Origin of the sequence: Micromonospora sp. WMMD1274, assembly GCF_049179035.1 — a bacterium.
In the GTDB taxonomy this organism is placed as follows: domain Bacteria; phylum Actinomycetota; class Actinomycetes; order Mycobacteriales; family Micromonosporaceae; genus Micromonospora; species Micromonospora tulbaghiae.
Genome location: NZ_JBMHMG010000001.1, coordinates 1 through 57,671 on the forward strand (window position 1 = coordinate 1; position 57,671 = coordinate 57,671).

Consider the following 57,671-nt stretch of genomic DNA (forward strand, 5'->3'; position numbering starts at 1 on the left):
GTCCGACGGCGACCTGCTCGACCACGACAAGATCGGCACCGCCGCCAAGCGGACCGCCAGGTCCACGGTGACCAGCGCCCGCGACGACAGCCGGTCGGCCGAGCTGAGCCTGGAGCCCCGCATCCTCGGCCCGCTCGGCCAGGCCGCCTCGACGCTGCTCGGCGGCCCGCGCGCCGCGCTCACCTGGGGCACCACCGACGAGAGCGCCGTCACCGGCGGGCAGTCCACCGAGAGCGACCACGGGCCGGCGCTCGACGACGACGGCAAGCCCACCGGGGTACGGCTGCGCGAGTTCGCCGCCACCCTCGACCTCACCGTCAGCACCCGGTCCACGGTGCGGGTCAACCAGGCCGGGCGGCAGCTGTCCCTCGGGACGTACGGCCGGGACGTGCCCACCGTCGTCGCCACGTCCGAGCAGCGTCCCCGCACGCACCGCCTCGACGTGCGCATGCTGGTCCCGGAGACGCGCGTGTCCCGGCAGCGCCCCGCTGCGGAGCCCGGCCCGGTCCCCCGCGACGTGGAGACCATGGCGTACCCGCCTCCCCTGAGCCGGCTGACCGGCGGGCCGCACGATCTCGACGGACGCCGGGTGGAGTCGTTCGTCGGCGCCGACCGGTTGCAGGAAGCGGTAGTCGACACGCTGCGCGACGCCGGCCGGGACGACGTCTACGCGGTCGAGGACGGCCTGATCTCCACAGTGGTCGCCGATGAGCTGTCGCCCGAACGCCTCACCGGTGACGCCGAGCTGTTCAGCCGTCCGCTGGCACTGAGCAACCTGTGGCACGGCCGCCGGGCCGCCGACGCCCGCGCCGACGTGCGGATACGGCTGCGGCCCACCAACCCGACGGTGCTCGACGGCGCCGAGTTCGCCCGGGTCGAGCGGACCTTCGCCAGCGGCACCGCCCGCAAGAGCACGAACGCGCGCGCGATCGAGCTGAGCGTCTCCGGCACCGGCGTCGCCTCGGTCAGCGGGCCGGTCACCGACCACGGCGGCAGCACCGGCCGGCCCGGGGGCGCCGTCATCCTGTCCGTCACGCCGTGGCGGCGGGCGTGGGGGCGGATCAGCGAGCGCAGCGTCTCGGGCGTGTCCAAGCTGCGCCTCGGCGCCGGCCGGGCCGAACGCGAACTGCTGGTGCGGGTGGACGTCGAGGCGGAGGTGGTCGCCGAGGCCCGGCACGACAGCAACCTGCGTCCACTGGGCCGCTGGCCCGGCGCACCGGCCCGGCGGGCCGGCCGGCGGCTCACCCTGCCCGGCGCGGTCGTCATGCGGATGACCCCGGCGGAGCTGAAGCAGCTCCAGGACCGCGACCGCGCCCGCCGGCACGGCACCGCCGACGTACGGCTGCAACTGGAACACGCCGAGCGGGCCGGGACGCTCCGCGCCGACCAGGACGAGCAGCGCGCGCGGATGGCCCGCGAACAGGCCACGGAACGCGGGAACCTGCTGCGGCGGCAGCACACCGAGCAGCGCGACGCCCGCGCCTACGTCGACCGGGTCCACCGGGACCGCGCGGTCGGCGCGGCGGCCCGGCAACTCGTCGACGACTCCTTCGCCGCACTTCAGGACCGCCACCGGCGCGAACTCGGCGAGCTGACCGCCACGCACGACCAGGCCACGCAGGCGCTGCTGGCGGCGCAGGAGCAGGAGCGGGCCACGCAGGCCGAGCACCAGCAGCGGGAACGCGACCTGGTACGCGAGGCACAGCAGCGGCGCGACGAGGACGCGGCCGGCCCCGGCACGACCGCCCACGCGGCACAGCCGGAGTTCCGGCCCGGACCGCGACTGTCGCTCGGCATCGGCGGCGTCACCACCCACATCGACCTCACCGACCGCATCCCGCACCTGCGGCGTGCCCTGGCCCGGGAGTCGAGCGAGGAACTCGCCCAGGCGATCCTGCCGTCGACCCGGGACCGCGGCCCGAACGACCCGATCCGAGGGCTCGGCAGCACCGGCTTCCTCGGCGCCGCCCACCTGCACCTGGCCGACGCGCTCAACGGCGGCCGGAGCGAGACGGTACGGCTGGAACGGCGGTTCCGGGGCGCCACGTACCACGTCACGCTCACCGCCGAGCCGGTCGGCGAGCCGAGCTTCACCGGCATCGACCTGGTCGACGAACTGTCGGTCACCGACCGCGCTGTGGTCGGCGAGGCGCACACCCGCACCACCTCGCGAACGGCGGCGCAGGTCACGCTGACCGGGCGGGCGCAGGGCACCGAGACCGACCGGGTCGACGGCGACGCCACCCGCACCACCGGGCACGGCCCGGCCTCCGGCACCGTGGCCGCCGGGCTCACCGGCACCGCGGCCCTCGGCAACCAGGCCACCAAGTCGACCGAGCGCACCGGCCGCACGTACGAGCAGTCGCTGACCGTCTCCGGTCCGGTGCCCACGTACCGCGGGCCGGTGCGCCTCACCGTCACCGTCACCGGCAGAGGGCTGCCCGAGGGCGGCGTGTCGGTCCACGCGGTCCACGACGTCACCACGTACTCGGCGACCGAGGGCAGGGAACCGGCCGCCTCCGGCCCGGTCACACCGGTTGCCGCCGAGCAGACCACCGACGAGGGGCGGCGGCTGTGGCGCGAGGAGGCCGGGTTCGACCGGCTGCCCGAGCCGGGCCGGTTCGCCGTCGAGGACGTCCTGGTCGACCTGCCCGGCCTGCACGAGGCGGCCCGGCAGGCGCTCGTCGCCTCCGGCGCCGCACCCGGCCGGGACGTCGACGCGGCGCTGCGCGACACGCTGACCGTGAGCCGGATCAAGGCGCTGCCGGCGATGCTGAACGGCGCGTTCCCGCTGCCGATGCCGGCCGGGCTGGGCCGCGACCTGTTCCTCGACGCCCGCCTGGTGGCCCGCCCGAAGCTCCTGCGCGCGGACGCCACGCTGAAGATCGGCGGCTCGGCGAAGCGCAGCGCGGACACCGAGTACGAGCAGACCGCCGGCCGTTCGTTCGCGCTGAAGACGGCCGGGCCGCTCGTCGTCGGCGGCGTCGGCCATCCGGGCGGCGCGAGCCGGGTGGGCGAGCGGCAGGACTTCGCGGCCGTGAACGCGGCCACGCTGGTCGAGCAGCAGCTCTACCGGACCGACCCGGGCGCCCAGGTGAAGGACGAGGGCAAGGTCGCCGCCGCCACGACCGGCAAGCCGGCCCGGCGCACCGACCCGGACGACAAGCTCACCGCCGCTGTCGAGTACGACGTCGAGTTCCGTTTCGTCGCCCGGTCCCGCGACGCCGCCGGCAAGCACCGGGCCGGCACCGAGGTCCGGGTGCCCGGCGGCTTCGTCGTCCGGCTGGACGAGGCGGCGGCCCGGGACGTCACCGGCCGGGACCTCCCCCCGGGTCTGCGTACGTCAGCGCTCGCCGTCGCCGACGCGGCGAAGACGCTGTCGGCCGCGGCGGCCCGCCTGGACGGGCTGACCTCCCGGACGGACGCGGACGCGGAGGCCGTCGCCGAGGCCGAACGGGCCCTGACCGAGGCCGAGAACGCCTGGTGGGACGCCTACCGCGCGCACGAGGCCGAGGTCGCCCCGCCACCGGCCCCGGCACCGCCGGTGGACGTGCCCGCCGCCGAGGTGGCCACGCCCACCGCGCAGGCGCCGGTCGTCGGCGACCCGGTCGACGTCACCACCGGCCGGGTCCTCTACACCGAGGTCGACGCCCGGCTCCCCGGGCTCACCCTGGAACGGACCCACCGCTCCGACTACCGGTGGGGCCGCTGCTTCGGCCCGACCTGGGCCTCCACGCTGGACCAGCGCGTCGTCACCGACGGCACGTACGCGCGGTTCCTGGCCGCCGACGGCTCCATCCGCACGTACCCGATGCCGGCCGAGGGCGACGAGGCGCTGCCGGTCGTCGGCCCCGGCGGGCCGCTGCGCCGGCTGGCCGGCGGCGGCTGGCTGCTCACCGAGCCGGGCCGGTCGCTGCTGTTCGCGCCCGCCGACGCCCACGGCGACTCCTGGCTCACCGACGTGGTCACCGACCGCACCGGGTGGCGGATCGAACGCACGGCCGACGGCACGCCCGGCCTGCTGCTCTCCGCGTCCGGCCTGGTCGTGGTGCCGCACCTGGCCGGCGGCCTGGTCGTCGGCGCACACGTCCGCGCCGCCGACGGCACCGTCCACCTCCCCTCCTTCGGCTACGACGACAGGCGGCGCCTGGTCGAGGTCCGCAACTCCTCCGGACACGAGACGCGGCTGCGCTACGACGACGCGGGCCGGCTCGTGCGCTGGCAGGACCGCAACGGCGAGTGGTTCGGATACGACTACGACGAGGCGGGCCGCTGCGTCCGGGCCGGCGGCGGCGGTGACGTCCTGCGCTACTCCCTGCGCTACGACGACGGCGTCACGCACGTGACGAACTCGCTGGGCGAAGTGACCCGGTACGAGTTCGACGAGCGCCACCTGGTCACCGCGATCGTCGACCCGCTGGGCGCGACGGTCCGGCAGGAGTGGGACACGGCGCACCGGCTGCTGTCGCGCACCGACCCGCTCGGTCGCGTCACCCGCTTCGACCACGAGGCGCGCACGCTCACGCTCCCGGACGGCTCGACCCACCCGGTCCCGCCGCGCCCGCCCGCGCACGCGGACGACATCGAGTTCGACGCGCTCGGACGGGTCCGGGCGACCCGGGCCCCGGACGGCGCGGTCACGACGTACGGCTGGACCGCCGAGGGGGATCTCGCGTGGCGGGTCCGCCCGGACGGCTCCACGCAACGGTGGTTCTACGACGGTGAAGGGAATCTGGTGGACGTCATCGACGCATCAGGAAGGGCGGTGAGCTTCGAGTACGGCCCCTTCGATCTACCCACGGCACGGGTGGATCAGGCGGGGAACCGCACCGAGTTCACGTACGACACGGAACTACGGCTCATCGGGGTGACGAATCCGGCGGGCCGGACGTGGCACTACGAGTACGACGCGGCAGGCCGGCTGTGCGGGCAGACCGACTTCGACGGCCGTACCCAGCGCTACGAGCACGACGAGGCGGGCCGGCTGGTCGCGCACACCGACGCCGCCGGCACCGTCACCCGCTACCGCTGGGACGCGCGGGGCCGGGTCGTGGAACGCCGGGTCGGCGACGCCGTCACCCGCGTCGAGTACGACGCCGACGGCCACGTGGCGGCAGTGCTCAGCCCGGACGCGCAGGTGCGGTTCACCCGCGACGCCGAGGGCCGGGTGCTGTCCGAGACGATCAACGGCCGGACCGTGCGCACCTCGTACACCGCCTCCGGCGCGGTCGAGGCGCGCACCACGCCGTCGGGCCGGTCGAGCCGGTGGACGTTCGACGCCGACGGCCGCCCGGAGAGCCTGACCGCCGGGGAGCACCTGCTCGGCTTCACCCACGACGACGCCGGCCGGGAGATCGGCCGGACCGTCGGCGGCCTGGTCACGCTGCGGCAGACCTTCGACGCGGCCGGGCGGCTCACCGGGCAGCACATCGCCGACGCCGCCGAGCGCCGCTACACCTACGACGCCGCCGACCGCGTCACCGCGATCGCCGACTCGCTCGCCGGTGACCAGTCCTTCACCGCCGACGACACCGGCCGCATCCGGGCCGTCGACGGGGACGTCCCGCAGCGGTACGACTACGACGAGGCCGGCAACCTGGTCGGCGCCGGTGGCGGGCGCTGGGAGTTCACCGGCACCATGCTCGTGCGCTCCGACGACGCGACGTTCTCCTACGACGCGAAGGGCCGCCTCACCGGCCGGGTCGACGACGCGGGCGCGTGGCGCTTCGAGTGGGACGCCGAGGACCGGCTGGTCCTGGCCGTCACGCCCGGCGGTGACCGCTGGCGTTACCGCTACGACGGCTTCGGCCGGCGTATCGCCAAGCAGCGTCTCGGCGACGGCGACCGGGTGCTGGAGGAGGTGTCGTTCGCCTGGTCCGGTGACCTGATGCTGGAGCAGACGCACCGCGACGCCGCCGGCGCCACCACCACGACCACGTGGGACTACCGTCCGGACGCGGCGGTGCCGGTCGCGCAGACCGACGACGGCACGCTCCGCGCGGTGATCACCGACACCATCGGCACCCCGACCCACCTGGTCGAGCCGGGCGGCGGGCTGCGCTGGTGGTCGCGGGGCGACCTGTGGGGGCGCGGCGCGGACCGGACCGCGACGCCGCTGGCCTTCCCCGGCCAGTACGTCGACGCCGAGACCGGCCTGCACTACAACCGGTTCCGCTACTACGACCCGGCCACCGGCCGGTACGTCAGCCCCGATCCGCTGGGCCTGTCCGGCGGCCCGAACCCGACCGCGTACGTCAGCAACCCGCTGACCGTGGCCGACCCGCTGGGCCTGACCAGTTGCACGCCCGCTCCGACGACGCCGCACCCGCTGGCCGCTGTGGAGCCGGCGCTCGCCGCGCCCTCCGACCAGACGCCCAGCAGCCTGCCCACGAACGCGGCACCACCGCCGCCGAGCGCGCTCTACGGCATGCCGACCTGGGTGCGGGAGGCCAGGCGCAACCCGGACGGCACCGTCACCTACGAGTACGTGGAGCGCGACACCCCGTCGCCGCCGCCGCTGAGCACACCGGTCGGACAGGTCACCGCGCAGGCCCAGGCCTGGTTCGACACTGTCGGTTTCGCCTCGCAGACGACGCTGGCCGACACGTCCTCGACGGCGTACCAGAGCTACCAGAGCATCCGTTCCGACCTGTACGCGAGCACCGGGCACCGCCCGCGTACCGGGCCGCGCAGCAACCGGGACGGTCACTTCAACGAGCCGATGGTCGGCAACCGCCCGTACAACAACGCGGAGGGGACCGGCCTCGGCGACCGGATCGGCGCGGAGTCCGACGGCGGTCGCCGGACCGCCAGCCAGATCGCGAACTACCTGCGGGGGTTCACGCAGATCGACTCCATCACCAGTGCCGCCGGGCGGGAGTTCGCCGCTGTGGTCACGTTCGCCGAGCAGGCCCGTGGCTACACCCAGGAGCGTCACGAGGCGGCGAACGCGCTCCAGGAGATCCACTCCCTGGCGAGGAGCGAACGCGCACAGCACTACTGGGAGAACGTCGGTCACTGGTACGGCCCCGCCCGTCGCGGTTACGCCAGCGAGGAGGACTACGTTCCGCCGTCGCAGCGGCCCCGGCCCGATCAGCTGATCACCGGTGAACGCAGGCGGCAGCGGACCACGACGCACGCCTACGCCGTCGACGGCGAGCCGAGCGGCAGCCGGGACCGGAACGACAGGTCGCGCAGCCCGCGGGACCGCAGCCGTCCCAGCGGCAGCAGCCACCGCCGGGGCCGTCGTCAGGAGTACGGCTTCCAGGGGCAGCAGACCGGTCCGGTCAGTATCGGCACCGCCTCCGCCGCGACGCAGGCGGACACCACGACGCCACTGGCCGAGCAGCTGGCGGCGGCGCAGGGCGACCCGCAGGCGCAGGCCCGGATCCTCGACACCTTCCGGGACGCACTGTCGCGGAACGTCACGTTGAGCAACGGGTCGACGTTGCAGATCATGGCCGCCAACTCGCACGGCGACACGGCCAACACCGACGTCGACCTGGAGACGCTCAACGACGCGGACCGGCGGCACCTGCGGCAGATCCACCAGTCCCGTGACAGCGGCAACCAGAACGACTGCATCACGCTCACGATGGCGGTCGACAGCTACAAGCAGTCCGGGTTGGTCACCCAGATCCCGCCGCAGACGCAGCCGAGGGAGCTGAGCGACCTCCAGAAGCAGTACCCGGGGCGTACCACCGAGGAGGTCGGCACCCTCCAGGGGCTGGTGGACGCGCTCGGCGCCATGCCGAACGGCACCAACGGCATCGTCGGCTTCCGCACCGGCGGACCGGGCACCGTCGGCCACGTGGTGAACGTGTCGAAGGACTCGCAGGGCCGGGTGACGTTCGAGGACTCGCAGGTCCCCGGTCTGGCCACGCTGCCGCAGATCGGACCGGACGGTTCCGTCGTCCTCATCCGGACCAGCGACCCGGCGCCGGGCCCGTCCTCCGACGTGGACATGGCGTCGGTCCGCGACGCGGACTCCGACGTGGACATGGCCTCGGTCCGCGACAGTGACTCCGACGTCGACATGACCTCCGTCCGCGACAGTGACTCCGACGTCGACATGGCCTCCGTCCGCGACGCCGACAGCGACGTGGACATGACGGACTTCTCGCCGACCACCGAGACGTTCGCCGGTGTGGCGCCGGAGGCGGTGGCGAAGACCACCGCGCAGACGCCGACGGTGGGTGACCCGATCGACGTCACCACCGGCCGGATGATCCTCACCCACACCGACGCGGTCATGCCGGGGCTCACGCTGGAGCGGACCTACCGCTCCGACTACCGGTGGGGCCGGTCGTTCGGCCGCGCCTGGGCCTCCACCGTCGACCAGCGGATCGTCGTCGACGGCGAGCAGGTCCGCTACCTGGCCGCCGACGGCTCGCTGCTCACGTACCCGCTGCCCGCCGAGGGCGAGGTGGCGCAGCCGGAGACCGGCCGGACGCTGCCGCTGCGCCGGCTGGTGGGCGGCGGCTGGCTGCTGACCGACCCGACGTCCGGCCGCAGCCTGCTGTTCGCCGCGGTGTCGGACACCGAGTCGCTGCTCACCGACGTCACCGACGGCGGCGTCCGCTGGACGATCGTCCGCGACCGCCGGGGTACGCCGACCCGGCTGCTGTCGTCCACCGGGGCCACCGTCGCGTTCACCTCGTCCGCCGGGCTGGTCACGATGGTCTCCCTGCCCAACGCGGCCGGTGACCTGACGGTGGCGTCGCAGTTCGGCTACGACGGCGACCTCAACCTGGTCGAGGTGACGAACTCCTCGGGCGACCCCGAGCGCTTCACGTACGCCGACGGGCGGCTGGTGCGCTGGGAGGACCGCAACGGCGAGTGGTACACGTACACCTACGACGGGGCCGGCCGGTGCGTCGCCACCGACGGCAGGGGCGGCTACCTGCGTTACCGGTTCGACTACCAGCCGGGCCGCACGGTGGTGACCGACTCGCTCGGCGCGGTGCGCACGTACGAACTCAACGACCGCTTCCAGGTGGTCGCGGAAACCGACGCGCTCGGCGCGACCACGCGCAACGTCTGGGACGAGGCGTACCGCCTGCGGTCCACGACCGACCCGCTGGGCCGCACCACGTCCAGCGAGTACGACGCGCTCGGGCGGCTGATCGCGGTCACCCGGCCGGACGGCAGCCGGTCCACCACCACGTACGACGAACTCGGTCGCGCGGTGTCCTGGACCGACTTCGACGGCAGCACCCGCAACCGCCAGTTCGGCCCCGACGGGCTGATGGTCGCCGAGGTGGACGCCTCCGGTGAGGTGGTCCGGTACGAGCAGCCGGCCGCCGACGGCCGGGGCACGACCACCCACGTCGGACCGACCGCCGTCGTGCGCGACGCGGCCCGCCGGATCACCTCGGTGAGCACCGGGCAGGGCGAGACGGAGTACGTCTACGACACGCTCGGCCGCCTGTTCAGCATGCAGGACGACACCGGTCTCACCGAGTTCGGCTGGACGCTGGAGGGTGACCTGGCCTGGCGGGAGAACCCGGACGGCTCGGTCGAGGAGTTCCTCTACGACGGCGAGGGCAACCTGGTCGAGTGGGTCGACGCCACCGGTCGCCGGACGTTCCGCGAGTACGGCGCGTTCGACCTGGTCACGGCCGAGATCGACGACGAGGGCAACCGCACCGAGTACGCGTACGACACCGAGCTGCGGCTGGTCCGGGTCACCAACCCGGCGGGCGCGACGTGGAGCTACACGTACGACCCGAACGGCCGGATGGTGTCCGAGACCGACTTCGACGGCCGCACCCAGCGGTACGTCTACGACGCCGCCGGGCAGCTCGTCGAGCGCACCGACGCGGCCGGCGAGGTCACGCACTACACGTACGACCTGCTCGGCCGGCTCGTGGAGCGGCGCACCGGCGAGTCGGTGACGCGCCTCGCGTACGACGCGGCGGGGCGGGTCGTCCCCGCCGAGGGTGACGCCTCGCCGATCCGGCCGGAGCACGACGCCGGCGGCCGGGTGGTCACCGAGCCGCTGAACAGCGCCACGGTGTCCACCTCGTCCGGCGGCTCCCTGCCGGAGCCGCGCACCGCTCCCGTACCCCGGCGGTGACCCGCCGCCCGCCCCGGCCGTCACGGCGGCCGGGGCGGGCACCCCGTCCGACCACCATCGACAGAGAAGGACCACCTGATGAACGCCGACGACGCCCGCACCCGGGCGCAGGCCGCGCTGCGCCGGCTGGAGAACCCGGCGCAGCCGCTGACGCTGCTCGCCCCGGACGCACCGGCCGAGTACGAGTGGTGCTGGGTGTACCCGTTCAACACGGTCCGGGCCACCGAGACCGGCAACATCATGGACACGCTCGCGGTCGGCCCGCTGGTCGTGCCCAAGAACGGCGCCGAGCCCTGGGTGGCGCCGTCCGGCCCGCCGCTGGAGCGCTGGCTCAACGAGTACGCCGCGCGGGAAGGGCTGCCGGCGGTGCCGGTCCCGGCCGCACCGGACCCGTTCGCCTGATCCCGGACGGACGGCCCGCCGTGACCGTACCGTCGCGGCGGGCCGCCGCCACCTGGAGGAACCATGACCCACAGCGCCGAACCGCTCGACGTGCTGCTGCGCCGGATGATGCGCGGTGACGCCACGGTCGAGCAGGTACAGGCCGCGCTGCGTGCCTCCCCGCTCGACCTGGCGATGAACGGCGACGGCCGTCCCCTCGTCGTCCACTCCTTCGACGACACGCCGTGCGTGGTCGTGGCCACCTCGGCCGACGAGCGCGCACGCACCTTCGCGCCGCAGTGGCGCCGGGTCGAGGCGGTCGAGCTGGCCGAGCTGCTGCCGGACGGCATCGACGTCCTGGTCGACCCGGGCGGCCCGGAACCGGTACGGCTGGCCGCCGCGGTCGTCTGGCACGCGCTCCGGTACGCGGACGAGGACGAGGACGCCGGCTGATGAGCGACGACGAGTTCCTGTTCCTGCTCGACCCGGAATGGCCGGCGGGCGACGAGGACGACGAGCCGCCGTTCGAGGCGGTCCTCGGGGTGTGGCAGGTCGGCGGGGACGGCGAGGTGGGCGAGTTCCGGCACAACCCGGGCTACCGCCCGCACTTCCCGGACTCCCCCACCGACCCGGTCGACGCGCTGCTGCGCCTGGCCGCGGCCGGTGCGGCGCAGCCGGCGCACCTGCGGTCGGTGCTGCGCGCGTCCACCCTCCACCTGGCCGTGAACGGCGACGGGCGGCCGCTCGTCGTCCACGCCCCCGACGACGACCGGTGCGTGGTCCTCGCGACCGGCGAACCGCACCGGGAGCCGGTCCCGGCCCCCGGCTGGCGGCTGCTGCACCTGGCGGAACTGGCCGACGTGACCGGTGACCGCGACGCGCTCGTCAACCCCGGCGGCGCCACGCCGGCCCGCCTGGCCGCCGCCTTCCTGCGCGAGACGGCGGCGACGCCGTGAGCACGGGCCCGCTGCACCTGCTCTGCCTGCGCGCCGCGGGCCGGATCCCGGACGGCGACCTCGCCGTCCTGCGTACGCTGCTCGCCGGCGGCGACCACGGCGCCTGCGCGGCACGGCTGCTCGGCGCGTTCCCGCAGTCCGCGGCGGAGATCGCGGCGCTGGCCGCGCTGCTGCCCCCGGAGACGCCGCTGCTGCCCGAACCGGCGGCCGACCAGGACGTGGACGCCGACCCGGCGGCCCTGTTCGTCCCGTTCCCGCCCACCGACCTGCCGCTGTACGCGACGACCGCGCCGCTCGTGGTGGACGAGACGGCGGGCGGGACCGTGGACGGTCTCGACCGGGTGCTGCTCGACGTGCTGGACCCGGCCCGCACCGCCGGGGTGTGGCGCTGCTGGCGGATCACGCGGGGACCGGACGACACGGTGCACGCGGTGCGCGTCTACCTGGTCGAGGCGACGGCGCCGGACGACGAACTGCCCGCGATCAGCGACCGGGGACAGCGGGCGCTCGCCGACGCCGGGCACGCCGCACCGGTCGAGGTGTACCGGCCCGACCTGCCGCTGCCCGCGTACCAGTGGGCGGCCCGGTCCCGGTCCGCGCTCGTCTGGGCCCCGCAGCCGCCCGGCGAGGTGCGCCTGGCCGCCGACGGGGACGCGCGGCTGCCTGTCGACGACGACGAGATCGCGCCGTTCGTCACCCACCTGCGGTCCGCGCCCGCCCTGACCGCGCACCTGCGCACCGACGGCGTGTGGGTGTGGCCGGCCGCCCTGGCCGACCGGCTGCTCGACGAGGGGGCGCTGGCCGACGAGGGGCTGCTGCGGCACCTGCGGCGGTGCCGGGCCGACCCGCCGCCGGCGGCCGGCGCGGTCGCCGTACACCGGGCGCTCGCCGCCCTGGTACGCGCGGGCGCGCTCTGACCGGGTGCACGAACGCCTCGGGTCGCGGTGTCCTTCGGGCACGAGCCCCGGCGCTGCGCGGTGCTCCCGGCGGCCGCCGTGGTCGAATGCGCCGACGCCCGCCGACGAGGACGCGAGGAGGCCGGGAATGACGGAGCAGGACGAGCTGCACACCGCGCTGCTGCACCTCGGTGGCCGGGTGCCGGACGCGCTGCTCGCCGAGGCGCGGCTGCGGCTCGCCGACACCGGCGCGGTGTCCGTCCCCGAGCCGCCCGGACCGGTGGACCTGCCGTTCACGTTCGCGTCGGCCGTACCGAATCCGCGTGTCTTCGGCGGGCGGGTGCCGCCGCTGGCGGACCTGACCGGCCGCGAGGGCCTGATGGACGACACCGACCGGGTCGCGGTCGCCGCCGCGCGGCAGCAGCCCGGCGCCGTCGCGCTGTGGCGCGGATGGCGGATCGCCCCGGAGTGGGCGGCCTCGGTGATCCCGCCGGCGCCGGTCTACGTGCTGGAGACGGACGGACCGCAGGCGGAGACGGCGGCGACCGTGATGCGGGCGCTCGCCGCGGCCGGGATCTCGGCCCCGCTGGTCGAGGTGTACCGCCCCGGCGACAAGCTCCCGCCGTACGCGGCCGCGGCCCGCCGGTCCGGCGCGCTGCTCTGGGCCGACCGGGACGCCGGGCCGCTGCGGATCGCCCGCGTATTCGACGAGGTGGACGACGACGGCGCACGCTTCGCGCCGGACCGGGAGCGGCTGTCCGGCACGGACCTGGCGCGGGCGGCGGCGTACCTCGATGCGGGCGCGCCGGTGCTCGCAACCACCGCGCGCGGGCTCGACGTGGTGGAGCCCGGACGCGGACAGGTCGTGCCGATGACCTATCGCACCGACGGGAGCTGGCTCTGGCCCGAGTCGGTCGCCTACTACCTCCAGGCGTACGGGCTGGCGCCGGAACCGGACCTCCTGGCCCACATCCGGTCGCGCGGCGACCGGCTCCCGGTCACCGACCCCGCCGACGAGCACCGCGCGCTGGCGTTGCTGTTCCAGTCGTACGCCCTCGTCCCGGCGGAGGCGGAGGCGGAGGCGTGACGATCTTCGTGGCGATCGCGTCGTACCGGGACCGGGAACTGGTGCCGACGGTGCTGGACTGCCTGGCCAGGGCGGCACGCCCGGAGGACGTCCGGATCGCGGTGTGCTGGCAGCACCTCGGCGACGAGGACATCTCCGCCATCCGCGACCTGCCGCAGGTGGACGTGCAGGAGTACGACGCCCGCGACAGCCGCGGCGCCTGCTGGGCCCGGGACAAGACGTTCCAGCGCTACCGCGGCGAGGACTGGCTCCTCCAGGTGGACAGCCACACCCGGTTCGCGCCGGACTGGGACGTACGGCTGATCCGGATGGCGCGGGAGACGGGTGCGGCGAAGCCGGTCCTGACCGCGTACCCGGCGAGCTACGAACCCGATCAGGAGTTCACCGGCGCGGGCGCGCCCGCCGAGATCGTGGTCAGCGACTGGACCACGTTCGGCGTGCCGGTCCTCGGCCAGCGTCTCATCGAGGGGGCCGGGCCCGGCGTACCGCCCAAGCCGGCGCTGTTCCTGGCCGCCGGGTTCCTCTTCGCGCCCGGCTCGTTCGTCGCCGAGGTGCCCTACGACCCGGGCATCTACTTCAACGGCGAGGAGATCACCCTGGCCCTGCGCGCCTTCACGTGGGGCTACGACCTGTTCCACCCCACCGAGGTGCTGGCCTGGCACTACTACATCCGGCAGGACAGGCCGCGGCACTGGAGCGATCACGTCGAGTCCGACTGGGCCCGCTACGAGGAGCTGAGCCGCCGCCGGGTGCTCTACATGCTGCACACCCCGCCGACCGACCGGCTCGGCATCGGACCGGTACGCACCCTGGAGCAGTTCGTGGCACACACCGGCTGCAACTTCACCCGCCGCACCTGGACCGACATGCTGGCCCAGGAACTCGTGCTGCTCTGATCAGCTGCCGCGCGCCGGCTCCTCGGCGCCGCTCGACCAGCGGGTCTCGGCGATGGCGGTGGCGAGCCGCGCCAGCTCCGGATGCTGCTGCGCGTACGACGTGACGTGCTCGGCCAGCTCGTGCTGGGACTGCCACCGGATCTTCCCGGCCCGCACCAGCGCCCGGTCCAGCGCGAGCGGATCGCCGCGCAGGTGACGCCGCACGTCGACCAGGACGCCGGTGAGCGACTGCTCCTGCTCGTCGGTGCCGGGTAGCGCCGTCACCATCGCCGGCAGCGCGGCGACCGTCTCGTCGTCCATGCCCGGCACGAGGCCGATGAGCGCCTTCTCCCGCGCCTCCGGCCGGGTCTCGGCCAGGTACGCCATCCCCGCCTCGTCGGCGGCCAGGTGCCGCAGCGCGGGGTCGCGGCTCAACTCCGCCACCGCCGCCGTCACGTCCGGCCGAGTGCCGGCCGGACCTGGGCCCGCCGGATCGGTGTCGGCCGGATCGATGTCGTCGGCAGCGGTTCCGGCGGCGTGCACGACGGCCGGGCCGCCGAGGTCCGGATCGGTGACCGCCGGGCCGGCGTTCCTCCGGACGGTCGGGACCGGGGCGGCCACGGCCGGATCGGTCCGGGTGGCGGCGAGGTCCGTCCCGCCGGTGTGGACGGCCGGCGACGCCGCCTCGGCGCCGGCGGGTGCCGCCTCCGGCCGCCCGGCACCGCTCCGCGCCGACCTGCGGGCATGCAGACCCAGCAGCAGCGCGGCGAGCGCCGCCAGCCCGGCGAGCGCCAGCAACGCCGCCCGGCGGCCGATCCCGGTGGAGCCGGACGCCTGCTCGGCCGCCTGCGCTCGGAGCGCCTCCTCGGGCAGCACGGCGGTGACGGAGGCCGTCAGGTCGATCTCCGGCGCGACGCCGCCGGTGGTCTTCGCGGTCTTCAGCACCCGGTTGCGGACCTGCGCCGGGTCGAGATCCGGGTACGCCGACCGGATCAGCGCCGCCTGGCCCGCCACGTACGCGACGGCGAGGTGCGTGCCGGTGCCGCTCACCGGCCGGGTGCCGGTGAGGCCGAGGCTCGTCACGTCGACGCCCGGTGCGACCACGTCCACGCCGCCGGTGCGGTAGCCGTCGGCCGTACCCCCGTCGGCCCCGATCCCGCCGACACGCAGCACCGCGTCGTGCAGCGGTACGTCCGGGTCCGGCGGCGCCGACTCGCCCACGGCACCCACCACGACCACCGCGCCGGCCCCGACCGCCTCGTTGACGGCGGACACCACCTCCGCCTGACCGAGGTCCACCTGCGGCCCGACCGCGACGACGGAGGCGCCGGAGCCGACCGCCGCCCGGATGCCCGCCACGCTCGCCGCGGCCGAGGCGCCGGGAGTCCGGCCCGCCACCCGGACCGGCATGACCGCCGCCTCCGGCGCGACGCCGGCCACTGCCGAACCCTTCACCGGCTGCGCCACGATCAGCCCGGCCATCGCCGTACCGGTGCCGAGGCAGTCGGCGTCACCGCGAGCGCCGCCGGTCGCCCGGTCGACGCCCGTCGTGACCCGGCCGGCGAGCGCGGGCAGGCCGCCGGCGACACCGGAGTCGACGACGGCCACGAGCTGGTCCCGGCCCCGGCTGTGCGGCCACGCCTGGTCGGCGGCGACCCGCGGACCGGCCCACTGTGACCGGGCACCCGAGGTCGCGGCGGTGCGGCACCCCTTCGGCGGGCGGACGGCCGCGTCGCCGGCGGCGGGTTGCCGCCCGGCCGGCGTGGACGTCCCGGGCGCCGGCTTCGCGGCCGGCGGGACGCCCTGGCGGACCTCGCTGCCGTACGCGTCCCACGGCAGGACCAGCACCCAGCCCGCCCGGAGCCGGGCGCCGTCGGTCAGTGTGGCGCCGTCCGGCTGGATCCGCCCGCTGTTGAGGGCGAACAGCTCGGCGGCCCGCGAGCCGTCGCCCAGGAACCGCTCCGCGATCTCGGTGAGGTTCTCCGGCTCGCCCTGGTGGGTCGCCTCCACCGTGTAGTACTTGACGTGGTCGCCCTCTGCGCGGCCCGCGGGCGCGGGCGTGTTGACGGCGCCGGCTGCCGGTGCGAGCGGCGTCAGCGCGAGCACCGCGGACGCGACGACCGCGGCGAGCACGGTCCGGACGACCGCCGGTGCGGTCCGGGTCACCCGCGACCACCTCGGGCGCCGGTCACGGGCGTGGCCCCGGACGTTGCGTGGTGCCGCGAACGCCGGGCGTCCGAACCATCCGTCATCGATCCACTCTTGAACCCGGTCGAGGAGACTGTCCATACCAGACGGGCAGGCTAGCATCGCGGATCCCCGATGCACGAAGGGCCGCCGGACGGTCCGGACCCGCCGTCCCCGGCGCCCCGCATCCGGCGCGAGACGCAGACCTCCTCCAACGAACGCCGCACGCGTGGTGTGCCGACCGTCGCGGCCGGCACACCCTCTAAACCGTCCTAGGACATCAGTCCGGTCGGGTTGCGGGACGTCACCGCGACGTGGCCCGCGCCGCCGTGTCGATGAGGTCCGCGACGGCCGCCGGCTGCGAGACGGTCACCGCGTGGGACGCGTCGACCTCGACCGTCGTCGACCCGGCCCGCTGCGCCAGGAAGCGCTGCAGATCCGGCGGGATCGCCAGGTCCTGGGTGGTGACGAGCGTCCAGGACGGGATGCTCTTCCAGGCGGCCCGCGTCACGCTGTCGGTCAGCGTGTTCGCCGCGGTCGGCCGCTGCGTGGCCGCCATCACCGCGGCGGTCTCCCGGGGGACGTCGGGGGCGAAGAAGTCCGGATAGGTCTCCTGCTTGACGTACTGGTCCATGTCCGCGCTGCCGTCCTGCACCGGGATCGGCACCGCCTGGATGTTGTCGGCGAGCCGGCTGCCGGGGAACCTCGCGTTCAGGTCGGCCACCGATTCGCCGGCATCCGGGCTGAAGCTGGCGACGTACACCAGGGCCCGGACGTTGGCGGCGCCGTCCGCGGCCTCGGTGATGACCGCTCCGCCGTACGAGTGGGCGGCCAGCACGACCGGTCCGGACAGGCTGTCCACGAGGGCGCGCAGGTAGGCGGCGTCCCCCGCCACACTGCGCAGCGGGTTCGCCACGGCGATGGCCGGGTAGCCCCGGTGCTGGAGGTCGGCGATCACCCCGTTCCAGCTCGACCCGTCCACGAATGCCCCGTGAACGAGCACGACAGTCGGCATTCCGGTCTCCGGCTTCGGTGCGGCATTCATCTGACATTCCTTTCGACAGGCCCGGCGGAGACTCCAATATCGGGCACGCGCGGAATCGCTGTCAGCGGAATGGGGAAACGTCGGCGAATGGTCACACCGACCCTCCCGCCGCTATCCGAGGTGCCCGAATCCCGCAACCGGTTCCCATGAACGCCCGGCTGAGAGAATGCTGAGAACAACCAGATCATCGCCGAGGCGAAAGTCATCCGTGCCACTTTTTACCGGCACTTCCCCGGCAAGGACGATCTCATTCGGGCCTATCTGCGCCGGGTGCACGAAATGGACCGCGCCGCCGTGGAAGCGGCGACCCCGGACAACCCTTCTCCGATCGATCGCCTACTGGCCGTCGCCGACTCCGTCGCCCGGGGCGTCCGGTCCCCCGCCATTCCGCGGCTGCGCCCACTCGGTGTCGTCGCCCAGGGCCACGAAGCGCTGGAGCACCCGGGCGAGCGCCACCACGAAGGCCAGGTCGAAGAACAGCTCCAGCAGCTCGCCCGGCCCGGAGTCGCCGGTGGACGCGGCAGTTCGGCACCCCGTCGCGCCGCCATCACCCTCCCCCGCCCGTCCCTCGTGGCCCGAACGAGCGCGACGGCGGCGGAGTCGCGTACGTCTCCGGTCAGACGACCGCAGGCACGCGGCCGGGGGCGGTGCCGCGCAGGCGGGCGGCGTCCTCGCGGGGAGGCACCCCGAACTGGCGGCGGTACTCACGGCTGAACTGCGACGGGCTCTCGTATCCGACGCGCGCGCTCACGCCGGTGACGTCGTGGGGATGCGTGGCGAGCAGGAGCCGGGCCTCCTGCAACCGGATCTGCTTCTGGAACCGGATCGGGCTCATCGCCGTCACGGCCTGGAAGTTGCGGTAGAAGGCCGACTCGCTCATCCCGGACAGCCGGGCCAGCTCCTCCACCCGGAACGACTGCGCATAGTGGTCACGAATCCACCGCACCGCCCTGGCGACGTGGCTGAGGCTGCTGTCGGCCAGGCCGAGCTGCCGGACGGCCCCGGTCTGTTCCCCGGTGAGCAGGTGCCACAGGATCTCCCGCTTGACCAGGGGCGCGAGCACCGCGACGTCCCGGGGCCGGTCCAGCAGCCGCAGCAACCGGATCACCGCGTCGACGAGCTCGTCCGGCGCGTCGCTGACCACCATGCCCGAGGGCGCTGCGCCCGGCACGGGCGGGAGGTCGCCCGGCGCCGCCTGCAACAGCAGCTCCGCGACCGTGGGCGGGTGCAGCACCAGGCCGAACCCCAGCGCCGGCATGTCGGCGCTGGCCCGGGTGAAGCGGCCGGTGACCGGCAGGTCGACCGACGCGACGAGGTACTGCCCGGCGCGGTACTCGTACACGCGGTCGCCCAGCGCCATCTGCTTCGCCCCCTGGGCGATGAGTGCCATGACGGTGCCCGACATCGACGTGGCCGGCGGACTCTGCCGCTCGACCTTCGAGATCAGCACGCCGTCGATGGCGGTGCTCATGTCCGGCCGCGCGTGACGGGCCAGCAGGGCTCGCAGCTCAGCCAGATCCACCCATCGATTAAAGCACGGCCGATCCTCGCAGGCTGAGTAGGATCAGGCAAGTCCTCGCGAGCATATATCTAACGTTTTCCCTGCTCGTCCTGCTTCCATTGAGGAATCGGATTTCCGGGACGAGCCCGGATACGACAATCCAGGAGGCACCGCGATGACCGTCCGCCACGGGTTCCACGCCACCATGACCGCACGGCCGGGAAGGGCTGACGACCTGGTCGGGCTGCTGCTCGGCGCGCCGTCCCTGCCCCATCCGGACTGCCTCGTCTTCCTCGTGTCCCGGTCGGCCTCCGACCCCGACGTCGTGCACGTCGTCGAGGGCTGGACCAGCGCCGAGGCTCACCGCCGGTTCTTCGCCGGTGCGGAGGCCCAGGATCTCGTCGCCAGGCTCCAGCCGTTGCTGGCCGGTGAGTCGGCGTACACGGACGCGGTTCCGGTCGGCGGGAAGGCGCGTTTCTGAACCGGCTGCCGCCGCCGGCCCCGCCCCGACCCCCTCACCGGAAGGACCCCTCTGATGAGCTCCCCTCGACCCAACCTCGACCCCGAGTTCCTCGCGGCGTTGGCCGACCTGCCGTCCATGCCGCCACTGGGCCCCGAGGTGATCGAATTCGTACGCCGACTCCCCGAGCCGCCGATCGAGACCCACCTGCGCGACCGCGCGGTGCGACGGCGTGAGGACACCGTCCCCGCCGCGGACGGAACGCCGATCCCGCTGTCCGTCATCAGCCCGGCCGCGCAGACGGCCGGGGCGCCCTGCGTCTACTGGGTCCACGGCGGCGGGATGATGTGGGGAGACCGCTTTTCGAACATCGACATCCCGCTGGAGTGGCTCGACCGGTTCGGCGCGGTCGTGGTCACCGTCGACTACCGGCTGGCCCCGGAGGCCACGGGCACGACCCTGGTCGACGACTGTTACCACGGTCTGCGCTGGGTGGCCGACAACGCCGCCGCCCTCGGCATCGACCCCGGCCGTGTCGTCGTGGCCGGCGCCAGCGCCGGTGGCGGCCTGGCGGCCGGGGTCACGCTGATGGCACGCGACCTCGGTGGACCGGCGGTCGCCGCCCAACTGCTGTCATGCCCGATGCTCGACCACCGCAACGACACCACGTCCAGCCGGCAGTACACCGGCCCGGACGGCGTGTGGACCCGGGAGATGAACGAGTTCGGGTGGCGCAGCGTCCTCGGCGACCGGACCGGCGAGGAGGTCTCCCCCTACGTCTCCCCCGCTCTCGCCGGGGACCTGTCCGGCCTGCCGCCCACGTACATCGACGCCGGGTCGGCGGAGGTCTTCCGCGACGAGGGTGTCACCTACGCGAGCCGGATCTGGGCCGCCGGGGGCCAGGCCGAACTGCATGTGTGGGCCGGCGGCTTCCATGGTTTCGCGGCGCTGTTCCCGCACGTGCGCGTGTCGGCCGCGGCCCGGCGGGCTCAGGCCGACTGGCTCGCCCGGGTTCTGGACCCCCTCCCCGGTCACCGGGGCTGAGCCCCGGGAGGCACGGCCGGCGAACCGCTCGCGCCGGCCGTGCCTCCGGTGGGGCTACGTCACGGGCAGGGGCCTCCCGCGCAGACGTCGATCACCTTGCCGGTGAGCAGGAACACCGCCTTCTGCCGCTGGGCGCCGGGCTGGGCGCGCGGGAACTCGTGCGAGTCCTCGCCGTACTCCGGTCCGGCGGGCGCGAGGTTCGTCGGCGGCGGCGCGTACGCCGCACCGCTGTTCCAGACCACCATGGCCGAGCCGGCGTACGGGTACCTGCGGATCGGCGCGATGCCCCAGAACGGCCGCACGTCCGGCGACCAGCCGGGGGCGAGCGCCGGGGTGTGCAGGCGGGCGCCGATGGTGCGCGCCTGGACCTCCGCCGCGGCGGTCGAGACCTGCTGGTCGGCGAAGGCCACGTGCATCAGCACCCGGTGCGCCGGGGTACGCGGCAGCGGCCGGTCGGTCATGTGCTGGGCGTACCCGTTGGCCTCGGACCGGTCCCACAGCATCTGGAGCAGACCGAAGACGATCTGCTGGTCGATCCGGTCCGGGTAGTAGCCGTCCAGGACGGTCTGGAACGGGGCGAAGTCGACGCTGCGTTGCAGCAGCGTGGAGTAGTTCATCGCGGGCACGCCGAGCACCGAGCGGGTCCAGTCCTGGGCGATGGCGGTGAGCGCGCCGCCGTTGATGCCGCCCTGGCTGTTGCCGTCGTAGTGCAGTCCGCCCTTCACGTCGATCAGCGGCCGCCCGGCGGCGTCGCGGAACGCCGGGTGGGCGGCGAACCCGTTGCGGTGGATCATCGTCCGGCCCAGGAAGAGGAAGTTCAGGAAGCTCTGCTGGAGCCGGTCGGCCACCGCCGGGAAGGCGCTGAGGTCGGTGAAGGCGCCCGCCACGTACGGGACGTCGGCCGCCGCCATGCCGATCCAGCTCGTCGCGCAGAACGTGAAGTCGTACGTCTGCGACATGGTCTTGACGTTGCCGGCGTTGATCTCGGTGGGCCGGCCGAGCAGGCCGTGGCCGTAGAGCGAGAGGTGGGCCGGTCGCGCGGCGGACGCGCTGCGCGGGATGTTGCAGACGAAGTCGGCCGCCACTGTCGTGCCGGACGGTGTGGGCAGGGCGCTCGGCGTCGGCGGGGTGCCGTCGCCGCCGGGCGGCCCGTAGTGCAGGCGGGAGCCCGGCCCGCCGTCACCGGTCAGGTAGGACGGTACGGCGACGGTGCCGGTCACCTGCCGGGCGATCAGCGGATCCTGCTCCGGCGTGTAGTCGGTGACCTGGCTGACGGTGAACGAGGGCGCGCGGCGGCCGAGCGCGGCGAAGGCACCGTCCCGGACCGCCAGCATCCGCCCGGTCAGCCCCTGCCGGCTGGCGACCGTGAAGTCCCAGGCGAGGTAGAGGCTGTGCCGCTTGACCCCGGCCCGGCTCAGGTCGGCGAGGATCCGCTTCATCTGCGGCGCGCGCGGGTCACGCCGGTCCACGCCGGCGCCGGTGACGTACGCGCGGAACGCCTTCGGCGCCGGGATCAGCGCGCCGTCGCCGTCGCGCATGCCGCGCAGGCCGACGACGTAGCGGGCGCCCTCGGTCAGCGCCACCGCCGGCCGGATGATCAGCGCCTGCCGGTCCGGGCTGCCGGTCGCGTGCGCGTCCAGTTCCGCCCAGTACGGCGTACGCCGGCCGGTGCGGGCGTCGAGCAGCACGATCGGCGCGTCCGGCGCCAGCGAGCGGCCGACGTCGGTGACCGGCGCGATCCGCGTCCGCGCGGCGTCGAGGCCGGGTACGCGCGCCAGGATCGGCGAGCCGGGGCTGAAGCCGTCCTGCCGGTTCCACTCGGCCGGGTCGATCGGCACGCCGAGCACGTTGGCGGGCATCGCGGAGGCCGCGAACCGGACCCGCTTGCCGGTCGGGGTGCTGCGGTCCGGGACGGTGAAGTAGTCGTTCGGGAACGGCAGCAGGCAGGCCGCCGGGTCGATCGGGTCGCAGGACCGCTGCCCGGCCGGCGCGGGAGGCGCGGACGGCGCCGCGGCGGCGCCGGAGCCGAGCAGCACGGCCGATGCGGTCACCAACGCGGACACGGCGAGACGGAGCCGTCTGGGGGTGGGCACGCGTGTCTCCTTCGACATCGGACGGTGGTGTTCTTCCTACGCTCGTGAACGGATCTCGGCAAGGGCCCGCACATCGACACTGCCGGATCAACGACGAAGAATCCGCAGGTCAGACGCATAGCCCTACGGTGGGTCGCGAAGCATTCACGTCCAGTGGAGGACGTCATGACCACTCCCGCCCCCACACCACCGCCTCAGCTCCAGGTCGCCCTCGGCACCGCCGCCGATCCCGGTTCCGTGCACGCCGTCACCGGCACCGGCACGGCGTTGCTCGTCACCCACTACCCCGCGTCCGGCGCCGGCCGGCTGCACGTGCTCGACCCCCGTACCCTCGCCCCGGTCCGGCCGTCCCTGCCGGTCGGCCACGAGCCCCGGGCGGTGGCCTGGCACCCCGGACGCGGGCAGGCGTACGTGATGAACCGGGGCGTGCAGAGCTACAGCGTCTCCCGGTGCGACCTGGCCACCGGCACGGTCACCGACATCCCGATCGGCTTCGGGCTGATCGCGATCGCCGTGGATCCGGTGGCCGACCTGCTCTACACCGCCGACTGGGCGCACAAGCGCCTGCACGTGATCGAACTGGCGGACACCACGCAGCGGCGCGTCGTGCCGCTGCCGTCGGCGCCGAACCGGCTCACGGTGGCCCCGGACGGCACCGTCTACGCCACGCTGTACGTCAAGGGGCTCGTGCCGGCCGACGACGCGCTCGCCGTGCTGCGTCCGGACGGGACGCTCACCGTGGCGCCGATCGAGCCCGCCCACCTCCAGCCGGGCGGGGTGGCGGTCGCGCACGACGGGATGATCTACGTCGGCTCGCTCGGCGGCGGCACCGTGCACCCGCTGTTCGGCGTGCACGACCCGGACACCGGCCTGCGGCTCGGCGCGGTGCCGAGCGCGGCGGGCGTCCGCGACCTCGCGGCCGCGCCGGGACTGTCCCGGGCCTGGCTGGCGACGGACAAGGGCGTCCAGCTCGTCGACACCACCAACCCGTACGCGCCGCGCACGCTCGATCCGATCACCACCGGCCACGCCCCGTACGCGGTGGCGGTCACCGCCGACGGCACCGCGTACGTGGGCGACGTGGTGGACGGCACGGTGTCGCTGATCCGGCCGGACGTGACGAACCTGCCCCTGGACGCGGTCGCCACGCTGCTCACCGAGGCGGGATTCGCCCCCACCACCGGGCTCGGCGCGGCGATCCGGGCGTACCAGACGTTCCACGAGCTGCCGGTGACCGGACGGCCCGACGCCGTCACCGCCGCCCACCTGACCGCACCGGGCTGCGGCACCCCGGACCGGACGACCACCACCGGTTTCGTCCTCCAGGGTGGGCACTTCCGGCACACGAACCTGACCTACCACCTCGGTGACATGACGATGCCGTACGCCCGGGACGAGTTCACCGACGCGCTGAAGCACGAGCTGATCCAGGTGTCGTTCGACGTGTGGCGCGAGGTGCTGGGCGAGAACTGGTACGGGCCGTTCGAGTTCACCCGCGTCTTCGACCCGGCGCAGGCGGACATCGTCTTCTCCGTCGGCGACGACCCGGTGTTCCACGACACCGGCTGGTTCCGGACCGTCTACGCGGTGACCAAGTGGGGGGCCGCTCCGGGCTGGCCGGACACGGGCGGCCAGCTTCCGGTCATCTTCAACCGGAAGATCAACTGGGACGCGCACGGGTACTTCGACGTCGACCTCCACGGCCCCGACTTCCGGCACGTCGCCACGCACGAGATCGGCCACGCGTTCGGGCTCAACCACGGCAAGAGCGGCAACGTGATGCACCGCAACGCGAGCTGGTACCGGGTGCCGAAGTCCGACGACCGCAACGGCTTCTTCGCCATGTACGGGCGGCTGCCGTTCACCGACGGCGTCGGCATCCGGGTGCTGCCGGACGTCGACCACGTCGCCTACTCCGACTGCGAGCGGCACCTGGTGGTGCACTACCCCGAAGGCGACGGGTGGACGTGGACGAGGCTCACCGCGGACGTGGGCGCGCCCCGGATGGCCCGCGGCACCTCCCCGTCGCCGTTCTTCGCCCACGACGGCGTGCCGTCGTACGTCTACGCCGGGGACGGCGGCCACGTCCTCCAGATCTGGTACGACCAGGGCCAGTGGTGGTGGGGTGACCTGACGCAGGACAGCGGCGGCCCGCCCGCCGTGCGGTACGGCCCGCACGCCTACCGCAACGGCGACACCCAGCGGGTCGTGTACAGCGCCACGGACGGCCGGACGATCCGGCTGTCCCAGGCGCCCGGCGAGGGCTGGGTCTGGCAGGACGTGTCGGTGGAGGGCGCGGTCGCCGCCGACGGCACCCCCTACGGGTACGTCGACGGCGTCACCGGCCTCGACGTGATCGTCTACCGGGACGCCGAGGAGCACCTGCGGATGCTGTGGGAGGGCCCCGAGGGCTGGGGGCAGATCTCGCTGACCTGGGCCACCCAGGCGGAGAACCCGCTGCCGCTGACCATGATGCCGGTGTGGGGCGAGCACCGCGCCGGCGAACGGCACCGGGTGTTCGGCCTCGACCACCGGCAGGACATCCGGATGTACGCCGTCGGCGACGACGGCGCCTGGCACACCCGGTCGCTGACCGCGGAACTCGGCCTGCCGGAGTGCAGCGCGTCGGCGGTGCAGCGGCTGCCCGGCGTGGACGGCGCGCCCGACGGCTGGCTGCTGGTCTTCGCCGACTTCGACGGCGGGCTGTGGGAGCTGACCGGCGACGGCGACACGTGGCAGGCCGAGCGGGTGCAGATCGACGGGATGCCGCCGGTGGGGCGCAGCGTGCTGTCGGTGTGGCTGGGCGGCGGCCGGCTCCAGATCACGTACACGGCGGCGAACGGCAACATCTAGTTGCTGTCCCGCTCGCTCGGCGACCACGACTGGCAGCGCACCAACCTGACCCGGGTGTCCGACGTGGTGTGAGAGGGCGAGGCCGCCCGCCGTCCGCCTCCTCTCGGTGGCGGACGGCGGGAGGACCGGGCTAGCCGACGACCACGACGCGACCCTGGTTCAGCGGTTGCAGGTGCGCCGGGTCGAGATCGTCCGGTGCGCCCCGGCCGCTGTCGTAGACGACGCGCCCCCCGTCGCTCTCCCAGATCCGGATCCGGAACCGGTCCACGTCACGCCCGTCCGGCGCGTCGGAGACGGTGAGCTGGTACGCGTACCCCGGCCGGCCGTTCACCGTGCCCTCGCCCTGGTACCGGCCCACCGATCCGGCGACGGTCAGGCGCTCGTGCGTGGTGCCGGCGAACGTGAACCCACGGTCCGGCAGCCGGAAGGTGGTCGTGCCGAACGGCGTGGGCGAACCCTTCACCAGGCCCGCGACGAAGGCGAACTCCCCCGGCCCGGTGGCGGCCACGTCCGCGCTGAGCGCCCCAGCCGGTGAGACGATCGCGCCCGAGCCGGCCACAGTGACGTCCGACGGGTCGTAGACCACGATCCGTACCTGCTGCCGCCCGGTGCCGCCGTCGTCGCCGGTCACGGTGAGGCGCGCGACGTGCACACCGGGCCGCAGCTCACCGCCGGCCACGCAGACGCCCTCGTTGCGTTCCCCGGTGACCACCCCGGGCGTGGCCGGGGCCGGACCGTCGCCGTCCCAGTCGACAGCGCACCGGTGCGTGTCCGGCACACCCGGGTCGGTGAACGTGGCCCGCACGGTGACCGGTCCGGCCACCCGCAGCTCCTCGTCGAGCGCGATCGGGCTTACCTCGATCGGCCGGTTCGCCACGGTGACGGTCACCGTGTCGGTGGTGGTGCCGTGGCGGGCGTCGGTGGCGGTGAGTTCCAGCCGGTACGTGCCGGCCCGGTCGGCTCGGAACGACGGTGTGCGGGCCGGGCCCTCCAGCCGCGGGCCGCCGCCGAGCCCGCCACCGTCGGGCTGGGCGAGCACGGTCCAGGACAGGGTCACCGGGTCGCCGTCCGGGTCGGTGGTGCCGGTCGCGTCGAGGGTGACGGTGTCGCCCTCGACAGCGGTCCGGTCCGGCCCGGCGTCCGCGGTCGGCGGTCCGCCGGCCGGCAGGACCCGGCCCACCGTCACCTCGGTACGCGCGGTGGCCCGGAGGCCGTCGGCGTCGGTGGCGGTGACCGTGACGACGTGCCGTCCCTCGCTGAGCTGCCCCGGGGTACGGGTGGCGCCGGTGCCGAGGTCACCGTCGCGGTCGGAGGTCCAGCGCACGGCCGATCCGTCCAGTTGGCCCTGCTCCGGGTCGGTGACGGTCGCGGCGAGCGTGACGGTCTGCCCGGTGGCGAAGAACGTGCCGCCGATCGGGGCGGTGATCCGTACCGAAGGGTTCTTGCCGGCGACGGTGAGCGGGCCGCTCGTCGCGTCGGCGGTGTTCACCCCGTCGGTGACCCGCACCCGCAGCCGGCCGGTAGCCGCGCCGCCGGTGCCCGCGAGCTGCGCGGCGTCCAGTGTGTACGACGTCCCGGTGAGCCCGGCCGCGAGCACCCGCCAGTCGTCGGCGCCGTCCGGGCTGTACAGGACGCTCGCGGTGACCGGACCGCCGTCGGCGTCGCCGGCCGTCCAGCCCACCGTGACCGGCCCGGTCGCCGGCACGGACGCGGGCGGCGCGTCGCCCGCCAGCGCCACGACGGGCGGGTTCGCCGACACCGCGAGGGTGGCGAGGTTCCGCCCGGCGCGGGTGTCCACGAGCGTCACCCGGCGGGTGCCGGGGGCGAAGTCGACGACCTCGTGGAACGGGCGGGTCGCGGCGTGCTCGGTGGCCGCCGCCGGGGTGAACGGGTGCTCGGCGAGTGTCGCCCCGGCGGCGTCGAGCAGCCGCAGCGCGTACGGGCCGGGCGTCGTGGCCGGGCGCTGGGTGGTACGGGTCAGCCGCTGCCCGGTGAGGGTGGCGTCACCGTCGCCGACGGCGCCGGACAGCGCCAGCAGGTCACCGGTCGCGCCCTGCTGGGCGGGCGGATTCTGGACGCGGTTGCGCCACAGCCGCCACAGGTCGTCGGAGATCCACTTGTTCCGGCAGTAGCTCATCATGTCGGCGACCGGCGGGCTGGTGTCCGGTGCCCAGACGACCCGGCGCGGAGCCCCGACCGAGTAGTCGCCGATGTCGTAGCCGGCGAAGCTGGGATTCGCCGGGTCCGGCCCGCCGATGGTGCCGCGCGGGTACGGGTAGGTTCGCCGCCCGGTCTCGTCGTCGGGGTCGTCGGTGCACTCCACGTGCTGCGCGCCGAGCAGGTGCCCCAGCTCGTGCAGGATGATAGTGGGATCGTGCGATCCGCCCACCGCCACCCATCCGGGGATGTTCTCGGCGATGCCGCCCATCTGGTTCCGGTTCACCATGACGAGGTGGTGAACACCGGGCTCCCGCGTCCCTGCCGTCGCCTGCCGGTAGCGGTCGAGCACCGAACGCGCGTCCTGCGCGTCGCGGTAGTAGCTGTCGTCGCCGATCCAGCGGAACGGGTGGTCGTCGCGGTGGTCGGCGCGGGTGACCTCCAGCCGGCTCGTCGGAAGCGTGCGCCGCAGCAGCGACTCGGCCCGGTCCAGGTCGGACTCGGGAGGCAGCACGGTCCGTCCGTCGCGCTGGTAACCGAACCGGATCAGCTTGACGCGCACCGGCTTGGACGCCTGGAAGCGCACCGTGCGCTCGGCCACGTTGTCCAGGTGGTCTGGCTCGGTGACGCGGCGGTCCGGGTTGATCTCGACCCGCAGTGTGACCTCTCCCTCGCTCGTCCACTGCGTGGGCAGCTCGAACAGGAACCCGCCGCCCAGCTGTCCGCGCCTTACCGTCCGGTCCGGCACCAGCAGGCGGCCCGGGTTGGCCGGGGCGACCGGCGGGCCCAGCGACGTGCCGTCGGGCCGGAACCCGTGCAGGGCGGCCGTCACCGCGGGCGTCGCCGCGTCGGTGCCGACGTACGCCCGCACGACAGTGCGGCGGTCGGCGACCAGGTCCACGGAGTTGCCCAGGTCCTGGATGACCTGGGTGGCCTCAACCCCGCTCACCGTCAGGTTCGGCCCGGGCGCGGTGCAGGTGTTCAGGTAGACGCGCAGGGTGTTGTCGACCTCGTCCAGGACTGCCACGTCGAGGGACTGGTTGTTGTCGAACCGGCCCACCGCCGCCTGCACCGGCCGGCTGCCCGCCGCGAGCACCGCCGGGCTGCCGAACGTGCCGTCACCGTTGCCGGGGAAGACGTAGACGGCGCGGCTGGCGTAGCCGACCACCACCAGGTCCGGACGGCCGTCCCGGTTGACGTCGGCGACGTCCACGTCGTGCGGGCCCTCACGTCCCGGGGTCAGCGGCCCCAGGTCCAGCGACGGCAGCTCCCGGGGCGCCGGCGGGAAGCCGCCGGACGGCGGATCGCGAAAGTCGCTCCACAACCGGATCCGGTCCTCGCCGAGGATCGCGACGGCCGCGTCGAGCCGGCCGTCGAGGTCGAAGTCGGCGATCACGGGCTGCAACGCCTCGCCCAGCCCTTCGAGCCGGGGCGCGGGGCTGTTCCTGCCGTCACGGATCACCGAGACCGTGCCCTGCTCGTAGCTGCTGAGCAGCACGTCGGGCACGCCGTTGCCGGTCAGGTCACCGGCGGCGAGCAGGTAGGGGCGGACGTACGACGGCTGGTCGCCGAGGAGGAACCGGTCGTCGAGGCTGCCGTTGAGGTTGCGGATCACCACCACCCGGTCGTCGTCCGGCTCGGACTGGATCCGGGGGTCGACGGCGGCGAGGTCGGGCCGCAGGTCACCGTTGAAGTCGGCCACCGCGACGTCCGCCACGCTACGACCGTCCAGCAGGAGTCCGCCCGGCCCGAACCTCGGGTCGGTACCGGCGTTGCCGTACCACATGCTCACCCCCTCGGTGGTGGCGGCGGCGTAGTCCGGTTTGGCGTCCCGGTTGAAGTAGCCGACGGCGATGCGGCGCGGCGTGCCCGAAACGGGATAGACCTCGGGCCGGCCACCGGGCGTCGGCGACGTGCGGAACGTCCCGTTGCCGACGGCGATGAGCTGGTGCACGTCGCCGTCACCACTCGCCGACGCGACGAGCAGGTCGTCGAAGCCGTTCTGGTTGGTGTCGACCGCCTCGACGTCACGAGGAGCGGCGATCCCGGCGACCGCCGGCATCGCCGTGAACCCGAACGTCTCGCAGCCGGCGGCGAGGCCCGCTCCCGGCGGGCCGGCGGCCCGGACCGGCGCCGCCGCGCCGGGCACGCCCGTCCCGGGGCCGAGCAACGCCACGGCCAGAGCGGCCGCGATCGCGCCGGCCCACGGGCCGGATCTTCCTGATCGCATCACTGTCACCTTTCCGTGCGCACCGGCCGGAGGGCACGGCTGCACACAGTCGTCGGAGGAGATGAGAGGTCTCGATGGGTCGACGGGAGCCGATGGCGTCGCCGTCGGTCGTGCCGCCCGTGTCCGGACGGCGAGCCGGTCACCGGGCGGGTGCCGCCTCCGGCCTTTCCGAGCGTGGCTCGCCCGGCTCTTCGGGCGGTGCGCCGAGGGCGGCCGACAGGTCCCGGGCGGCGTGCTCGACGCCGCCGGGCCGCACCAGCGCGAACACGAACCGGTCCGGCCGCAGCACCACCAGTTCGGCGCCGTGCCGCCGCAGCCACCCGCCGAGCACGCCGTCGGCGTCCACGACGTCGACCCGGCCCGGCCGGCCCCCGGACGAGTCCGGCAGGCCGGCGAGCGGCGTGCCGGGCGGGTGGACCGCGACGAACCGCACCGGCAGCCGCTGCCACAGCGGTCCGGGCGGGCTGTCCACGCCGGCGCGGCCCAGCACGACGAAGCCGTCGCCGAGCGCCTCGTCGAGCAGGCGCTCGCCGGGCGCACCCGGGACGAGGACGCGCGGCTGGGGGAACATCGTCCCGACCACGCCGTCGCGCCGCCCGCCGGCCATCAGGCCCCGCCGGTACGCCGGGACCGGCTTGAACTCGAAGCGCTCCACGAACCGCCGTACCCGGGGAATCGTCTGGACCGCCCGCAGCGCGGTGTCGCGCAGCCCGGCGGTGATCCGGTTGCGGGCGAGGAAGACGTGTCCCAGCCGGACGCTCGTCCGCGCCATCTCCACCGTGTGCGGGCGCCGCTCGGTTTCGTACGTGTCGAGCACGGCGGGGTCGGCGGCGCCGGACAGCACCAGCGACAGTTTCCACGACAGGTTCGCCGCGTCGCGCAGGCCGCTGCACAGGCCCTGGCCCATGAACGGGGGCATCTGGTGCGCCGCGTCGCCGAGCAGGAACACGCGCCCCTCCCGCCACCGCTGCGCGACGAGGTGGTGGAAGGTGTAGACCACCGCCCGGGTGACTGTGAACCGGTCCGGGTCGACGTACGGGGAGACGAGCGCGGCGATGCTCTCCGGCCGCCGCACCTCGTCCTCGGTCTCGCCCGGGCGCAGCATGAACTCCATCCGGTAGCTGCCGGCCGCGCCCGGAGAGACGAATGCCGGGCGCCGCCAGTCGCAGACGAACGTGGTGTCCGGCACCCGTACCGCGCCGGGCGGCACGTCGCCGGAGACCGCGAGCCACGGTTCGGCGTAGCTCGCCCCGGACAGCGGGATCCGGACGGCGGCGCGGGTGGCGCTGCGGGCGCCGTCGCAGCCGAGCACGTACCGGGCGCGGACCGCCCGCCGCTGCCCGGTGGCCACGTCGGACAGCAGCACGGTCACGCCGTCCTCGTCCTGGGTGAGGCCGACCAGCTCGGTGCCGAGCGCGAGCCGGACGTGCGGGAAACGGTCCAGCCTGGCGCGCAGCGTGCGTTCCAGTCGCGGTTGGTCGAAGAAGCGCAGCGGCGCGTGCCCGTACCCGAAGTCCGTCTCGGACAGCCTCATCCGGGCGAAGACCCGGCCCGCGCCGTTGACGTACTCGACCAGCGGCGGCGCGACCATCTCGTCGCGTACCTCGTCGAGCAGGCCGGCCTGCTGGTAGATGCGCAGCGCCTCGTCGTCGCAGGAGAACGCCCGCGGCTGGCCGTGCGGGGCCGCGCTGCGTTCGACGACGAGCGTGGTGACGCCGCGGGCGCCGAGCAGGTTGGCGGTGAGCGCGCCCACCGGCCCGCAGCCGATGACGGCGACCTCGACCTCCTGGACCTCCTGGTGAGCCGGCGGCTGAACTGATCCCATCGTGGCGCCCCTTCGAAAACGTGGTCCCGGACGGCTCTCCGCCGCCCGGCACCGGTCAGGGCACCAGCCCGCTGTGGAAGGGGTGTGGAGACGGCGTGGAGGCGGGCCTACACACCGGTCAGAAGGAGGCGAACCGGGGCAGCAGCAGAGCCGCTCCCTGGTCGGCGGCGATCCGCGCGCCGAGGTCCCACTCCGCGCGGTCGCGCCGGGCCGCGCCGCGGATCCGGTGCAGCTCCGCGACGAAGACGCGCTCGCCCACCCGGTCCGCCAGCGCCAGCGCCTCCTCGGCCAGCGTCGCCGCGGTGTCCGGACGGCCACCGGACAGGTACGCCTCGGCCATCGCGCAGAGCGTGATGGTCCGGGTGGACCGCAGCCCGGGGCGGTAGAACTCCTCGGCGGCGGCGCGCATCGCGTCGAGCCGGCCGGGGTCGCCGCCGCGCGCGGCCGCCCACTCCAGGAAGTACGCGCCGGTCGCCGTCATGTGCGGCAGGCCGGTGGCCCGGCCGATGTCCCGGCACCGTCGCCCCGCCGCGTCGGCCGCGGCGACGTCGTGTTCCTGCATCGCCAGCCAGGCGGCGTAGAGCGCCGCGTTGGCCCGGCCGTACGGGTCGTCGAGTTCCTCGGCGAGGGCCTCGGCGGCGGCGATGTCCGCCCACGCGCCGGCCGGGTCGCCGCGCATCGAGCGCACGAGCGCCCGGAAGTTGTGGCAGGCCAGCACGGGACGCCGCCCGACCTCGCGGCGCAGCAGCGCCCGGTCGACGGTACGCAGCCGGTCGATGCCCGCGGTGAGCCGCCGCTCGCCCTCGGCATGCCGTCCGGTGAAGTAGCCGATCGCGCCGAGCAGGTACTCACCGGCCACGGCGATCAGCCCGCTGCCGTCGTCTTGCGCCCGGACGAGCCGCCCGGCGAGGTCGGCGCAGATCGCGAACTCGGCCCGGTTGGCGGCGAGTTCGCCGAGCGCCCAGAGCGCGTGGCGGATGTCGGCGTCCGGCCCCACGAGCGTCAGCAGTTCGCGGGCCCGGGCGCAGACCCGGTCCACCGCGTCGCTGCCGACGCCCACAGTCATCTGGAGCAGGGCCGCGCGGTGCAACTGGACGGTCAGCTCGGTGACCGCCGCGTCGGGCGTGACCCGCGCGGCCGGGGCCAGCCGGAGCGCGGCGCGTTCCAGGTGACCGAGCGCGTCCTCGTAGGCGACCCGGCGGGTGGCGTCGTCGGCGGCGCGCAGCGACCACCGCAGGTGGTCCTCGCCGTGGCCCAGCCCGACCGCCTCGCCGTAGTGGTGGGCCAGCTCCGCCGGGGAGGTGCCGGCCGACTGCTCGTACGCGGCGGCCAGCCGGGCGTGCAGCGCGGCCCGGCGCGGCGGGACCAGCTCGGCGTAGGTGACCTCGGCGATCAGCGGATGGCGGAACGCGAGCGCGCCCGGCCCGGTCTCGACCACCAGCGCGGCCGGGTAGGCCGGGGCGAGGTCATCGGCGACCGCCTCGGGGGTGCTGTCCAGTGCCGCCGCCAGCACCGCCAGGTCCAGGTCGTGTCCGGCCACGCCGAGCAGGTCGAGGCACCGCCGGGTGGGGCCGGGCAGTCCGGCGAGCCGCAGCCGCACGGTGTCCCGGATGCTCGGCGGCAGCTCCGCGTCGGCGCCCGGGCCGGTCCGGGACCGCAGCAGTTCGGTGAGGAAGAACGGGTTCCCCCCGGTCCGGGTGACCAGCCGGGTCACCACCGGCTCCGGTGGCGCCTCGCCGGTCCGGTCCCGGACCAGGTCGGCGACCGCCGAGGCGTCCAGCCCGGCGAGCCGGACCTGACCGAAGCCGCTCCCGCGCGCCAGCTCGGCGACGGTCGCCACCAGAGCCGGGTCGTCGTCGTACGGCCGGAGCGTGGCGACCACCAGCGCCCGGGACGCGGGCAGGGCGGCGGCGAGGAACCGCAGCAACAGCAGCGAGTCCGGGTCGGCGGCGTGCAGGTCGTCCAGGACCACGAGCAGGCCACGTTCCCGGGCCGCCGCGTGCACCAGTTCGGCCACCGCCTCGTACACCTGGAACCGCGCCGTGGGGTCCAGGCCGCGACCGTCCGCCGGCCCGGTCGGCGCGCCGGCGGCAAACCCGCCCAGCCGGCCCGCCGAGCCGGTGGCGCCGGTCTGCGGCATCGCCACCAGCGCGCGTACCACCTGGCTCCACAGCCAGAACGGCGGCGCCTGCCCGACGTCGGGGCACCGGCCCCAGACCACCGGGACGCCGGTCGCGGCGGCCCGCGCGCCGAGCGCCGCGGCGAGGCTGGTCTTGCCGATACCGGCCTCCCCCACCAGCGTCAGCACCCGCCCGCCGTGCCCGGTCGCCGCGTCCAGCGTCTCCCGCAGCCGCTCCAGCTCCGCGTCCCGGCCCACGAGCGGTCCGCCGTCGCGCTCCGGCGGGGCCGGGCGTCCGGTCGCCGCCGGGCCGGCGACCTCCGCCGGGCTGCTCCGGTCCGGCGGTACGGCCTGCTCCAGGATCAGCCGGTGCACCGCGCGGATCTGCTCACCGGGGTCGAGCCCGTACTCGCCGGCCAGGATCCGGCGCCCCTCGTCGAAGACGGCGAGCGCCTCGGTCTGCCGCCCCGAGCGGTACAGCGCCAGCATCAACTGCGCCCGGGCGCCCTCGCGCAGCGGGTTCGCCGACACGAACCGGCGCAGCTCCGGCAGCAGCGTCGCGTGCCGGCCGGCGGCGACGGCGGCGGTCAACCGCCCCTCCTCGGCGCTCAACCGCAGCTCGGCCAGCCGGGCCGCCTCCGGGCGCACCGCGGCCAGCTCGGCCACGCCCGCCAGCGGCTCGCCGCGCCACAACGCCAGCGCCTCGGTGTACGTCCGCTCGGCGGCCGCCGCCTGCCCGGCCGCGAGCGCGTCCGCCGCCCGGTCCACCAGGCCGGCGAACCGGATCGCGTCCACCGCGTCGGAGTCGACCCGCAGCTCGTACCCCCGCGGGTGGCTGCGCAGGACGCGCGCCGGCTCGCGGTGGGGCCGTTGCGGCTCCACGGCGCGGCGCAGCCCGGCGACGTACGTGCGCAGCGTGGTCGGCGCGCTGGCCGGCGGTCGCGCGTCCCAGAGCGCGTCGACCAGCCAGTCGGCGGCGACGAACCGGTTCGGCCGCAGCAGGAACAGGGCCAGCAGCGCCTGCTGCTTCGGCCCGCCGAGGGGCACGACCCGCCCGTTCCGGACGACCTCCGGCGGGCCCAGCACACGGAACTGCACAGTCACGTCGACGACGACCCCATCGTGCCGAGTATGGCAGCGCCCGGTCCACTCCGGACACCGACGATCGGTCAGGGCACGGTCAGCGGGCTGCCTGCCCTCCGCACCTCCCCCATGAAGTGCAGGATCTCCTCGTGGTTCGTCGACATCACAGCGGTCATGGCGCCGGTGCGGTAGTAGATGTCGACCCGGACCGGGTCCGGCTCCAGCGAGACCGGCTCGTCGGCGCGCATCCGCGCGAGGACGCCCGGCACGTCGTACGCCAGGGTCACGTCCGGGCGGTGGAAGTACTCGACACCGCCGATCTCGACGACCGGGAGCTCGTCGGGATCGCAGACCGGCTGGGTCAGCAGGTCGTAGCGGTACACCTCGTCGAGGAACGGGCGGACGTCGTCCGCGAGCTGCCGCGAGACCACCTCCTGCCACCACAGCTCCAGCGCCCGCCGCCCGTCCGCCTCGGTGAAGAGGTAGCCGATGGCGGCCGCGTACGCCGGCGCGCCGCCGCCGTGCCCCCGCATCGCGGCCTCCCGCAACGGGATCGCCTCCCGCGCCGAGGTGGTGTCCGCCCAGTCGGCGAGGCTGTTGAGGACCCGGGACTGCTCCCACCCGGCCAGCCGCCGCAGCGGCAGCCAGCAGTGACGCAGGACGGCGTTCTCGGCCATCACCCGGGCCCAGAACAGGAACCGCTGCATCACCGCGTTGTCCTCGAACGTCATGGTGCGGTGGGCGAGCACGTACTCGAAGTCGTCGTTGTCGCCGCGCAGCGCGACGATGCCGTACAGCTCCTTGTTCTCCGCGTACTCGGTGTTCGGCAACAGCATGATCGGGTAGACGGCGATGCGGGACACGTGCTGGGCGAGTTCGTCGTACCCGGCCAGGAACGACTCGACGGTGTCGCCCGGCGCACCCCAGATCAGCTCGGCGTAGCAGTCCAGCCCTTCCCGGTTGAGCCACCGCACCAGGTCACGCCAGTCGTTGACCTTCATGTTCCGCCGGCGCATCAGCGTCAGGGCGTCCGGGTTGAGCGACTGGAGGGCCAGGGTGAAGGAGCTGCGCAGCCCGGCCTCCTTCATCCGCCGCACGATCTCGTAGAACACCTTCGACTTGTTCTTGGCCCACGAGCTCTCGAAGGCCAGCGGGAAGCCGTGACGCCGTTTGATGTCGATGAGGTCGTCGACGAGTTCCAGGTCGATCGGCAGCATGCCGAAGTTGGCGTCGCAGGCGACCACCGTGTGCACGCCGCACCGGGCGAACAGTTCCAGCTCGGCGCGCAGCCGTTCCCGGGAGAACGCGCGTACCCGCTGACCGACCGCGCCGCCCCAGTAGCAGAACGAGCACTTGTACGGGCAGCCGCGGTTGGTCTCGAACAGCGCGACGTCGTAGCGGAACCGGCCGTCGGCGTCGAGCAGTTCGACGGCTCCGGTGAGGAACGGCGACGGGATGACGTCGAGGTCCTCGATCCGGGGCCGGTCCGGGTTGGTGACCACGCTGCCGTCGGCGCGGTGCCAGGAGATGCCCAGCACCTCGCCGAGGTCGTCCGCGGGCACGCCGGCCAGCCGGGCGCGGAGCAGGTCGAGGAAGGTCAGCTCACCCTCGCCGTTGACCACGACGTCGATCTCCGGGTAGAGCCGGAACACGCGGTCGGCCTGCGCGCTGACGTGGGTGCCGCCGAAGAGCACCCACCCCTGCGGGTTGAGCTGCTTGTAGGTGGCGGCCAGCGCGCCGAAGGCGCGCTGGTTCCAGCCGAAGACGGAGAACCCGATCACGTCGGGCAGGGGGCCGGCGAACAGCCGGGCGGCCATCTCCCCGTGCGTCACCCGCCCCCGGAAGTTGCAGATCTCCACCGACACCCGGGCGTCCAGCTCGGCGTCGCCGGACACCATCGCCTTGAGGTACGCCGAGGCGAGCGGCAGCGACTCCAGCGGCATGTCCCAGACGCCCTGCTGCACCAGGACCACCCGAAGGCGCCGGTCAGCGTCGCCGGCGCTCGTCTGGCTGTGCTCCACCGATCCGCCGCCCTACTTGCGGTAGACGGTGATGTGCCGCTCGTCGGAGTCGCGCAGTGGTCGTCCGTCCCAGTGGCCCCAGCGCGACTCCATGGTGAGCCCGCCGAGGCGGGCCATCAGGTCCATCTCGGACGGCATGACGGTGCGGATGCGCATCGGGAAGAACCGGATGCCGTCGGGCCGCAGGACCGCGAACTGGATCGACGAGCACTGGGAGATCCGCTCCCGCCGGGTGAACGTCATCACGACGTGGTCCTTCTCCACCCGTACGGTCTGGGTGCGCTGGTTGCGGTCGTACCGCGCCGGGTCGGGGATGGACGTCTGGATCACGAACCGCCCGCCCGGCTCCAGGACGTCGGCGACCTTCTGGAAGCAGCGGATCTGCTCCTCCTGGTCGGTGATGAACGGCAGGGTGTCGAAGACCGCGTACGCCAGGGAGAACTTGTACGGCAGCGTGAAGTCGGTGAAGTCCTGGACGTGCACGTGCACCAGCTCGCCGCCGGGTTTGTCGCGCAACTGCGTCAGCATCCCCTCCGACGCGTCGATGCCGTGCACCTCGATGCCCCTGCGGGCCAGCGGGACGGCGACCCGGCCGGTGCCGACGCCGAGTTCGAGGACGGGCCCGCCGCCGGAGTTCTCGGCGAGCCACTCGATCGTCTCCTCGGTGTCGCCCGGGTCACCGGCCCATCCTGTCCCGTCGAAGACGTCGGCGACGGCGTCCCCGTAGGTGAAGATCTCGAAGCCTTCCACCGTGTTCTCCTCCACGCCGGTCATTGGGGTACCGGCGAATCGTGGCGGACGAGTGCGCTCGACGCTGCGCTGTTCTGAGCACGAAGTGAGAGCAACTCGATTGGCGTGACGGTGGCGCCGCCGACGGTTGCCCCGGTATGCTGCGGAACCTTCGGCGTGTGCTGTCCATTCGCAACCGTCTAATGAGCAGGGCGGCCGCGACACACCCGGTAACCGTGGCGTGGACGACGGCGGATTGCTAGGCTCGGGCCACGCTTTCGATCGGACGACAATCTCCAGGAGACGTGAATGGCTGTCGGTCGCTTGGCGGCGGTAACACTGGATTGTTCCGAAATCGCCCCGCTGGTGGCCTTCTACCGGGAAGCAGCCGGCCTCGAGCCGGTGCACGAGTCGGAGTCGGGCGCGTTCCTCCGCAACGGTGACGGCGTCGCCGTGGCGTTGCAGCGGGTGGAGAACTACCGGCGTCCGGAGTGGCCCGGGCAGACGGTTCCCCAGCAACTGCACCTCGACCTGGCCGTCGACGACATCGAGACGGCCGAGACCGAGTTGCTGCGCCTGGGTGCGACGAAACCCGCCGACCAGCCCGGCGACGCGAAGTGGCGGGTCTTCCTCGACCCCGCCGGTCACCCGTTCTGCGCCTCGGTTTGGGACTGAAAAAGAACCACGGAAGGAATGAGACAAGGTGAGCACCGCGACCGCTTCATTTACGCTCGACTCCTGGGACGAAGACGAGTGGCAGGAGACCCCCGACGGCATGAAATTCTCGCGGGCCTCGGTCACCAAGACGTATTCCGGTGAACTCGAGGGCACCAGCCGCGCGCAGTTCCTGTTCGCCTATGGCAAGGGCGGCGCCGGATACGTCGGTCACGAGGTGATCGAAGTGTCGATCGGCGGTTCCAAGGGCAGTTTTATGCTCCAGCACCAGGCCGTCGGATTGATGAGCGACGAGGAGGGCGGCGCCGAGTGGCACATCGTGCCGGGGACCGGCACCGAGGGGCTCGCCGGCATCCAGGGCACCGCCACCATGCGCAAGCTGGAGGACGGCAGCCACACCTTCACGCTGAACTACGAGCTCCTCGACGAACTCGTCTGACGCCCTGATACCGAGACGGAGGGCCGCTACCGGGAAACCGGGAGCGGCCCTCCGTCTCGGGCGCTCACGGCACGTCCGCCGCCGCCGTGACGGGCCGCGCGGCGTCCAGCAGCATCCTGCTCGCCTCGTGGCGCGGGTTGCCGAACACCTGCTCGACACTCCCCTCCTCGACGATCCGCCCGCCGCTGAGCACGGCGACCCGGTCCGCGTTGCGAGCGATCACACCGAGGTCGTGCGTCACGATGAGCACCGCCAGGCCCAGGGTCCGCCGCAGCGAGTCGAGCAGCGCCAGGACCGAGGCCGCCACCTGGGCGTCGAGGCTCGACGTGATCTCGTCGCAGACGAGCACGTCGGCCCCGGCGGCGAGCGCGCGGGCGATCGCGACGCGTTGCCGCTGCCCGCCGGACAGCTCCCGCGGCAGCCGCGACGCCAGCTCCCCCGGCAGGCCGACGAGCCCCATCAGCCGTCGGGTCTCCGCCGCGGCCGCCTCGGCCGTCATCCCACCGGCCAGGCGGACCACCCGGCCGATCGCCGCGCCCACCGGCCGCCGCGGGTTCAGCGACCCGCCGGAGTCCTGCGGGATGAGCTGCAAGCGGCGTCGCTGGTGCACCGGCCGGCGCCCGAGCGTCGGCTCCAGGACCTCGCCGGACAGCGTCACCCGGCCTGAGCTGGGGCGCAGCGTTCCGACGACGGCCCGGGCGAGCGTCGTCTTGCCGCAGCCCGACGTGCCCAGCAGGGCAAGCGCCTCGCCGGCACGCAACCGCAGGGACACGTCGTCCAGGACGACCCGGCCACCCCGCGGCACCGACAGCCCGGACACGGTCAGGACCTCCGCGCCCCGCTGGGGCGTGGCGGCGCGACGGCGCATCTCCGCCGGCAGGTCCGGCACCGCGGCGAGCAGGTCCCGGGTGTACGCGGCGGCCGGCCGGGTGAGCACCTGCGCGGTCGGTCCCTGCTCCACCACGACGCCGCCCCGCAGCACGATCAGGCGATCGGTCATCCGGGCCGCCGCCGCGAGGTCGTGGGTGACGAGCACGACCGCCAGCCCGCGATCGGCGGAGAGCCGGTCCAACTGGTCGAGCACCTGTTTGCGCACCAGCCCGTCCAGACCCGTGGTCGGCTCGTCCAGCACCAGGCCGCGCGGGTCGCCGGCCAGCAGCCGGGCCAGCGCCAGGCGTTGCTGCTGACCGCCCGAGAGCTGGTGCGGGTACCGGCGCAGGAAGGCCCGGTCGCCGGGCAGGCCCACCTCGGCCAGCCCACGGCTCACGGCCGCGTCGGACCGGTCCGCGGCCAGCTCGCGGATCTGCGCCCGCACCCGCAACGTCGGGCTCAGCGCCGACGGCGGATCCTGCGGGAGGTACGCCAGCACCCGCCGCCGGACCCGCCGCACCTCGGCGCCGGAGGCCGTCAGCACGTCGTGCCCGTCGACCACGACCGTGCCTCCGGCCACCCGTAGTCCGCGCCGTACCGCCCCGACGAGGGCCATCGCCAGCGTTGTCTTGCCCGCCCCGGACTCGCCGACGACGGCGACCCGCTCGCCCTCGGCGACGCGTAACGACAGGTTCTCCAGGACGGCCCGCCCGGCGGTGTCCTCGACCCGCAGCCCGCTGATCTCGATCATCGCAGCACCCGCCCGACGATCCGGTCGATGCCGAGGTTCGCGGCGACGGTGAGCACGCCGAGCAGGACCGCCGGCACCGCGACGCCCCACGGGGTGAGCTGGATGCCCTCGACGTTCTGGCTGATCATGGCCCCCCAGTTCGGGCCGCTGGAGCCGAAGCCGAGGAACGCCGCCGCCGCCGTCAGCGTGACCGCGATGGCGAGGCGGGTGCCGAAGTCGGCGAGCACCGGCCGGACGATGTTCGGCAGGATCTCCCGGACGATCACCGACAGGTGCGAGTCGCCGCCGGCGTAGGCGGCCACCACGTAGCCGTCCTCGACCGCGCGGAGCGTCTCGGCCCGGGTCACCCGGGAGACGAACGGCGTGCCGGTCAGCACCACCACGATGATCATCGTGGTGGCGCTGTACCCCCAGCCGTGCAGCAGCACCAGCAGGATCAGCACCGGCGGCAGGCCCAGCAGCAGGTAGTCCAGCCGGGACACCACGGCGTCGGTGATCCCGGCGAAGTAGCCGCCGAGCAGGCCCAGCACCAGGCCGAGCACGGTTGCCAGGATCGTCGCCACCACCGGCACGGCCACCAGCGGCCGGCCGCCGGCCAGCACCCGGTCCAGCACGTCCCGTCCGGCGCTGTCGGTGCCCAGCGGGCTGCCCGCCGTCGGCGCGCTGTAGGGCAGCCCGACGATCCGCTCCGGCTCGCCGGCGAACAGCGGGCCGAACAACGCGACGCCCAGCACGAGCAGCACCACGGCCGCTGCCGTCCCGGCGAGCAGCCACCGCGCGGCCCTCATCGGGCGGCCACCCGCAGCCGGGGGTCGACCGCGAGGACGAGCAGGTCGGCCACGATGAACGAGACGAGGATGATCGCGGCGAGGAGCAGCCCGACCCCCTCCAGGACGGCGGTGTCGTGGTTGCGGACCGCCGCCACCAGCGTCTGCGACAGGCCCGGGTAGTTGAACACCACCTCGACCACAGTGGTGCCGCCGAACAGCCCGGACAGCAGCCACGCGAACGTCTGCGCGCACGGCGGCGCCGCCGCGGGCAGCAGGTGCCGCGCCACGACCACCCGCTCGGGCAGCCCGGCCAGCCGGGCCGCCTCGACGTGGGGCATCGCGTCCGCGTCGATGACCGTGGCCCGCACGATCCGGCTCGCCCACGCCGCGCCGAACAGCGTCAGCGCGGCCACCGGCAGCACCAGGATCTCCGGCCGGTCCAGCGGTCCGCCGCCCAGCGGCGGGAGCGAGATCGCCGGCAGCAGCGGCCACAGGTCGGCGAAGACCAGCACGAGCAGGCCGGCGGTGACGAACTGCGGGATCGACACCGCCACCACCGCGACCGCCGACACCGCCCGGTCCACCCGGCCGCCCGGCCGCAGCCCGGTGAGCAGCCCCAGTCCCATCGCCAGCGGCACCGTCACCGCCGCGGTGAGGCCGACCAGGAGGCCGGTGGCGGCCAGCGGCTCGGCGACGACGTCGACCACCGGCCGGTGCATCGAGGTGCTGGTGCCCAGGTCGAGGCGCAGCGCCGCGGTCCCCCACTCGACGAACCGCACCGGCCAGGGCCGGTCGACGCCGAGTTCGGCCCGGCGCTGCGCGACCTTCTCGATGGTGGCGTCGGGCCCGAGTGACGCCGACGCGGCGTCACCCGGGAGCACCTCCGAGCCGGCGAAGAGCACTACCGCCACCGCGAACAGCGTGGCTACCGTCGCCAGCAGCCGTCGGGCCAGGAACCCGAGCGCGGTCACGCCGGCCCGGTCGCCCGGTCGAACAGCTGGATCGACTGCATCGTGCGGACCCCGCTGATCCCCTTACGGGCGGCGTCGAGCTGCTCCTGGAAGCCCCACAGCAGGTCGCCGCCCTCCTTGTAGAACTCCTCCTGCAACGCCTTGAACGCCTCCGCGCGGGCGTTGTCGTCGACTGTCGCCTGGGCCTTCGCCAGCCGCTCCTGGTAGGCGGCCGACGTGCCGGTGACGTTGAACGGCGCCTTGCCGTGGGTGACCGCCGACAGGTGCACGGCGGCCGGCCGGTTCACGTAGTAGAACGCCTGAAACGGGTGCGTGGCCAGCGTGGTGAGGTCGGCGTAGTAGGCGTCGGGCGAGATCTCCTGGAGCGTCAGCTCGACGCCCGCCTCCTTGAGCTGCTGGGCCAGCAGCCGGCTGGCGTTGAGCATGCCGGGGACGAGCTCGCCGGTCCGCAGCGTCAGCTTGGTGATCCCGGCCTCGGCGAACAGCCGCTTCGCCTGCTCCAGGTCGCGGGCGCGCGCCGGCAGGTCGGCGTAGCCGGGCAGGCTCTTGCCGACCACGTCGTCGGCGGTCGAGCCGAGCCCGAGCAGCGCGTTGTCGACCAGCGCCTGCCGGTCCACCGCGAGCCGGACCGCCTGGCGGACCCGGGCGTCGTCGAACGGCGCGAGCTTCTGGTTCATCGCGAACGACAGCGCGTTGGCGTTCGCCGGGCCGCCCCGGACGACCGTGAGTTCGCTGTTCGCCGCCTCGGTCTTCGCGCCGGTGGAGCTGATGCTGACGGCGTAGTCGACCTGCCCCGCCTTCAGCGCCGACAGCCGGGCGCCGGCGTCGAGGATGCCGACCACCTGGAGTTCGGCGACGCTCGGCTTGCCGCCCCAGTACTGCTCGTTGGCGACCAGCCGGGTCGTGGTGCCGTTGCGCTCGGCCAGCCGGTACGGGCCCGACCCGATCGGCTTGCTGAACTCGGTCATGCCGGCCGGGAAGACCGGCGAGAAGACGACGAGGACGGCTTCCTTGAAGTCGCCGCGCGGGGTCAGCAGCGGCACGGTGACCGTGCGGTCGTCGACGGCCGTCACCTTGGCGAGGTCGACGTTGGCGTAGACGGAGGCCCGGTTGCTGGGCTTGGCGCCGAGCGTACGGATGCTGTGCACCACGTCGGCGGCGGTGACCGGCTTGCCGTCGTGGAACGTCACCCCGGAACGCAGGTTGATCGTCCACACGCTGCCGTCGGCGTTGGGCTGCACCGACTCGGCGAGCTGGTACTTGTACTCGCCGTTGTCGAGCACCATCAGTGAGTCGTACACGTGCCGCATGACGATGAGCGTCGCGCCGATGCTGGTCAGCAGCGGGTTGCCGGCCTCGGCGTCGGTGACCGCGTTCGGCGCGCCCACCTTCAGCACCGCCAGCGACCCCCCGCCGGCCGCCGCCGGCGACGGCTCCTCGTCGTCGCCGCAGGCCGACAGCAGCGGCACGCCGGCCACCGCGGCGCCCGCGACGAGGCCCATCCGGAGCAGCGCGCGGCGATTGAACGGCGAGTCGTACGGGGTGGGCGACATGGTTCCTCCACAAAAAGTCGTGCCGGTGAAATCGGATCGCAAGACGTCTGCGGATCTGACGGTCGCCGATCATCGGCACGGGTGTCTGCTCAATAGGGCGCGGTGTCAGGTGGCCGTCGGGGCGGACATCAGCGCCATCAGTTCCGGGGTGTACAGCTCCCGCAGCGAGACGATCCCGGCCACCGCGTCGAAGTAGCGGGTGGTCAGCTCGGGGCTGCTGCCGACGGCGCGCAGCAGCGCGCGGCGCTTGTCCCGCGCCTCGGCCTGGGCCACCAGCAGGGTCGCCTGGTAGTTCTCCATCAGCCGCTGCTCGCGTTCCCGGTCGTAGTCGGCCAGCGCGGCGTCGAGCCGTGTCCGGTCGGCCAGGTGCCCGCCCACCGTCTCGGCGAGCAGTTCGGCCTGCATGAACGCGTCGGAGATGCCGCGCGCGGTCAGCGAGTCCTTGTGGTGGCCGGCGTCGCCGGCGAGCGCCCAGCCGGGGCCGTGCGCGCGGCGGAAGAAGTTCTGCTGGTCACCGGTGCCGTGCACGGCCCCGATCTGCCGGCCGCGCTCCATCTGCTCGTACAGCCGCGGCGCGTTGGTCCGCACGTTGTCCAGGTAGGCCGCCTGCGCGTCGTGCCGGACCTCGTCGAAGCGCTGCTGCGGGTAGTAGGCGGCGATGAGCACGGCGCCGTCGTTCGTCGGCACCGCCGACACCCAGCCGGTGTCGCCCTCGTACATCTCGAAGTGCGTCTTCGGCCCGTCCCAGAACGCGTAGTACGCGCAGGTCAGCGGCGGGTGGGCGGTCGTCGTCGGCGCGTTCACGAGCCCGGCGACCGTGGAGCGCATCCCGTCGGCGCCGACGACCAGCGCGGCCCGCTCGTCGCCGCGGTCGGTGCGCACCCCGACGACCCGGTCGTCCTCCCACAGCAGGCCGGTGACCCGGCAGTCGTCGCGGAACTCGGCGCCCGCGTCGACCGCGGCGCCGGCCAGCAGCGGGTCCAGGATCGAGCGGCGGGGCGCGTACGCCGCGCGGATGCCGTCGATGCCGCTGCAGCAGCCCTCGACGCGGACGTCACCCAGCTCGTAGACGACGTGGTCCAGCGGCGGGCAGCCGGTGGCCCGCAGCGCGTCCAGCAGGCCCCAGCGGGCCAGCCGCGCGACGCCCGGCTGCTGGATGTAGAGCGTGGAGAGCTTGTCGGCCGGGAAGCCGCTGCGGTCCAGCAGCAGCACCCGGTGGCCCTGGCGGGCCAGGAGCATGGCGGTCGGCGCGCCCGCGCAGCGGGCCCCGACGACGACGACGTCGTACATGATCGTTCAACCTCCATCGGCGGTACGGGCGAGGACCACGGCCGTGTTGACGCCCCCGAAGCCGAAGCCGGTGGACAGCGCGTACCGCAGCCGGGCGGGCTCGGGCCCGGGGCCGGCGAACCGGATCCGGGCGTCGATCGGTCGGGCCAGGTTCGGGTTGGGGTGCACGAAGCCGCCGGTGAGCTGCGCGACCGTGGCGACGGCCTCGACCACCCCGGCCGACCCGAGGCAGTGACCGGTCAGCGCCTTGGTGGCGTTCACCCACGGCCGGCCGGCGGCGGCGCCGAGCACGTCGTGCAGCGACGCGAGTTCCGTCTCGTCGCCCAGCCGGGAACCGGTGGCGTGGGCGTTGACGTAGTCCACCTCGTGCGGGGCCAGTCCCGCGGCGGCCAGGGCGGCCCGGATCACGCGGGCCTGCCCGGCCGCGTCGGGGTCGGCGAGCCGGTTGGCGTCCAGGCCGAGCGCGTACCCGGGCACCGTCGCCAGGACCTCCGCACTCCGCCGGGCCGCGGCGGCGGGGCGTTCCAGCACCAGCGCCGCGGCGGCCTCGCCGGGCACGAAACCGCGCCGGTCCTGGTCGAACGGCCGGCAGGCGGCGGCCGGGTCGCCGCCCGGCTCGGCGAGCGCGCCGAGCACGGCGAAGCCCCGGTGGTGCATCGGTGTCAGCTCGGTGACCGCGCCGACCAGGACGCAGCAGTCCACCGCGCCGGCGGCGACCAGCCGGGCGGCGTGCACGATGCCGACGTTGCCGCTGGCCGACGCCCCGCCGACGGTGAACCCCTCGCCGGTCGCGGACAGCACCTCGCTGAGCGTGCCGACGTGGTCGGTGTCCTGGACGTGCAGGGCGAACCGGGCCGGCAGGTACGCCGGCCGTTCCTGCCAGGTCCGGTACAGCTCGTGCGTGTAGCGCGCGGTCAGGTTGTGCCCGGCCACCACGATGCCGACCCGGTCGCCGGGGATCCGGGCGCCGGGCAGGCCGGCCCCGGTCCACGCCTGCAGCGCCGCCGCGACGGCGGCCCGCACCGGCCGCGGCGCCCGGGCCGCGGCCCGGACCGCCCGGCGGCGCAGCGGTTCGGGCGCGCCGGCCACCGCGTCCTCGAAGGACCACCCGGTGATCGGCGCGGCCAGGCCGTCAGCGGTGCCGACGACACCGCTGCGGCCCGCCCGCAGCGCCGTGGTGAACGACGGGACGTCCGCCCCGATCGCGCAGACGATCCCGGTGCCGGTCACCGCGACCGTGCTCACATGTGTGTCCGCAGCAGCTCGACGATCCGGTCGAGGTCGTTGACGTCGCGGAACTCGGAGATCGGCACCACGATGCCGAGCCGCTCCATGGCCAGCGTCACGACCTCGGCCCGGTCGATGCTCGTGCAGCCGAGGTCGCTCAGCGTGCGCCCGGCGGTGACACTCGCCGGGTCGACGTCCGGGACGACCTCGACGAGGCTCGCCTTCACGACCTCGAAGACGGTCATGCCGGCGACACCCGCGCCCCGGAGCGGTCCCGCCGGGTGAACCGGTGACCCCGCGTGGTCTCGGTCGCCATCCGGTTGTGCGGGTTGCCGTTGTGTCCCGCGACGAGCACCGAGCCCCAGCGGTCCAGCGACACGGCGCCGCCGTACTCCTCGATGACGTCGGTGTCCGGGTAGACGTCCACCGACACCGGCACGTACCGGCCGGCGAAGCCGAGCCGCATCTCCTCGGTCCGCCCGGCGTGCGGCAGCGACGCGTGCATCAGCGTGGACCAGAACATGATCGCCTCGCCGGGCCGCATCACCATCGACACCGCCTTGGACTCGTCGGGCTTCCAGTCCGGGTCGATCTGCAGCTCGCGGTAGTCGTAGCCGAAGAAGCCGCGGCGTACGCCGTCCTTGTCGGTGCTGTTGATGGAGGACGGGTCGTAGTGCATGCGCTTGGTCTCGTCGTAGAACATCGTCCGGTGGGTGCCCGGGATGAACTGGAGGCACCCGGTCTCCTCGTTGGCCTCGGTGAAGGCCGTCCAGACGGTGATCGTGCCGCCGAAGTCCTTCGCGTCGCCGGGCCAGAGGATCTGCGGCTTGCCGGAGGCGTTGGCGAACGTGTCGGCCTGGTGCCAGTCGGTGCCCTCGTCGCCGGGGTACTTGGGGAAGAACTCCGACCGCCAGCACTGCACGTCCGGGCCGAGCACGCTGACGACGCGGTCGACGATGCGCGGGTGGCAGATGTGGTCGGCCAGGAACTCGTTGTCCAGGTGCCGGTCGTAGTTGGAGATGTTGGTGTTGCCGGAGAGCGCGGCCTCGTCCTGGTAGACCGCGTGCGAGCGGTCCAGCAGGCGCAGCCGTTCCCGCCGCCACCGCCGCTGCATCTCCTCGACCTCGTACACCGGGAACGGGCCGAAGTACCCGTTGCGGTGGAAGCCGGCCAGCTCCTCGTCGGTGAGCGTGTAGTCGTCCTCCATGTCATCCTCCTACCTGTTGCAGGGAATGGTGGCGTCGGGACGCGTCCACCACCTCGGCGAGGCACCCGACCGTGGGTTCCTCCATCTCGGCGCCGGTCAGCGCGATGCCGAACCGGTCGTTCACCATGGCCACGATCCGGGTGAGGGCCAGCGACGTGGCGCCGAGGTCGAACAGGTCGCCGTCCACCGGCACGTCGCGGCGCAGCACCTCGTCGGCGATCGCCTTCACCCCGGACACGGCGTCGTCGCCGGCCGGTTCGGCCAGGCGGTCCAGGACCGCCACGTCGGCCTTGCCCTGCACGGTGAGCGGGATGTCGGCGACCACGTGGAAGCGGGACGGCCGCAGGTAGCCGGGCAGGTCCGCCACGGTCGCGGCGAGGTCCGCCTCGGTGAGCGTGTGCGGGTCCGCGCCGGGCGGGGGCGTGACGTAGGCGACCAGGCGTACGTCGCCCTCGCCGAAGTCCTGGGCGGTCACCAGCGCGGTGCCGACGCCGGGATGGGCCAGGACCGCCGCCTCCACCTCCCCCGGCTCGATCCGGTAGCCGCGGACCTTCAACTGCCTGTCGACCCGGCCGAGGTAGACCAGGTCGCCGTCGGTCCGCACGGCCCGGTCCCCGGAGCGGTACCAGCGCTCACCGCCGGAGGTGACGAACCGCTCGGCGGTCAACTCCGGCTGGTGCAGGTATCCCCGCGCCAGCCCGGCGCCCGCCACGTACAGCTCCCCCGGTGTGCCGTCGGGCACCACCGCGCCGGTCTCGTCGCGCAGCTCGATCCGGACGCCGGGCAGGGGCCGGCCGATCGGGCTCACCGACGGCCGGTCGAGGTCCGCCGCGACGATCCGGCGGGCGGTGGCGTGCACCGTCACCTCGGTGATGCCGTACATGTTGACCAGCTCCGGCCGGTCGTCGCCGCGCCGGGCGATCCACGGCGCCAGCACCCCGACGTCGAGCCGCTCGCCGCCGAACACCACCAGGCGCAGCTCGTCCGGGCCCTCGTCGGCCAGGTAGGCGGCGGCGAACTGGCGGAACGCCGACGGGGTCTGGTTGAGCACGGTGACCTGTTCGCGCCGCACCAGGTCCAGCATCAGCGCCGGGGTCCGGGCCACGCGCCCCGGTACGACGACGAGCCGGCCGCCGGACAGCAGCGCGCCCCACAGCTCCCAGACGGAGAAGTCGAAGCCGATCGAGTGGAACAGCGTCCACGTGTCTTCGCTGCCGAAGCCGAACCGTCCGGCGCCGTGCTCCAGCAGCGCCACGACGCTGCGGTGGGTCACCTCCACGCCCTTCGGCGCCCCGGTGGAACCGGACGTGTGGATGACGTACGCGGGGTCGTCCGGCCCGGCCTCGGCGGCGGGCTCCACCACGGCGCCGGTGCCGCCGGCCCGCTCCGCCGTGCCGTCGGCGGCCGTGACCTCGACCGCCGTGACCTCGCCCTGCGGGTCCTCGCCGTCGGTGTCGTCGCCGTCGGTGTCCTCGTCCTCGTCGTCGGCGGCGTCGTCGTCCTCGCTGTCGTCGGCCCACAGCACCGGGCCCGACCACTCCGCGAGGGAGTCGGCGGTCCGGGTCACCGCCACCGTCACCGGAACCCGGCTGCCGGCCAGCACCGCCGCGACCCGCGCGGCCGGATGCTCGGCGTCCACCGGCACGTACGCGCCACCCGCCTTGACCACCGCCAGGACGGACACGACCAGGTCGACCGAGCGGTCGACGCACACTCCGACGTGGACGCCGGGGCGCACCCCGTACCCGCGCAGCCGCTCGGCCAGCTCACCGGAGAGCCGGTCCAGCTCGCTGTAGGACAGCCGGTGGTCGCCGCAGGTCACCGCGATCCGGTGCGGCTGTTCCGCCGCCCGCCGGGCGAAGATCGTGTGCAGGCAGTCAGTCACGGGCATCGGTCACCGCTCCGTCTTGGTGGCGTACATGCCCCAGTGCTGGGGCGTGAGCGACAGGTCGGACAGGCTGGACTGGACGAACATCCGTTCCCAGCCCCCGCCGCCCTTCTCCTCCGGGATCCACTGGCGGGTGAACACCTCGCGGGTGGCGGGGTCGCTCATCGCGCGGACGCCCATCAGCGTGTAGTACGAGCTGAGCGACTTCAGGTGGATGAAGTGGTGGATGCGGTCGGACCGGCCGAACGCCTCCTCGTACAGGTAGATGGTGGCGTGGCCGGCCAGCGCCCGGTTCCAGCTCTCGCACAGCGCCCGGGCGAACGCGCGCCCCTCGGCGCGGAACTCGTAGCGCAGCTCGCCGGTGCGGTGCATGAGGATGCCGCAGGTGGCGGAGTTGAGCTGGTCCTCGACCGGCACGTCGGTCTGGAGCTGCGCGGTGGGCACGGTGAACGTGGCCGCGCCGTCGGTGGTCCGCACCGAGTCCGGCGTCTCGTCCGACGTGCCGTACATGCCGAAGGCCGACGGGATGAGCACCGTCTCGTGCAGGTCGCCGTCGAGGAACATCCGGTCCCACGTGCCGCCGCCGCGCGCGGGGTCGATGCGCTGGCGCATGATGATGTCCCGCCACCCGGCGTCGCGGCTGCCCATCTCGATCAGCGTCTCGTACGCGTGCAGCGACTTCAGGTGCATCAGCCAGTGGAGGCGGTCCTTCGTGCCGAAGGTCTCCTCGTAGACGAACACCGTGATGATGCCGGCGTAGTTGGTGTTGAGGTACTCCGACAGCTCCCGGGCGAACTGCCGGGCCTCGGAGCGGAACTCGGCACGCAACTGACCGACCCGTTCGACGATCACGCCGGCGTTGCCCGAGTGCAGGATCGCGGCCCGGTCGATCGAGGTCTGGGCCTGGGCGGTCGGCAACACGAACGGCGGACTCGATGTGGTGGTCATCGGAGACTCCTTCGCTTCGGCTGGTTCGGTGGGCGCCCGGACACGCTAGTCAGCATCGGAGCAGCCGCTCTGCTCACTACTGGCCACCGGCGGACAGTGCCGGCGCAGGACGTCGGCCGCGCCGCGCATCAGCAGTTCGGCGATGACGTCGACGTGCCGCAGCCGCCAGTCGGCCAGTTCGGTGCCGCGCACGTACCTGTTGAAGGCGCCCATCGCCGGTCCGGTGTGGACCTGGAAGTTCGCCCGTTCCGTGGTGTCGCCGCGCAGCGCCACGTCCGTGGCGTGGGCGAAGTACCACTTGAACGCCAGTGCCATCCGCCGGCGCGGGTCGGCGCGCTCCACCTCCGCGGCCCGGCCGGTGTCCCGGTAGTGCCGCTCGGTCTCCCGCCACACCTGCGCGAACGGCCGGCGGAAGGTGGTCCGTTCCACGGCGTCGCGGATCGCGGCGGGCACCTCGTCCCAGGTGTCGTAGCGGTGGTAGAGCTGGAGCAGCTGGGTGGCCCGCGCCGCGAACATCGTGCCGCGGCGCAGCACCTGCACGCGGGAGCCGAACTCGAACGTGTCACCGGCCGGCGCGTACGCCGTGTCCTGGATCCCGGCGCGCGCCAGCAGATCCTTGACCTCCGGTGACGTCCCGGCCTCCGGGGTGGCCTGGTTGATCGACCCGGTGACCACGAAGTCGGCGCCGAGCACGAACGCCGCGGCGACCGCCTCCGGGGTGCCCAGCCCGCCCGCGGCGCCCACCCGGATCCGCTCCGGGTAGCGGTGCCGGAGCATCTCCGCGTCACGCAGCAGGACGAGGTCCGGCACGAGCGTCAGCGCAGACCGCGCGTCGGTGTGCCCGGCCGAGTCGGCCTCGGCGCACAGGTCGCCGCTGACCGGCAGCCGCGCCGCCGCCGCGGCCTCCCCGGCGGACAGCGCGCCCTCGGCCACGAGAGCGGCGAGCACGGACGCCGGCGGCGGTGCCAGGAACGCGGCCGCGACCTCGGGCCGGGACACCTTCGCCACGACGTGCCGGACGGCGACCGGGGTGCCGTCGGCGCTCAGGTGCGCGCCGGCGAACCGGAACCGCACCAGCGCCGCGGTGACGCCGGTGTACCCGGCCGCCTCGACGTAGCGGACGTCGTGCCGGACGTACAGCTCCGCCAGCGCCGACTCCAGCGCCGGGTTGTCCGGCATCGCCAGCAGGTTCATGCCGAAGCGGCCCGGACCGGGATCCGCGGTGAGCGAGCGCAGGACCGCCTCGACCTCGTCGCGGTCGAAGCCACCCGCGCCGAAGAAGCCGAGCAGGCCCGCCTTGCCCAGGCGGGCGACCATCGCCACCGAGCTGATCCCGCGGTACATCGAGCCGGCGAGGTAGGCCCACGTGACGCCGTAGTCGGCGCGGAACCGCTGACAGCCGAGCGCCGCCGGTCCCCGGTCGCCGCCGTCCGGCACGGCCGGCGCCGCCGCGAGCACCGGGCGGAACAGGTCCGTCAGCACCCGGCCCGGACCCAGCTCACGCACCGTGCGCACGCCGCGGCCGACCAGGTACGCCATCGTCTCGCGCCACCGCACCGGGCGGCGCAGCTGCACGGCGAGCAGGTCGGGCAGCAGCAGCGGGTCGTGCGGCCGGGCGGTCACGTTGGAGATCACCGGCACCCGCGGCGGCGCGAACCGGACCTCCGACAGCACGTCGGCGAACTCGGCCGCGGCGGCGCGCATGTACCGCGAGTGGAACGCGGCGGCCACCGGAAGCGTGACGCAGCGGCCCAGACCGGCGGCGGTGACCGCCCGCGCCGCGGCCGACAGCGACTCGCGCGGGCCGGAGAGCGTCACCTGGCCGTCGGCGTTGTCGTTGGCCACGTCCACGTCGTCGACACCGGCGTCGGCGAGCACCCCGGGCAGCCGGTCCAGCCGTTCGCCGAGCACGGCGAGCATGCCGCCGCCGGCCGCCCGCGCCATGATCTCGCCGCGGCGGCACACCAGGCGCAGCGCGTCCTCGAAGTCCAGGCAGCCGGCCGCGAACAGCGCCGCGTACTCGCCGAGGCTGTGCCCGGCGAGGTAGTCCGGCGGCGGCTCCTCGTCGCGTGCCGCCAGGTAGGCGAGCGCGCCGACCACGAACAGCGCCGGCTGCGCGTACCGGGTGTCGCCGAGCAGGGCGTCGTCGCGGCACAGCCGGGCCACCGGTACGCCGATGATCCGGTCGGCGGCGGCGCACTCGGCCGGGAAGCGGTCGAACAGGTCACCGCCCATGCCCCGGCGCTGCGCGCCCTGCCCCGGGAACACCCAGGCGGACTTCGGTCTGGTGGACACGACTTGGACTGTCCGGCCCGCCGGACGCACTGGCTGCCCAGAGTTGAGCAGCACGCCCGGTCCGGCGCCGCTTAGGTTGCGGCGACAGGGCCGGCCTTCGGAGCGGGGAGCGCATGAACGAGCAGACCGCCATCCCGGACCGCGTGGAGATCGTCCTGGGCGTCCTGTCGGGCGTGCTGCCGGCCGGAGTCACGGCGGACGCCGACACGGACCTGGGCGACCTGGGACTCGGTTCCCTCGCCGCCGCGCGGGTGCTGCTGGAGGTCGGCGCCGCGTTCGGCACCGAGCTGCCGACCGACGCGCTGCGCCGCTGCGCCACCGCCCGGGAACTGGCCGAGCTGGCCGCCCGGGCCGCGCCCGCCGGTGCGGGGCTGCGTCCCGATGTACGCCCCGAGCCCGGGCGGCGGCACGAGCCGTTCCCGCTCACCCCGCTTCAGGAGGGCTACCTGCTGGCCAAGGCGACCGGCGGGCCCGGCTGCCACCTCTACCGCGAGTACGACGTCGCCGACCTGGACGTGGACCGCCTGCGCGCGGCGTGGGGGCGGCTGGTCGGGCACCACGAGGCGCTGCGGCTCGTGCTGGCCCCCGACGGGCGTCAGCGGGTGGCCGAGCGGCCGCCGGACTGGACCATGCCGGTCGGCGCCGACGCCGAGGAGGTACGCCGGCGCCTCTCCCACCACTCCTACGGCCCGGCCGACGAGCCGCTGTGGACGGTCGAGGTGACCCGTGCCCCGGACGGCGGCGGTGTGCTGCACCTCAGCGTCGACGCGGCGATCGTCGACGGCGCCGGGCTGGAGCTGCTCGTCGAGCAGCTCCGGGCGCTCTACGACGACCCCGGCCACGAGCTGCCCGCCCCCGGCGCCTCGCTGCGGGACCTCGGCGTGGCGCTCGCCGCCCACCGCGACGGCGACGGGTACCGCGCCGGCCTGGAGTACTGGGCCGACGCGCTGCGCGACCTGCCACCCGGACCCGCCCTGCCCACCTCCGGCGTGGAGCCCGGCCCGGTGCGGGTGCCGTACACGGCGGCGCTGACCCGGCGCGAGTGGGCCGCGGTGACCGCGTACGCGGTCGATCTCGGCGTCTCCCCGACCGCTGTGGTGCTCACCGCCTTCACCGAGGCGTTGCGGCGGGCCGGCGCCGACGCGGCGTTCTCGCTCGTGCTCACCACCAACAGCCGGCTGTGGCTGCCCGCCGACGCGGCCGGTGTGCCCGGGCCGTTCACCTCGACCACCGTGTTCGTCGCCGAGCCGACGACCGGGCGGCCGTTCGCCGAGGCCGCCCGGGCGGTCCACGACCGGCTGCGCCGCGACCTCGAACACGCCGACGTGCCCGGCGTGGCCGCGCTCCGTGAGCTGCGGTCGCGCCGGCTGCCGGTCCCGGCGCGGCTGCCGGTGGTGTTCACCAGCCTGCTCGACGTGGGCGGCACCGGCGCCGACGGCCGGTACGCGGTCAGCCAGACCACCGGCGTCACGCTCGACGCGCAGATCGGCGAGCGCGACGGGGAGCTGCGCGTGCGGTGGGACGTCGCGGAGGACGCCTTCGCCCCGGGCGTGGTCGCCGCGACCTTCGCCTGGTTCGTCAACACGCTGCGCTGGCTGCGGCCCGTCCCCGACGACGCCGGCCGTCCCCTCAACGACCTCCAGCAGGCGTACTTCGTGGCCCGGACCACGGGCGGCACCGGGCCGTGGAGCGGCTGCCAGGTGGTGCACGCCTTCGCCGTCGACCGGCTCGACCTGTCCCGGCTGGAGTCGGCGTGGCTGGGCCTGCTCGCCGCGCACGAGCCGCTGCGGACCGTCGTCACCCCGGACGGCCGGCTGGTCACCCGCGACGACGTGCCGGACCGGTGGCACATCCCGGTGACCGGGCCCGGCGGGCCGTCGTCCGACGCGGTGCAGCGGGACATGGTGGGGCGGGCCTTCCCGCTCGGCCGGCTCCCCCAGGGTGAGCTGCGCGTCCAGGTGGACGAGGCCGGCGCGGCGACCGTGCACGTGGCGCTGGACCTGCTGGTGGCCGACGGCCGCAGCATCCACCTGCTGCTGCGCGAGCTGATGCGCCGCTACGCCGACCCGGGCACGCCGGTGGCCGGGCCGCCCCGCGCGCCGCAGGCGCCGCCGGACCCGCACGCCCGCCGGTACTGGCAGGACCGCCTGGCCGACCTTCCGCCCGGCCCGCCGATCGAGGCGCACGCCGGGCCGCGGCGGCGGCGTACCGCCCGGGTGGCGGGCTGGACGCGGATCCGGCGGCTGGCCCGGGAACGCGGCCTCGCGCTCGACGCGCTGCTCATGGCCGCGCTCACCACCGCGCTCGGCACCTGCCACCACGACCGCTTCGCGGTGCCGCTGGTGCGGTGGACGCCGCGGTCCGAGCCGTTCCGGCCCGCCGAGCTGACCGCGCTGAGCTGGCTGGCCGCGGGCGAGCCGGGCGAGGGCCTGCTCGACCTCGCCGAGCGCTACGACCGGCAGATCACCGCCGACGCGGCGGCGGACGGCGCGTCGGGCCTGGCCGAGCTGCGGCGGCTGGTGCTGCGGCGGATGCGCGACGGCGGCGCCGGCTACCCGGTCGTGTGCACCGGGCTGCTCGAACTCGGCGACGTGCCGCTGCCGGACGGGGTGACAGCCGGCCCGTGGCTGACGTGCACACCCGACGTGGCGCTGGACTGCATCGCGATCGACGAGGGCGACGACACGCTGCGGTTGTTCTGGGACGCCACCGAGGACGCGATCGGCGACGACGACCTGGACCGGATCTTCGACGCGTACCGGTCGGCGCTGGCCGAGCTGGCGGACCTCGGCGACGTCCTGTACGGGTGGAACGACACCGCCGTCGAGTTCCCGCACGCCGGGCCGGTGCACCTGCTGTTCGAGGCCCAGGCCCGGGCCCGGCCCGAGGCGGTCGCCGTACGCGGGCGCGGCGGGACCACGTCCTTCGGTGAGCTGAACGCGGTGGCGAACCGGATCGCGGTCCGGCTGCGCGCCGCGGGCGTCGGCGCCGGATCCGTGGTCGGGATCAGCGTCGCCCGGGGGCCGCTCATGGTCGCCGCCGTGTACGGCGTGCTCAAGGCCGGTGGCGCCTACCTGCCGGTGGAGCCGTCACTGCCGCCGGCGCGGGCCGCGCTGATGCTCGCCGACGCGGGCGCGATCGCGCTCGTCACGACCGGTGACCTGGACCTGCCCGCGCCGGGCCGGCCGGACGGGATCGCCGTGGTCCACGCCGACCGGGTCGGTGCGGCCGCCGTACCGGACCCGGAGCCGTGCACCGGCGAGGACGACCTCGCGTACGTCATCTTCACCTCCGGCAGCACCGGCCGGCCCAAGGGGGTCGCGGTCACCCACCGGGCCGTGCACAACCTCCTGCACTGGGCGCGCCGGACGTTCCGCTTCGGACCGGAGGACACCGGGCTGTGCGTGACGTCGCTCGGCTTCGACCTGTCCGTGTTCGACATCCTCGGGCTGCTCGGCTACGGCGCTTCGATCTACGTGGCCGACTCCGAGCAGCAGAAGGACCCGGCGCTGCTGCTGGACGTCCTGCTGCGGGAGCCGGTCACGTTCTGGAACTCCGCGCCGACCACCCTGGCGCACGTCGTACCGCTGACCGCCGCGCACCGCGGCGGGCCCGGCACCACCGACCTGCGGCTGGTGTTCCTCAGCGGGGACCACACGCCGCTGTCCCTGCCCGACGAGCTGCGGGCCTGTTTCACCGCCGCCGAGATCGTCAACCTCGGCGGGGCGACCGAGGCCACCGTGTGGTCGAACTTCTACCGGGTCGGGACGGCCGACCCCGGGTGGCGCAGCATCCCGTACGGCCGGCCGATCGACAACGCCCGCTACTACGTCCTGGACGACGACCGGCGCCCGTGCCGGCCCGGCGTCGAGGGAGACCTCTACATCGCCGGGGAGGTGCTCGCCGTCGGTTACCACAACCGCCCGGACCTCACCGAGGACCGGTTCGTGCCGTGCCCGTTCGGGCCGCCCGGCGACCGGATGTACCGCACCGGCGACCGGGCGGCGTTCCTGCCGGACGGCAACCTGACCTTCCTGGGCCGCGCCGACCACCAGGTGAAGATCCGCGGGTTCCGGGTGGAACTCGGCGAGATCGAGCACCGGCTGCGCGGCCATCCGGGCGTCAAGGACGCGGTGGTGGTCGCCCGAGAGGAGGGCGGCGAGCGCAAGCTGGTGGCGTACCTGCTGTCCTCCGGCGGCACCGCCCCGGCCGTACGCGACCTGCGGGCCTTCGCCGCCGAGACGCTGCCCGACTACATGGTGCCGAGCCACCTGGCCGTGCTGGAGCAGTTCCCCGCCACCGACAACGGCAAGCTGGACCGCGCCGCCCTGCCGTGGCCGCTGCCGCCGGTCACGCCGCCCGCGCCGGACGCCGCACACACACCGGTCGCGCCGCCGGAACCGGCGGACGCCCCGCACGCGCCGGGCGTCCGTCAGGTGCTCACGGAACTGTTCGCCGACCTGCTCGGCGAGACCGTCGACCCGGCGGCCGACCTGTGGGACCAGGGCGCCACGTCGTTCACCATGGTCCAGGTCTCGGCCCGGCTGCACGAGCGTCTCGGCACCCGGGTGCCGGTGGCGGCGCTGCTGGAGAACCCGACGATCGACGGCATCGCCGCGCACCTGTCGCCCGGCCCGCCCGCACCCGTACCCGCGGACCCGCCCCCGGCCGCCGCGCCGCCGCCGCGGACGGTCGACGTGCTCTCCCCCACCGAGCGGTCCGCCTTCGCCGCGGCCCGGCTGGACCTGCGCGACGACGGCGAGGCGGTGCCGCTGTCCGGGGAGCGCCCCGCGCGGCGGCGGTACCGGCGGCGGGCCTCGCGCCGCGACTTCCTCGACCGGCCCGTGCCGCTGTCCACGGTGGCGGGTCTGCTGGGCCTGCTGCGCCCGCTGCCCGACGGCGACCGGGCGCGACGGCTGTACCCGTCGGCCGGCGACACCTACGGCGTGCAGGTCTACGTCCACGTGCCCGGCGACCGGGTCACCGGGCTGCCGGCCGGCGTCTACTACCACCACCCCGACGAGCACACGCTGCGCCGCATCGACGACGGCGCGGCCCTGGACCGCACCGCGCACTTCGTCTACAACCGGCCGGTGTACGACCGGGCGGCGTTCCAGATCCTCCTCGTCGGGCAGACGCGGGCGATCCGCCCGCTCTACGGCGACGA

The 57,671-nt window shown here is 74.4% G+C and carries 34 protein-coding genes (1 of these 34 running past the window's edge); 14 read left to right on the top strand and 20 right to left on the bottom strand.

Annotated features, from left to right (window positions below; all coding sequences use genetic code 11):
- Nucleotides 1-67 precede the first annotated feature (67 nt).
- From ACN27D_RS00005 to ACN27D_RS00035, 7 genes are all read left to right on the top strand, one after another.
- A complete protein-coding gene (locus ACN27D_RS00005) occupies nt 68-10,078 on the top strand; it encodes a DUF6531 domain-containing protein (protein WP_421498170.1) in 10,011 nt (3,336 codons plus the stop codon).
- 78 nt (nt 10,079-10,156) lie between these two features.
- Nucleotides 10,157-10,480, top strand: coding sequence for a YrhB family protein (locus ACN27D_RS00010; protein ID WP_252447899.1), 324 nt, complete (start codon nt 10,157-10,159; stop codon nt 10,478-10,480).
- Between the two features lie 63 nt (nt 10,481-10,543).
- Nucleotides 10,544-10,912, top strand: a complete 369-nt coding sequence (locus tag ACN27D_RS00015) for a type VII secretion system-associated protein (RefSeq protein ID WP_350814766.1) — start codon at nt 10,544-10,546, stop codon at nt 10,910-10,912.
- Nucleotides 10,912-11,415, top strand: a complete 504-nt coding sequence (locus tag ACN27D_RS00020; RefSeq protein ID WP_421498171.1) for a type VII secretion system-associated protein — start codon at nt 10,912-10,914, stop codon at nt 11,413-11,415. Before ACN27D_RS00015 ends, ACN27D_RS00020 begins: the two co-directional genes overlap by 1 nt.
- Nucleotides 11,412-12,332, top strand: a complete 921-nt coding sequence (locus ACN27D_RS00025; protein WP_421498172.1) for a hypothetical protein — start codon at nt 11,412-11,414, stop codon at nt 12,330-12,332. The genes ACN27D_RS00020 and ACN27D_RS00025 overlap by 4 nt, the downstream gene beginning before the upstream one ends.
- Before the next feature lie 127 nt (nt 12,333-12,459).
- Nucleotides 12,460-13,398 (top strand): hypothetical protein, encoded by a 939-nt coding sequence (locus ACN27D_RS00030; protein WP_421498173.1) that lies wholly within the window; start codon nt 12,460-12,462, stop codon nt 13,396-13,398.
- Nucleotides 13,395-14,294 carry a GlcNAc-transferase family protein gene (locus tag ACN27D_RS00035; protein WP_121684485.1) on the top strand — a complete coding sequence of 300 codons (900 nt, stop codon included), beginning with the start codon at nt 13,395-13,397 and terminating at the stop codon, nt 14,292-14,294. The genes ACN27D_RS00030 and ACN27D_RS00035 overlap by 4 nt, the downstream gene beginning before the upstream one ends.
- Here the strand turns inward: ACN27D_RS00035 and ACN27D_RS00040 are convergent, their stop codons facing one another.
- Both ACN27D_RS00040 and ACN27D_RS00045 read right to left on the bottom strand, forming a co-directional pair.
- Complete coding sequence (locus ACN27D_RS00040) at nt 14,295-16,439, bottom strand: S8 family serine peptidase (protein ID WP_421498174.1); 2,145 nt, start codon at nt 16,437-16,439, stop codon at nt 14,295-14,297.
- Between the two features lie 325 nt (nt 16,440-16,764).
- On the bottom strand, nt 16,765-17,505 hold the full coding sequence (locus ACN27D_RS00045) for an alpha/beta fold hydrolase (protein ID WP_421498175.1): 741 nt from the start codon (nt 17,503-17,505) through the stop codon (nt 16,765-16,767).
- Between the two features lie 204 nt (nt 17,506-17,709).
- On the opposite strand from ACN27D_RS00045, the gene ACN27D_RS00050 reads away from it, so the two are divergent.
- Nucleotides 17,710-18,219: a TetR/AcrR family transcriptional regulator gene (locus tag ACN27D_RS00050; RefSeq protein ID WP_421501080.1), complete on the top strand. Its 510-nt coding sequence runs from the start codon at nt 17,710-17,712 to the stop codon at nt 18,217-18,219.
- On the opposite strand, the gene ACN27D_RS00055 is transcribed toward ACN27D_RS00050, so the two are convergent.
- On the bottom strand, nt 18,122-19,027 hold the full coding sequence (locus ACN27D_RS00055) for an AraC family transcriptional regulator (RefSeq protein ID WP_307800047.1): 906 nt from the start codon (nt 19,025-19,027) through the stop codon (nt 18,122-18,124). The genes ACN27D_RS00050 and ACN27D_RS00055 overlap by 98 nt on opposite strands.
- A gap of 154 nt (nt 19,028-19,181) precedes the next feature.
- Here ACN27D_RS00055 and ACN27D_RS00060 point away from each other — a divergent pair, with 154 nt between their 5' ends.
- Together ACN27D_RS00060 and ACN27D_RS00065 are read left to right on the top strand one after the other, a co-directional pair.
- Nucleotides 19,182-19,487, top strand: coding sequence for a putative quinol monooxygenase (locus ACN27D_RS00060; RefSeq protein WP_091416550.1), 306 nt, complete (start codon nt 19,182-19,184; stop codon nt 19,485-19,487).
- Nucleotides 19,488-19,541: 54 nt separating this feature from the next.
- A complete protein-coding gene (locus tag ACN27D_RS00065) occupies nt 19,542-20,510 on the top strand; it encodes an alpha/beta hydrolase (protein ID WP_421498176.1) in 969 nt (322 codons plus the stop codon).
- 59 nt (nt 20,511-20,569) lie between these two features.
- On the opposite strand, the gene ACN27D_RS00070 is transcribed toward ACN27D_RS00065, so the two are convergent.
- On the bottom strand, nt 20,570-22,603 hold the full coding sequence (locus ACN27D_RS00070) for a hypothetical protein (RefSeq protein ID WP_421498177.1): 2,034 nt from the start codon (nt 22,601-22,603) through the stop codon (nt 20,570-20,572).
- A 165-nt stretch (nt 22,604-22,768) separates the two neighbouring features.
- Between ACN27D_RS00070 and ACN27D_RS00075 the strand changes: the two genes are divergently transcribed.
- Nucleotides 22,769-25,456: a matrixin family metalloprotease gene (locus ACN27D_RS00075; protein ID WP_421498178.1), complete on the top strand. Its 2,688-nt coding sequence runs from the start codon at nt 22,769-22,771 to the stop codon at nt 25,454-25,456.
- Nucleotides 25,457-25,586: 130 nt separating this feature from the next.
- Here ACN27D_RS00075 and ACN27D_RS00080 read toward each other — a convergent pair whose 3' ends face one another.
- The 5 genes from ACN27D_RS00080 to ACN27D_RS00100 form a co-directional block, all read right to left on the bottom strand.
- Nucleotides 25,587-29,843 (bottom strand): FG-GAP-like repeat-containing protein, encoded by a 4,257-nt coding sequence (locus ACN27D_RS00080; protein ID WP_421498179.1) that lies wholly within the window; start codon nt 29,841-29,843, stop codon nt 25,587-25,589.
- Between the two features lie 139 nt (nt 29,844-29,982).
- A complete protein-coding gene (locus ACN27D_RS00085) occupies nt 29,983-31,668 on the bottom strand; it encodes a bifunctional 3-(3-hydroxy-phenyl)propionate/3-hydroxycinnamic acid hydroxylase (RefSeq protein WP_421498180.1) in 1,686 nt (561 codons plus the stop codon).
- Between the two features lie 118 nt (nt 31,669-31,786).
- A complete protein-coding gene (locus tag ACN27D_RS00090) occupies nt 31,787-34,891 on the bottom strand; it encodes a BTAD domain-containing putative transcriptional regulator (RefSeq protein WP_421498181.1) in 3,105 nt (1,034 codons plus the stop codon).
- 65 nt (nt 34,892-34,956) lie between these two features.
- Complete coding sequence (locus ACN27D_RS00095; protein WP_120569418.1) at nt 34,957-36,891, bottom strand: KedN5 family methylcobalamin-dependent radical SAM C-methyltransferase; 1,935 nt, start codon at nt 36,889-36,891, stop codon at nt 34,957-34,959.
- 12 nt (nt 36,892-36,903) lie between these two features.
- Entirely contained in the window at nt 36,904-37,641 is a 738-nt protein-coding gene (locus tag ACN27D_RS00100) for a class I SAM-dependent DNA methyltransferase (protein WP_120573732.1), read from the bottom strand.
- A gap of 288 nt (nt 37,642-37,929) precedes the next feature.
- On the opposite strand from ACN27D_RS00100, the gene ACN27D_RS00105 reads away from it, so the two are divergent.
- Nucleotides 37,930-38,295, top strand: a complete 366-nt coding sequence (locus tag ACN27D_RS00105; protein ID WP_114920719.1) for a VOC family protein — start codon at nt 37,930-37,932, stop codon at nt 38,293-38,295.
- A 28-nt stretch (nt 38,296-38,323) separates the two neighbouring features.
- Entirely contained in the window at nt 38,324-38,734 is a 411-nt protein-coding gene (locus tag ACN27D_RS00110; protein WP_013287019.1) for a DUF3224 domain-containing protein, read from the top strand.
- A gap of 64 nt (nt 38,735-38,798) precedes the next feature.
- Here the strand turns inward: ACN27D_RS00110 and ACN27D_RS00115 are convergent, their stop codons facing one another.
- From ACN27D_RS00115 to fabD, 11 genes are all read right to left on the bottom strand, one after another.
- The gene (locus ACN27D_RS00115) at nt 38,799-40,355 is read right to left on the bottom strand and encodes an ABC transporter ATP-binding protein (RefSeq protein WP_358171513.1); all 1,557 of its coding nucleotides are present in this window, start codon (nt 40,353-40,355) and stop codon (nt 38,799-38,801) included.
- Nucleotides 40,352-41,143, bottom strand: a complete 792-nt coding sequence (locus ACN27D_RS00120; protein WP_120569416.1) for an ABC transporter permease — start codon at nt 41,141-41,143, stop codon at nt 40,352-40,354. The genes ACN27D_RS00115 and ACN27D_RS00120 overlap by 4 nt, the downstream gene beginning before the upstream one ends.
- Nucleotides 41,140-42,096, bottom strand: a complete 957-nt coding sequence (locus ACN27D_RS00125; protein WP_421498182.1) for an ABC transporter permease — start codon at nt 42,094-42,096, stop codon at nt 41,140-41,142. The genes ACN27D_RS00120 and ACN27D_RS00125 overlap by 4 nt, the downstream gene beginning before the upstream one ends.
- Entirely contained in the window at nt 42,093-43,649 is a 1,557-nt protein-coding gene (locus ACN27D_RS00130; protein WP_120569414.1) for an ABC transporter substrate-binding protein, read from the bottom strand. Before ACN27D_RS00130 ends, ACN27D_RS00125 begins: the two co-directional genes overlap by 4 nt.
- A 105-nt stretch (nt 43,650-43,754) precedes the next feature.
- A complete protein-coding gene (locus ACN27D_RS00135) occupies nt 43,755-44,939 on the bottom strand; it encodes an NAD(P)/FAD-dependent oxidoreductase (RefSeq protein WP_358171512.1) in 1,185 nt (394 codons plus the stop codon).
- Between the two features lie 6 nt (nt 44,940-44,945).
- The gene (locus ACN27D_RS00140) at nt 44,946-46,184 is read right to left on the bottom strand and encodes a beta-ketoacyl synthase N-terminal-like domain-containing protein (RefSeq protein ID WP_421498183.1); all 1,239 of its coding nucleotides are present in this window, start codon (nt 46,182-46,184) and stop codon (nt 44,946-44,948) included.
- Complete coding sequence (locus ACN27D_RS00145; protein WP_013287026.1) at nt 46,181-46,411, bottom strand: phosphopantetheine-binding protein; 231 nt, start codon at nt 46,409-46,411, stop codon at nt 46,181-46,183. The genes ACN27D_RS00140 and ACN27D_RS00145 overlap by 4 nt, the downstream gene beginning before the upstream one ends.
- Nucleotides 46,408-47,373 carry a chlorinating enzyme gene (locus tag ACN27D_RS00150; protein ID WP_120569411.1) on the bottom strand — a complete coding sequence of 322 codons (966 nt, stop codon included), beginning with the start codon at nt 47,371-47,373 and terminating at the stop codon, nt 46,408-46,410. The genes ACN27D_RS00145 and ACN27D_RS00150 overlap by 4 nt, the downstream gene beginning before the upstream one ends.
- Before the next feature lies 1 nt (nt 47,374).
- Complete coding sequence (locus ACN27D_RS00155; protein WP_421498184.1) at nt 47,375-49,264, bottom strand: non-ribosomal peptide synthetase; 1,890 nt, start codon at nt 49,262-49,264, stop codon at nt 47,375-47,377.
- A 3-nt stretch (nt 49,265-49,267) separates the two neighbouring features.
- Complete coding sequence (locus tag ACN27D_RS00160) at nt 49,268-50,209, bottom strand: DUF6039 family protein (RefSeq protein ID WP_120569409.1); 942 nt, start codon at nt 50,207-50,209, stop codon at nt 49,268-49,270.
- A gap of 45 nt (nt 50,210-50,254) precedes the next feature.
- The gene (gene fabD, locus ACN27D_RS00165) at nt 50,255-52,504 is read right to left on the bottom strand and encodes an ACP S-malonyltransferase (protein ID WP_421498185.1); all 2,250 of its coding nucleotides are present in this window, start codon (nt 52,502-52,504) and stop codon (nt 50,255-50,257) included.
- Between the two features lie 113 nt (nt 52,505-52,617).
- On the opposite strand from fabD, the gene ACN27D_RS00170 reads away from it, so the two are divergent.
- Nucleotides 52,618-57,671: the 5' portion of an amino acid adenylation domain-containing protein gene (locus tag ACN27D_RS00170; protein ID WP_421498186.1), read on the top strand. The gene runs 1,465 nt beyond the window's last position; 5,054 of the gene's 6,519 nt are visible here — the first part of the coding sequence; it begins with the start codon at nt 52,618-52,620; the stop codon falls past the right edge of the window.

Bases quoted from the DNA above. Each gene is read 5' to 3' on its own strand.
- ACN27D_RS00010 (WP_252447899.1), top strand. From the start codon at position 10,157: ATGAACGCCGACGACGCCCGCACCCGGGCGCAGGCCGCGCTGCGCCGG.
- ACN27D_RS00015 (WP_350814766.1), top strand. From the start codon at position 10,544: ATGACCCACAGCGCCGAACCGCTCGACGTGCTGCTGCGCCGGATGATG.
- ACN27D_RS00020 (WP_421498171.1), top strand. From the start codon at position 10,912: ATGAGCGACGACGAGTTCCTGTTCCTGCTCGACCCGGAATGGCCGGCG.
- ACN27D_RS00030 (WP_421498173.1), top strand. From the start codon at position 12,460: ATGACGGAGCAGGACGAGCTGCACACCGCGCTGCTGCACCTCGGTGGC.
- ACN27D_RS00045 (WP_421498175.1), bottom strand. From the start codon at position 17,505: ATGAATGCCGCACCGAAGCCGGAGACCGGAATGCCGACTGTCGTGCTC.
- ACN27D_RS00060 (WP_091416550.1), top strand. From the start codon at position 19,182: ATGACCGTCCGCCACGGGTTCCACGCCACCATGACCGCACGGCCGGGA.
- ACN27D_RS00065 (WP_421498176.1), top strand. From the start codon at position 19,542: ATGAGCTCCCCTCGACCCAACCTCGACCCCGAGTTCCTCGCGGCGTTG.
- ACN27D_RS00075 (WP_421498178.1), top strand. From the start codon at position 22,769: ATGACCACTCCCGCCCCCACACCACCGCCTCAGCTCCAGGTCGCCCTC.
- ACN27D_RS00080 (WP_421498179.1), bottom strand. From the start codon at position 29,843: ATGCGATCAGGAAGATCCGGCCCGTGGGCCGGCGCGATCGCGGCCGCT.
- ACN27D_RS00085 (WP_421498180.1), bottom strand. From the start codon at position 31,668: ATGGGATCAGTTCAGCCGCCGGCTCACCAGGAGGTCCAGGAGGTCGAG.
- ACN27D_RS00105 (WP_114920719.1), top strand. From the start codon at position 37,930: ATGGCTGTCGGTCGCTTGGCGGCGGTAACACTGGATTGTTCCGAAATC.
- ACN27D_RS00115 (WP_358171513.1), bottom strand. From the start codon at position 40,355: ATGATCGAGATCAGCGGGCTGCGGGTCGAGGACACCGCCGGGCGGGCC.
- ACN27D_RS00120 (WP_120569416.1), bottom strand. From the start codon at position 41,143: ATGAGGGCCGCGCGGTGGCTGCTCGCCGGGACGGCAGCGGCCGTGGTG.
- ACN27D_RS00130 (WP_120569414.1), bottom strand. From the start codon at position 43,649: ATGTCGCCCACCCCGTACGACTCGCCGTTCAATCGCCGCGCGCTGCTC.
- ACN27D_RS00135 (WP_358171512.1), bottom strand. From the start codon at position 44,939: ATGTACGACGTCGTCGTCGTCGGGGCCCGCTGCGCGGGCGCGCCGACC.
- ACN27D_RS00145 (WP_013287026.1), bottom strand. From the start codon at position 46,411: ATGACCGTCTTCGAGGTCGTGAAGGCGAGCCTCGTCGAGGTCGTCCCG.
- ACN27D_RS00150 (WP_120569411.1), bottom strand. From the start codon at position 47,373: ATGGAGGACGACTACACGCTCACCGACGAGGAGCTGGCCGGCTTCCAC.
- ACN27D_RS00155 (WP_421498184.1), bottom strand. From the start codon at position 49,264: ATGCCCGTGACTGACTGCCTGCACACGATCTTCGCCCGGCGGGCGGCG.
- ACN27D_RS00160 (WP_120569409.1), bottom strand. From the start codon at position 50,209: ATGACCACCACATCGAGTCCGCCGTTCGTGTTGCCGACCGCCCAGGCC.